Source organism: Micromonospora sp. L31, assembly GCF_052068075.1.
Taxonomy (GTDB): Bacteria; Actinomycetota; Actinomycetes; order Mycobacteriales; family Micromonosporaceae; genus Micromonospora; species Micromonospora purpureochromogenes.
Map to the genome: position 1 here is coordinate 115,343 of NZ_JBQHDC010000008.1, position 57,022 is coordinate 172,364.

At 71.9% G+C, this 57,022-nt stretch carries 51 protein-coding genes and 1 pseudogene (1 of these 52 only partly in view); 21 read left to right on the plus strand and 31 right to left on the minus strand.

Going from position 1 to position 57,022, the window contains the following annotated elements; genetic code table 11:
- The 3 genes from ACTMS9_RS21875 to ACTMS9_RS21885 all read left to right on the plus strand — a co-directional run.
- Positions 1-278: the 3' portion of a DUF2267 domain-containing protein gene (locus ACTMS9_RS21875; protein WP_441148505.1), read on the plus strand. Its footprint begins 145 nt before the window's first position; the window shows 278 of its 423 coding nt (coding positions 146-423); the start codon falls outside the window, past its left edge; its stop codon occupies positions 276-278.
- Between the two features lie 155 nt (positions 279-433).
- Positions 434-826: a DUF2267 domain-containing protein gene (locus ACTMS9_RS21880; RefSeq protein WP_441148504.1), complete on the plus strand. Its 393-nt coding sequence runs from the start codon at positions 434-436 to the stop codon at positions 824-826.
- Between the two features lie 40 nt (positions 827-866).
- Complete coding sequence (locus ACTMS9_RS21885; RefSeq protein WP_441148503.1) at positions 867-1,778, plus strand: TIGR03619 family F420-dependent LLM class oxidoreductase; 912 nt, start codon at positions 867-869, stop codon at positions 1,776-1,778.
- Between the two features lie 17 nt (positions 1,779-1,795).
- Here ACTMS9_RS21885 and ACTMS9_RS21890 read toward each other — a convergent pair whose 3' ends face one another.
- Complete coding sequence (locus ACTMS9_RS21890; protein ID WP_441148502.1) at positions 1,796-2,230, minus strand: TIGR03668 family PPOX class F420-dependent oxidoreductase; 435 nt, start codon at positions 2,228-2,230, stop codon at positions 1,796-1,798.
- Between the two features lie 108 nt (positions 2,231-2,338).
- On the opposite strand from ACTMS9_RS21890, the gene ACTMS9_RS21895 reads away from it, so the two are divergent.
- Positions 2,339-2,788: a VOC family protein gene (locus ACTMS9_RS21895; protein ID WP_441148501.1), complete on the plus strand. Its 450-nt coding sequence runs from the start codon at positions 2,339-2,341 to the stop codon at positions 2,786-2,788.
- Positions 2,789-2,911: 123 nt separating this feature from the next.
- The gene (locus ACTMS9_RS21900; protein WP_441148500.1) at positions 2,912-4,882 is read left to right on the plus strand and encodes a beta-propeller domain-containing protein; all 1,971 of its coding nucleotides are present in this window, start codon (positions 2,912-2,914) and stop codon (positions 4,880-4,882) included.
- Between the two features lie 252 nt (positions 4,883-5,134).
- On the opposite strand, the gene ACTMS9_RS21905 is transcribed toward ACTMS9_RS21900, so the two are convergent.
- The 4 genes from ACTMS9_RS21905 to ACTMS9_RS21920 form a co-directional block, all read right to left on the minus strand.
- Positions 5,135-5,479, minus strand: a complete 345-nt coding sequence (locus ACTMS9_RS21905; protein WP_350794508.1) for a TfoX/Sxy family protein — start codon at positions 5,477-5,479, stop codon at positions 5,135-5,137.
- Between the two features lie 12 nt (positions 5,480-5,491).
- A complete protein-coding gene (locus ACTMS9_RS21910) occupies positions 5,492-6,466 on the minus strand; it encodes a TIGR03086 family metal-binding protein (protein ID WP_441165855.1) in 975 nt (324 codons plus the stop codon).
- Entirely contained in the window at positions 6,466-6,786 is a 321-nt protein-coding gene (locus ACTMS9_RS21915) for an ArsR/SmtB family transcription factor (protein ID WP_441165856.1), read from the minus strand. The genes ACTMS9_RS21910 and ACTMS9_RS21915 overlap by 1 nt, the downstream gene beginning before the upstream one ends.
- 334 nt (positions 6,787-7,120) lie before the next feature.
- Positions 7,121-7,990 (minus strand): NAD(P)-dependent oxidoreductase, encoded by an 870-nt coding sequence (locus ACTMS9_RS21920; protein WP_441165857.1) that lies wholly within the window; start codon positions 7,988-7,990, stop codon positions 7,121-7,123.
- On the opposite strand from ACTMS9_RS21920, the gene ACTMS9_RS21925 reads away from it, so the two are divergent.
- The 4 genes from ACTMS9_RS21925 (at position 7,983) to ACTMS9_RS21940 (ending at position 13,766) form a co-directional block, all read left to right on the plus strand.
- Entirely contained in the window at positions 7,983-8,561 is a 579-nt protein-coding gene (locus tag ACTMS9_RS21925) for a nitroreductase/quinone reductase family protein (RefSeq protein WP_441165858.1), read from the plus strand. The two genes, ACTMS9_RS21920 and ACTMS9_RS21925, sit on opposite strands and share 8 nt — an antisense overlap.
- A 787-nt stretch (positions 8,562-9,348) precedes the next feature.
- Positions 9,349-10,881, plus strand: a complete 1,533-nt coding sequence (locus ACTMS9_RS21930; protein WP_441148499.1) for an amino acid permease — start codon at positions 9,349-9,351, stop codon at positions 10,879-10,881.
- A 473-nt stretch (positions 10,882-11,354) separates the two neighbouring features.
- The gene (locus ACTMS9_RS21935; RefSeq protein WP_246157604.1) at positions 11,355-11,828 is read left to right on the plus strand and encodes a VOC family protein; all 474 of its coding nucleotides are present in this window, start codon (positions 11,355-11,357) and stop codon (positions 11,826-11,828) included.
- Positions 11,829-12,296: 468 nt separating this feature from the next.
- Positions 12,297-13,766, plus strand: a complete 1,470-nt coding sequence (locus tag ACTMS9_RS21940) for a dihydrolipoyl dehydrogenase family protein (RefSeq protein WP_441165859.1) — start codon at positions 12,297-12,299, stop codon at positions 13,764-13,766.
- Positions 13,767-13,883: 117 nt separating this feature from the next.
- Here ACTMS9_RS21940 and ACTMS9_RS21945 read toward each other — a convergent pair whose 3' ends face one another.
- From ACTMS9_RS21945 to ACTMS9_RS21975, 7 genes and pseudogenes are all read right to left on the minus strand, one after another.
- On the minus strand, positions 13,884-14,057 hold the full coding sequence (locus tag ACTMS9_RS21945; protein WP_441148496.1) for a hypothetical protein: 174 nt from the start codon (positions 14,055-14,057) through the stop codon (positions 13,884-13,886).
- Positions 14,044-14,248: pseudogene (locus ACTMS9_RS21950) on the minus strand (NF041680 family putative transposase); the annotation flags it as partial. The gene ACTMS9_RS21945 and the pseudogene ACTMS9_RS21950, both read right to left, overlap by 14 nt.
- A 30-nt stretch (positions 14,249-14,278) precedes the next feature.
- Entirely contained in the window at positions 14,279-15,271 is a 993-nt protein-coding gene (locus ACTMS9_RS21955) for a TIGR03842 family LLM class F420-dependent oxidoreductase (protein WP_441165860.1), read from the minus strand.
- Between the two features lie 12 nt (positions 15,272-15,283).
- Positions 15,284-16,687 carry a dihydropyrimidinase gene (gene hydA, locus ACTMS9_RS21960; RefSeq protein WP_441165861.1) on the minus strand — a complete coding sequence of 468 codons (1,404 nt, stop codon included), beginning with the start codon at positions 16,685-16,687 and terminating at the stop codon, positions 15,284-15,286.
- The gene (locus tag ACTMS9_RS21965; protein WP_441165862.1) at positions 16,684-17,526 is read right to left on the minus strand and encodes a nitrilase-related carbon-nitrogen hydrolase; all 843 of its coding nucleotides are present in this window, start codon (positions 17,524-17,526) and stop codon (positions 16,684-16,686) included. Before ACTMS9_RS21965 ends, hydA begins: the two co-directional genes overlap by 4 nt.
- Entirely contained in the window at positions 17,523-19,079 is a 1,557-nt protein-coding gene (locus tag ACTMS9_RS21970; RefSeq protein ID WP_441165863.1) for an NCS1 family nucleobase:cation symporter-1, read from the minus strand. The genes ACTMS9_RS21965 and ACTMS9_RS21970 overlap by 4 nt, the downstream gene beginning before the upstream one ends.
- 239 nt (positions 19,080-19,318) lie before the next feature.
- Positions 19,319-20,923, minus strand: a complete 1,605-nt coding sequence (locus ACTMS9_RS21975) for a PucR family transcriptional regulator (protein WP_441165864.1) — start codon at positions 20,921-20,923, stop codon at positions 19,319-19,321.
- A 125-nt stretch (positions 20,924-21,048) separates the two neighbouring features.
- On the opposite strand from ACTMS9_RS21975, the gene ACTMS9_RS21980 reads away from it, so the two are divergent.
- Both ACTMS9_RS21980 and ACTMS9_RS21985 read left to right on the plus strand, forming a co-directional pair.
- Positions 21,049-22,338 carry an aspartate aminotransferase family protein gene (locus tag ACTMS9_RS21980; protein WP_441165865.1) on the plus strand — a complete coding sequence of 430 codons (1,290 nt, stop codon included), beginning with the start codon at positions 21,049-21,051 and terminating at the stop codon, positions 22,336-22,338.
- Positions 22,335-23,825, plus strand: coding sequence for a CoA-acylating methylmalonate-semialdehyde dehydrogenase (locus tag ACTMS9_RS21985; protein WP_441165866.1), 1,491 nt, complete (start codon positions 22,335-22,337; stop codon positions 23,823-23,825). Before ACTMS9_RS21980 ends, ACTMS9_RS21985 begins: the two co-directional genes overlap by 4 nt.
- Positions 23,826-23,851: 26 nt before the next feature.
- On the opposite strand, the gene ACTMS9_RS21990 is transcribed toward ACTMS9_RS21985, so the two are convergent.
- Positions 23,852-24,097: a DUF4326 domain-containing protein gene (locus tag ACTMS9_RS21990; RefSeq protein ID WP_441165867.1), complete on the minus strand. Its 246-nt coding sequence runs from the start codon at positions 24,095-24,097 to the stop codon at positions 23,852-23,854.
- A gap of 165 nt (positions 24,098-24,262) precedes the next feature.
- Between ACTMS9_RS21990 and ACTMS9_RS21995 the strand changes: the two genes are divergently transcribed.
- On the plus strand, positions 24,263-25,453 hold the full coding sequence (locus ACTMS9_RS21995; RefSeq protein ID WP_441165868.1) for an MFS transporter: 1,191 nt from the start codon (positions 24,263-24,265) through the stop codon (positions 25,451-25,453).
- Positions 25,454-25,465: 12 nt separating this feature from the next.
- On the opposite strand, the gene ACTMS9_RS22000 is transcribed toward ACTMS9_RS21995, so the two are convergent.
- Both ACTMS9_RS22000 and ACTMS9_RS22005 read right to left on the minus strand, forming a co-directional pair.
- Positions 25,466-27,094 carry an isovaleryl-CoA dehydrogenase gene (locus ACTMS9_RS22000; RefSeq protein ID WP_441165869.1) on the minus strand — a complete coding sequence of 543 codons (1,629 nt, stop codon included), beginning with the start codon at positions 27,092-27,094 and terminating at the stop codon, positions 25,466-25,468.
- Positions 27,091-27,666 (minus strand): TetR/AcrR family transcriptional regulator, encoded by a 576-nt coding sequence (locus ACTMS9_RS22005; protein ID WP_441165870.1) that lies wholly within the window; start codon positions 27,664-27,666, stop codon positions 27,091-27,093. The genes ACTMS9_RS22000 and ACTMS9_RS22005 overlap by 4 nt, the downstream gene beginning before the upstream one ends.
- Before the next feature lie 445 nt (positions 27,667-28,111).
- On the opposite strand from ACTMS9_RS22005, the gene ACTMS9_RS22010 reads away from it, so the two are divergent.
- Positions 28,112-28,450: a hypothetical protein gene (locus tag ACTMS9_RS22010; protein WP_441165871.1), complete on the plus strand. Its 339-nt coding sequence runs from the start codon at positions 28,112-28,114 to the stop codon at positions 28,448-28,450.
- A 95-nt stretch (positions 28,451-28,545) separates the two neighbouring features.
- On the opposite strand, the gene ACTMS9_RS22015 is transcribed toward ACTMS9_RS22010, so the two are convergent.
- Positions 28,546-29,751, minus strand: a complete 1,206-nt coding sequence (locus ACTMS9_RS22015; RefSeq protein WP_441165872.1) for a YncE family protein — start codon at positions 29,749-29,751, stop codon at positions 28,546-28,548.
- A 241-nt stretch (positions 29,752-29,992) separates the two neighbouring features.
- On the opposite strand from ACTMS9_RS22015, the gene ACTMS9_RS22020 reads away from it, so the two are divergent.
- The 3 genes from ACTMS9_RS22020 (at position 29,993) to ACTMS9_RS22030 (ending at position 31,803) form a co-directional block, all read left to right on the plus strand.
- Complete coding sequence (locus ACTMS9_RS22020; protein WP_441148483.1) at positions 29,993-30,448, plus strand: RNA polymerase sigma factor; 456 nt, start codon at positions 29,993-29,995, stop codon at positions 30,446-30,448.
- Entirely contained in the window at positions 30,441-31,160 is a 720-nt protein-coding gene (locus tag ACTMS9_RS22025; RefSeq protein WP_441148482.1) for a hypothetical protein, read from the plus strand. Before ACTMS9_RS22020 ends, ACTMS9_RS22025 begins: the two co-directional genes overlap by 8 nt.
- A 118-nt stretch (positions 31,161-31,278) precedes the next feature.
- A complete protein-coding gene (locus ACTMS9_RS22030) occupies positions 31,279-31,803 on the plus strand; it encodes a hypothetical protein (protein WP_441148481.1) in 525 nt (174 codons plus the stop codon).
- An 85-nt stretch (positions 31,804-31,888) separates the two neighbouring features.
- Here the strand turns inward: ACTMS9_RS22030 and ACTMS9_RS22035 are convergent, their stop codons facing one another.
- Positions 31,889-32,308, minus strand: coding sequence for an MmcQ/YjbR family DNA-binding protein (locus ACTMS9_RS22035; protein WP_441148480.1), 420 nt, complete (start codon positions 32,306-32,308; stop codon positions 31,889-31,891).
- 139 nt (positions 32,309-32,447) lie between these two features.
- Between ACTMS9_RS22035 and ACTMS9_RS22040 the strand changes: the two genes are divergently transcribed.
- From ACTMS9_RS22040 to ACTMS9_RS22050, 3 genes are all read left to right on the plus strand, one after another.
- Positions 32,448-33,563 carry a WD40/YVTN/BNR-like repeat-containing protein gene (locus ACTMS9_RS22040; RefSeq protein ID WP_441165873.1) on the plus strand — a complete coding sequence of 372 codons (1,116 nt, stop codon included), beginning with the start codon at positions 32,448-32,450 and terminating at the stop codon, positions 33,561-33,563.
- Positions 33,560-33,868, plus strand: a complete 309-nt coding sequence (locus ACTMS9_RS22045; protein WP_154936716.1) for a MoaD/ThiS family protein — start codon at positions 33,560-33,562, stop codon at positions 33,866-33,868. Before ACTMS9_RS22040 ends, ACTMS9_RS22045 begins: the two co-directional genes overlap by 4 nt.
- A gap of 90 nt (positions 33,869-33,958) precedes the next feature.
- The gene (locus ACTMS9_RS22050; protein WP_441148478.1) at positions 33,959-34,705 is read left to right on the plus strand and encodes a hypothetical protein; all 747 of its coding nucleotides are present in this window, start codon (positions 33,959-33,961) and stop codon (positions 34,703-34,705) included.
- Positions 34,706-34,713: 8 nt separating this feature from the next.
- Here ACTMS9_RS22050 and ACTMS9_RS22055 read toward each other — a convergent pair whose 3' ends face one another.
- Positions 34,714-35,643: a diacylglycerol/lipid kinase family protein gene (locus ACTMS9_RS22055; RefSeq protein WP_441165874.1), complete on the minus strand. Its 930-nt coding sequence runs from the start codon at positions 35,641-35,643 to the stop codon at positions 34,714-34,716.
- A gap of 81 nt (positions 35,644-35,724) precedes the next feature.
- Positions 35,725-38,076, minus strand: a complete 2,352-nt coding sequence (locus tag ACTMS9_RS22060; protein ID WP_441165875.1) for a transglycosylase domain-containing protein — start codon at positions 38,074-38,076, stop codon at positions 35,725-35,727.
- Positions 38,077-38,219: 143 nt separating this feature from the next.
- Between ACTMS9_RS22060 and ACTMS9_RS22065 the strand changes: the two genes are divergently transcribed.
- A complete protein-coding gene (locus ACTMS9_RS22065; protein ID WP_441165876.1) occupies positions 38,220-40,052 on the plus strand; it encodes an AMP-dependent synthetase/ligase in 1,833 nt (610 codons plus the stop codon).
- Positions 40,053-40,083: 31 nt separating this feature from the next.
- Here the strand turns inward: ACTMS9_RS22065 and ACTMS9_RS22070 are convergent, their stop codons facing one another.
- The 4 genes from ACTMS9_RS22070 to ACTMS9_RS22085 form a co-directional block, all read right to left on the minus strand.
- Complete coding sequence (locus ACTMS9_RS22070) at positions 40,084-40,857, minus strand: SIR2 family NAD-dependent protein deacylase (RefSeq protein WP_441165877.1); 774 nt, start codon at positions 40,855-40,857, stop codon at positions 40,084-40,086.
- A gap of 103 nt (positions 40,858-40,960) precedes the next feature.
- Positions 40,961-42,172 (minus strand): M23 family metallopeptidase, encoded by a 1,212-nt coding sequence (locus ACTMS9_RS22075; RefSeq protein WP_441165878.1) that lies wholly within the window; start codon positions 42,170-42,172, stop codon positions 40,961-40,963.
- A 36-nt stretch (positions 42,173-42,208) separates the two neighbouring features.
- Complete coding sequence (locus ACTMS9_RS22080) at positions 42,209-42,877, minus strand: hypothetical protein (protein ID WP_441165879.1); 669 nt, start codon at positions 42,875-42,877, stop codon at positions 42,209-42,211.
- 123 nt (positions 42,878-43,000) lie between these two features.
- Positions 43,001-44,239 carry a hypothetical protein gene (locus ACTMS9_RS22085; RefSeq protein ID WP_441165880.1) on the minus strand — a complete coding sequence of 413 codons (1,239 nt, stop codon included), beginning with the start codon at positions 44,237-44,239 and terminating at the stop codon, positions 43,001-43,003.
- Between the two features lie 285 nt (positions 44,240-44,524).
- On the opposite strand from ACTMS9_RS22085, the gene ACTMS9_RS22090 reads away from it, so the two are divergent.
- Positions 44,525-46,537 carry a GTP-binding protein gene (locus ACTMS9_RS22090; RefSeq protein WP_441165881.1) on the plus strand — a complete coding sequence of 671 codons (2,013 nt, stop codon included), beginning with the start codon at positions 44,525-44,527 and terminating at the stop codon, positions 46,535-46,537.
- 44 nt (positions 46,538-46,581) lie between these two features.
- On the opposite strand, the gene ACTMS9_RS22095 is transcribed toward ACTMS9_RS22090, so the two are convergent.
- The 8 genes from ACTMS9_RS22095 to ACTMS9_RS22130 are packed head-to-tail and all read right to left on the minus strand — an operon-like array spanning position 46,582 to position 56,918.
- Complete coding sequence (locus tag ACTMS9_RS22095) at positions 46,582-49,332, minus strand: hypothetical protein (protein WP_441165882.1); 2,751 nt, start codon at positions 49,330-49,332, stop codon at positions 46,582-46,584.
- A complete protein-coding gene (locus ACTMS9_RS22100; RefSeq protein WP_441165883.1) occupies positions 49,329-50,477 on the minus strand; it encodes a Gfo/Idh/MocA family protein in 1,149 nt (382 codons plus the stop codon). The genes ACTMS9_RS22095 and ACTMS9_RS22100 overlap by 4 nt, the downstream gene beginning before the upstream one ends.
- On the minus strand, positions 50,474-51,385 hold the full coding sequence (locus ACTMS9_RS22105; protein ID WP_441148467.1) for a sugar phosphate isomerase/epimerase family protein: 912 nt from the start codon (positions 51,383-51,385) through the stop codon (positions 50,474-50,476). The genes ACTMS9_RS22100 and ACTMS9_RS22105 overlap by 4 nt, the downstream gene beginning before the upstream one ends.
- On the minus strand, positions 51,376-52,584 hold the full coding sequence (locus ACTMS9_RS22110) for a CehA/McbA family metallohydrolase (RefSeq protein WP_441165884.1): 1,209 nt from the start codon (positions 52,582-52,584) through the stop codon (positions 51,376-51,378). Before ACTMS9_RS22110 ends, ACTMS9_RS22105 begins: the two co-directional genes overlap by 10 nt.
- A 3-nt stretch (positions 52,585-52,587) precedes the next feature.
- The gene (locus ACTMS9_RS22115; RefSeq protein ID WP_441165885.1) at positions 52,588-53,724 is read right to left on the minus strand and encodes an ABC transporter ATP-binding protein; all 1,137 of its coding nucleotides are present in this window, start codon (positions 53,722-53,724) and stop codon (positions 52,588-52,590) included.
- A complete protein-coding gene (locus tag ACTMS9_RS22120) occupies positions 53,724-54,602 on the minus strand; it encodes a carbohydrate ABC transporter permease (protein WP_211364317.1) in 879 nt (292 codons plus the stop codon). Before ACTMS9_RS22120 ends, ACTMS9_RS22115 begins: the two co-directional genes overlap by 1 nt.
- Positions 54,599-55,546: a carbohydrate ABC transporter permease gene (locus ACTMS9_RS22125; RefSeq protein WP_441165886.1), complete on the minus strand. Its 948-nt coding sequence runs from the start codon at positions 55,544-55,546 to the stop codon at positions 54,599-54,601. Before ACTMS9_RS22125 ends, ACTMS9_RS22120 begins: the two co-directional genes overlap by 4 nt.
- Complete coding sequence (locus tag ACTMS9_RS22130; protein ID WP_441165887.1) at positions 55,521-56,918, minus strand: extracellular solute-binding protein; 1,398 nt, start codon at positions 56,916-56,918, stop codon at positions 55,521-55,523. The genes ACTMS9_RS22125 and ACTMS9_RS22130 overlap by 26 nt, the downstream gene beginning before the upstream one ends.
- Positions 56,919-57,022: the final 104 nt, after the last annotated feature.

Below are 57,022 nucleotides of genomic sequence, written 5' to 3' on the forward strand. Positions count from 1 at the left end.
CCGAAGGGCTTGACGATCACCTGCGCAAACCCCCACCGCTTAGCGGGAGAGGGGAACATGCCAAGTCGTTCGGGCTCGAAGAGTTCGTGCGGCGGGTGGCGGACCGCCCGGCCGTCGACCGTGCGCTCGCCGGTGCCGGGGTCAGCGCGGTGCTCACCACGCTACGTGAGGCTGTTTCCCGTGACGAGTTCGACAACGCGGTGGCCCAGCTTCCGAACGAGTTCCGGCAGGTGATCGAACCGGTGGGTGCCCGTGGCGGGCACCGGCCCGGTTCGTAGCACGCACGGTTGAGGCAGGAGCAGGTGCGCCCGCAGCCGGTCGGGGCGCGCGCCGGCGCGGAACGGCGCCCGCAGGTGGAGGCACGAGAGAGAACAACTCTCGACGCCGGTCACGGACGCCGCGACGCACCCCGACTGGTTCGGAAGGAGAACGCGTGAACTACGCCGAGTTTCTCGAAGCGGTGGGGAAGCGGGCCGGAATGCCGGCGGCGGAGGCGGCGAACGTCGTCGGAGCCACCCTGACAACCTTGGCGGAGCGGGTCAGTGGCGGCGAGGCGCGGCACCTGGCCACGCGGCTCCCCGAGGAGTTGCGAGGGTACCTGCACAAGAACGTGGACTTCGCCGAACAGCTCGACCTCGTGGAGTTCCTCAACGAGGTAGGGGTTCGCGCGGGAACGGATGGCGACCGGTCCGCTGAGGTTGCCCGCGCCGTGTTGACGACTCTGCGCGAGGCGGTGAACGCCGAAGACCTCAAGGGCCTGGAATCCGAGCTGCCGAAGGACATCCGGCGGCTGCTTCATCCGTTGGACCGTGGCATCGGGGGCTGAACCGAGCCACGTCCTGGTCCGATCCGGGTACGGTGCGCGGGTGGAGGTTGGATTCGCCCCGCCCGTCTCCGGCTCGTGGGCCACACCGGAGAGCATGATCCACGTCACCCGCCGCGCCGAGCAGCTCGGATACCACTCGCTCTGGACGTTCCAGCGGCTCCTGGTCCCCGCCGACCTCGGCTGGAGCGAGACCTACCACAGCGTCCAGGACCCGGTGACCACGTTGGCGTTCCTGGCGGCCCACACCACGCGGGTCCGGCTCGGCGTGGCGGTGCTCAACATGCCGTTCATCTCTCCGGTGCTGCTGGCCAAGCAGACCGCGACTCTCGACATCCTGGCGGGCGGACGGCTCGACGTGGGACTCGGCCTCGGCTGGGCGGACGAGGAGTATCAGGCGACGGGGGTGAGCAAGCATCGGCGGGGCCACCGGGCCGAGGAGTTCCTCGCCGTTCTTCGCGCTCTCTGGCAGAACGACGTCGCCGAGCATCGCGGCGAGTTCTACCAGGTCCCGCCGACGCGCCTGGAGCCGAAGCCCGTGCAGCGGCCACACCCGCCGATTCTGCTCGGTGGCCAGGCGCCCGCCGCGCTGCGCCGGGCCGGCCGGCTCGCCGACGGCTGGGTCAGTGGCAGCCAGGCGGACCTGCCGGGCATCGGCGAGGCGGTCGCGACCGTCAAGGCCGCCGCTGCGGAGGCCGGCCGCGATCCCCGCTCACTGCGATTCGTCTGCCGCGGCGCCGTCCGCGTACGCCCGGCGGGCCCGCCCGAGCGCGAGCCGCTCACCGGCACGCTCGAGCAGATCCGGTCGGATCTCGGCAGACTCGCCGAAGCCGGCATCACCGAACTGTTCGTCGACCTCAACTTCGATCCGGAGATCGGCTCACCCCGCGCCGACGCGCAGGCGTCGCTGCGCCGGGCCGACGAGGTGCTCGACGCCCTCGCTCCGACCCGCTGACACCCCCGGACCGGCGCTCACCCGGCCGGGTTGGCTGCCGCGTCCGCCGCGGACCACGCCGACCAGCCGGTCACCGCTACCGCGATCACCGGCCCGGCCGGTGGTCGCTGGACGTACTGCGGGTACTTGTCGGCCAGCGCCGCGCGGGCCGCGGCCTCTTCCGCGCGGTCCTCCACCAGCCGGCCGTGCCCGTCCAACCGGACCCACCACAGCCGTGACCAGTCCTCGTCGTACTCGTCGACCAGCAGGCAGGCATGTCCCGTCGCCTGGATGTTCTCCAGCCGGCGCAGCCGCCGGTGACGCTTGGGCTTCTCGTCCACCGCGTGGTAGACGACATCGTCGAGCAGGACGAAGCACACGGGCACCAGGTGTGGACGCCCATCCGCGCCGACGGTGGTCAGCCGGGCCACCCGGGCCGACCCGACCCGGTGCCGGATGTCGTCGGCGGGCACACGCCCGACCGTAACAGCCGACACCTGCCGTGGTGACTCGTTGTGGCCGGCGGGTGTGCCGGCGCCGCACCCGGGTAGGCCCTCCCGATTCAACCCCGGGGAGGCGTGATGGCGAGCGAGGCGCCCGACTACTTCCAGCCCGAGGCTGGTCTGGTGCTCACGCACCTGCTGATCGTTCGGGACGTGGACCGTTCCCGGGAGTTCTACCAGCGGGTGCTGGGCGCGACGGTGGTGCGGGAACGCCAGCCGGCGATCCTGCGGTTCCACAACAGCTACATCGTGATCAACGACGAAGGTGGTCCGACCGACGACAAGCCGGGCGTGCAGGCACAGGCGCCGCCGGATCCGAACACGCTCAGCAGCGCGATGAACGTCCGGGTCACGGACGTCCGAGCCGTCTACGAGCAGTGGCGGTCACGGGGTGGGGAGTTCCTGACCGAGCCCAAGGATCATGGCGTCGAGATCCGGTGCTACCTGCGCGACCCGGACGGCTACCTGATCGAGCTCGGTCAGGGCACCGGGATCCTTGCCGAGATGGGTCGCGCCGCCTCCGACTGAGCGACCGACACCTGCGGGGAACCCAGCCCGGGGCAGCCACGTCGTAGGGGCATGACGGGTAGCAGCGCCTCCGATCCAACGGCCGCCACCGGCGTCCCCCGAGTCATGACGCCAGCTCGGGTCATGGGACTGGCCCTGGTCGCTGGCCTGGCGCTGGTCACCGGCTGTACGGCGGAGCCGGTCCCCGTGCCGCCACGTGACCGGGGAGTGCCGGCCGGCGGGTTCCGCCTCGTCTCGTTCGACTCCTGCCCGGAGGCGCTGCGGCAGCTGAAGACGGCTGCCAAGGCGTACGTCGGGCCCTGGGGGTTCGGGTCGAACGGGGACATCCGTACCTTCGGCCGCGCCGAACAGGCTGAGGCGCCCGCCGCAGCGGGGCGGGCGGACGCGGCGGCCAAGGCTGCCGCCCCCGGCTACTCGGGCACCAACACGCACGAGGCCGGCGCCGATGAACCGGACCTGGTCAAGACCGACGGCAAGCGGATCGTCACCGTGAACCGAGGCAAGCTGTACGTGGTCGACCCGGCCACCCGCCGGCTGACCGGAGAGCTGGAACTGGCACCGGGCGCCGATGGGTACGGCGGGGGCGAAGACGGCCTGCTGCTGCAGGGTGACCGGGCGCTGGTGCTGCGCCGCGACGGGTGGGCCGGGATGGCGAAACCGGCCGTCCCCGGGGGAGGCGCGCCGGCAGACGCCCCGACGCCGGACGGGATCGTCGGGCCCCAGCTGATCATGGTCGACCTGTCCGGCGCGCCGAAGATCATCGGCGAGTACCGGATCGACGGCGGTCTGGTGGACGCCCGCCAGGTGGGCACGACGGTCCGGGTCGTGGTCCGCTCCGCGCCCCGGCTGAACTTCCCGTACCGGGAACGGGCCACCGATGGGCAGCGCACCGCCGCCAACCGCGAGATCATCGACAACGCCACCGCCGACGACTGGCTGCCCCGGTACGAGGTCACCTCCGGCGGGCGAACCAGCGCCGGACGGGTCGGCTGCGAACGGGTGAGCCGGCCGGCCACCTACTCCGGCACGTCGCTGGTGACCGTGCTCAGCTTCGACCTCGGTGCGGCCACGCTCGGCGCCGGCGACCCGGTCACCGTGATCGCCGACGGCGACACCGTCTACAGCAACGGACCCCGGCTGTACGTCGCCAACGACCAGCGCTGGCGGGTGCTGCCGATGCTGACCGAGCGGAACATCGCACCCGATCCCAAAGACGAGACCACCGAGATCTACCAGTTCGACATCTCGGGCGCGGGTGCCCCGCGGTACGTCGCCGCCGCGTCCGTACCGGGCTGGCTCATCAACCAGTACGCCTTGTCCGAGTGGGACGGGCACCTGAGAGTGGCCACCACCAGTGGCCGTACCTGGGGCGACAAGCCGAACTCGACGTCCGGCGTGTACGTCCTGCGCGCCGACGGTACGGCGCTGACCCAGGTCGGCAAGGCCACCGGACTGGGCAAGGGGGAACGGATCTACGCGGTACGGTTCGTCGGCGGCACCGGGTACGTCGTCACCTTCCGGCAGACCGACCCGCTCTACACCGTCGATCTGCGTGATCCGAAGGCGCCGAAGGTGAGCGGCGAACTGAAGATCAACGGGTATTCGGCGTACCTGCACCCGGCCGGCGACGGACGGCTGCTCGGTGTCGGGCAGGAGGCGTCCGACGAGGGCCGTATCCAGGGCACCCAGCTCTCGCTCTTCGACGTCGCCGATCCGGCCGAGCCGAACCGGATCGCCCAGTATCACGTCAAGCAGGGGCACTCCGAGGCGGAGTTCGACCCGCACGCGTTCCTCTACTGGCCGGCCGAACGCCTGGTCGTGGTCCCGTTGACCGTCTATGGCACGAGCGCCGTGAGCAAGCCTGGCAGCCCGGGCCTGCCGAGCAACGTGGCGCTGGCGCTGCGAGTCGGCGACGGCGGGTTCACCGAGGCCGGCACGGTCGACCACACGCTGGGCACGCGCCGCGCCGAGGATCCGGCGCCGATCCGCCGCTCACTGGTCGTCGACGGAGTCCTCTGGACCGTTTCCGACGCCGGCCTCAAGGCGACCAGCCTCGCCACCATGAAGACCCTCGGCTGGCTGCGTACGGCGTGACCCGCATGGTGGCGTCCGAAGTGGCCCGCCGTTGGACGGCGCCGCGATGCATCGTGGCCAGCCATGATCACGGCCTCGTGGTCGCCACGATCGGCTTCGTCGCCTCGCCCGTAGCGTCTGGTGAACGCCTCGGCAGTGGCGAGTCCCCACCCCACGCGCTGCGCTGGGCAGATCAGCGGACGTCGCTGGACGCCCGCTGATCGCCGGGCGACTCCCGCCGGCTGGGACGTGTGTCGCCGCCCCTGACGACCGCTATTTCTTCTTGTGCTTGGGCGGCAGCGTCGCGACGTAATCCTGCGCCTTGTTGACCCACAGGGTCGATTGTTCGGCGGTGAACGACGAGGGCAGCGACAGGTATCCACCCATCGGCCGCTCGGCCGGGCCGAACGGTCCCGCTCCCTCGATCATCGCCAGCTCGGCCAGGTCGTCGGCGGCGAGCTTCACGCCGACCGACGAGCCGAACAGGCCGGCGAACATGTTGCCGTTGACGAAGGCACCGAGGTTGCCGAACATCGGTTTGACCTCGACTCCCGGTGCCTCCGGCACGAGGGAGCGGAAGAACTGCTTGTCAGCGTCGGTGGGCTTGGGCATCTGCATGGTCGGATCCTGTCACGCAGCGACCGGGCGACGGCCGGCGAAAGCGGCCAGCCGCTCCATCGGGCCGGCATCGGTGGACGGGGTGACCTCGTCGGCGAACGAGGAACCGCGGGTCCCGGGGACGAGCTGCTCGGCGAGCTTGTGGACGTAGGCCACGACCTCGTCACTGACGACCAGGGGGGTGCCGCTGCCCTGCGACATGTCCCACGCGTGCAGCAGGAACTCCACCGGCATGATGCTCGCCGCGAACCTGGCCGGCATCTCGCCGCCGCCGGGAGCGGGGACGGTGCCATCGAGGCCGCGTGCCCGCCACCCCTCGATGGCCTGCGCCGCCATGGTGGCCACCCGGTTCTCCAGCGAACCCGTCTCGGGGCTCACGACCTCGACGCCGGCCATCGCGCCGAAGGCGACCATGGAGCCGAACAGGTGCTCGGCGAGGTCGTGGCAGGTGAAGTCCGCGCACGGGGTCTGCTTCGGCCGGTCCTCAGGGGTCAGCTGGCGCAGGACCGTCTGGAGCACGGCCAGCGTGGCGTCGGCGGCGGACAGCTCATCAAGCCGCTCGGGAGCGGCGGACCACTCGTCCGGGCCGGCGTCCCCGGCGACGGCAGCCTTCTCGAGACGGCCGAGGTAGTGGTTCCAGCCCTCGGCGTGCATCGCCGCCTGCTCATCGGTCAGCCCCTCATGGGTGAGGGTGACCTTGGTGCCGTCGGCGACCGGCTCGACCGTGATCGTGACGGTCGAGGTGTCGGGGGCGAGGCCCGGGTTGCCTTCCCAACCCCAACCGAACACGACACGCTTGCCGGGCTCCACCTCCCGGAAAGTGCCCGCCGCCACGTGGCCGGGGGTGATGGTCCAGCGGTAGTCACCACCCACGCGGAGGTCGACGCGGGCGGATACCGTCTGCCAGCGGCGCAGCCGCTCCGGCTCGGTGATGAGGGCGAATGCCTCGTCGATGTCGACGGGAAGAATGACGGTCTTGGTGAACATCAGTGGTCTCTCTCGATCCGTTGAGCCTTCAGGGCGTGTGCGTCGGCGACCAACTGGTCGAGCTCGGCGGTCCAGAACCGGTCGATCTCGGCCTGCAGCCGACGGAGTCCCTCGGGAACGACCCGATAGATGCGCTCACGGCCGACCTTCTCGGCCTCCACCAGGCCGACTTGCGCCAGCAACAACAGATGCTGGGAAATCGCCGACCGGGTGACCGTGAACTCCGCCGCGACGCTGCTCACCGTGCGGGGCTGTGACGCGAGCAGCTGCAAGATCCGTCGCCGGGTGGGCTCAGCGGCGGCAGACAACGCGTCGATCACCAGAAACACGTTAGCCGCGGCTAACGCTTTTGTCAAAGCCGCGCCGCTGCGGCGGCCGCCCACCCGGCGCGGCGGCTGTGTCGGGTGGCGGGCTGACACCTGCCGTCACCTCGATAGCGAGACACGCGATCCTCCGACCCGCACAGCTACGGGTGCGGGCGTAGCGGCTTCCTCAGGAGCGTTCGTAGCCGACGGTGCCGTTGGCGATCGTGTGGGTGACGCGAGCGTTGGCGGGTAGCCCGCGCCCGCGGGGAACAGGTTGCGTCTCCGTCCGGGCTGGCGGTGTCGGAATGAGTTCAACGGCCACCTGACGGGCCTGCCGCACGGCCGGGGTTCAGGCTGACCGGGCAGTGTCGGTGATGTGCGCGAGCACGGCCGAGTAGTCCCGGTCGCCGAGGCCGGCTTCCTGTGCTGCCACGACCCATTGCCGGGCGGCCGCCGCGACCGGCAGTTCGACATCTGCCGACTCGGCGGCCGACACGACCAGATCGACGTCCTTCCGGGCGAGTGACAGCGCGAACCGCAGCGGGAATTGACCGGACTCGACCGCTGGCCGCCGTCGATCCGCCTGCGCGCCGACGGGAGTCGCGGACAAGACCTCGAACGCGACGTCGCGCGGCAGACCAAGCCCGTCCGCGAGAGCGAGCGCCTCACCGAGGACCGCGAGCACCCCGAAGAGGGTCGAATTGGCGACCAGTTTGGCGGCCGCGCCGGCACCGAGCGGTCCGACATGCATCGGCGAGCCAAGCGCGCCCAGCACCGGCATCCACCGTTGGACAAGCGGCTGCGGCCCTCCGACGAATATCCGCAGCGAGCCCGACTCGGCCTCCGAGACGCTGCCCAGCACTGGCGCATCGAGCAGGCCGACGCTACCCGGCAGCATCGCTGCCAACCGTCGCACGGCGGCCGGACCGACCGTCGACATCTCAACGAGCGTCGTCGACGCGGTGGCACCCGCGAGGATGCCCCGCGGGCCCTCGGTCACCTCTCCGAGCGCGGCCGGATCGGACAGCATGGTGATGACCAGGTCGGCGCGGTGGGCAGCCTCCGCCGGACTGTCGGCAGCGACGGCGCCACGTGCTACAAGATCGCTGGCCCGCTGCGGCGTGCGGTTCCAGACAACGAGGTCATGGCCGGAATCGAGCAGCCGGCCCGCCATCCGGCTACCCATCCCACCCAGACCGATCACAGCGACCGTGGCCATGGCCCCATCCTGCCAATTTTCCCAGGGCAATGCGGTACGCAGCGCCGACCTCACGCCCGGTCGGTTCGTAGCCGGCGGTGCCGCAGGCGATCGTCGGGCGGTAGAAAGCCGCTGCAGCGATCGAAGTGTCGGCCGACGCGTCGATCGCGCCTGGGCGAACATGGTGGCCATGGTGTTACCCAGACGCTTGGCGCGGTTCAACCGGGTCGTCACCAACCGCGTGACCGGTCCGCTGGCCGGGCGGCTGCCCGGCTTCGGCGTCATCATCCACCGGGGCCGCCGCTCCGGTCGGGTGTACCGGACTCCGATCAATATCTTCCGGACGTCCGACGGTTACGTCGCCGCGCTGACCTACGGGGTCACCGACTGGGCGAGAAACGTACTGGCGGCCGGCAGCTGTGACCTGGAGATCCGCGGCCGGCGAGCGCCCCTCACCCGTCCCCGCCTCGTGCACGACCCCACCCGCCGGGACATGCCACCGGTCGTCCGCCAGCTCGTCGGGATGATCGGCGTGACCGACTTCCTCTATCTCGACACCGTGCCCGATGCAGACCACGTCAGACGTGCGTGATGACGTTCTTGCCGTACGAGGAGAGGGTCTTCTCCCATTGACTTTACTCACCACGAAGGTCGGCAAGATCGACAGAAGGCCGCTGCGCGTCGACCTCGCCGTCCGTCTCAGCGCTGGCTGGCCTGATGGGCCCTCCCGGTGGCGGGTCCGCGAGCGGCGGTTCCAGCCGGTGCCGGTGCGGGCGCTGCGGCTTGGACCCGGTCGAGGTGTACGCGTACCTCGACCTGGTCGCCCCCGACCTCCCCGCGCAACGCCTGGCCCGTGTGGGGCGCGCTGGACTGGTGCGAGTCCGCTGGGCGTGAGCGCGAGGAGGTCGCCCGGAATCAGCTCGGGCCGCCGGGGCGCGTCAAGTCCCCGACGCCGGCGGCCCGCATCTGTGGGTCTGCCGGTGCTCCCGGTCGACCATCCGGACCGCCGCTTACTCGAAGGCCTCCCGGACGCTGATGATCCCGTTGCCGTCGCAGTCGGCGGCGCCGGTCCGCAGCCCCTCGAGAAGGGGCCGGAGAACGCGGACGGCAGCGCGGGCTGCTGGTAACCGTCACCCTCGTGTGCCAACTCGGTGGCCCCGGCGGACACCACGACGATGCGGCTGCGGTCCCCGCGCTGCTTGAGGTCACGGGTGAGGGTGCATGGCCGCCACTGAGCGTCGTTCGCGCCGGACGACAGGTCCTTTTCCCGCCCGGCCTGCGCAAGAAGGCACGGCAGGCACCACGCGCCAGGTTTGTTCGTCCTGATTCGGGTCATTCGTGGGCAACATCAGGTCGGGGAGACGGTGAGGTGACTGGTTGTGAGCCTCTTGCGCAGGAAGTCCGTCGAGCAGTCGATGCGCGACACGGAGCAGCCGGAGCACCGGCTTCGCAAGGACCTGTCCGGCCTGGATCTCACCGTGTTCGGCATCGGGGTCATCATCGGTACGGGCATCTTCGTGCTGACCGGGGTGGCCGCGAACCAGACTGCCGGGCCGGCGGTCGCGCTGTCCTTCGTCGTGGCCGGTATCGCCTGCGCGCTGGCGGCGCTGTGTTACGCGGAGTTCGCGTCCACCGTGCCGGTCGCCGGCAGCGCCTACACCTATTCGTACGCGGCGCTCGGCGAGCTGATCGCGTGGATCATCGGCTGGGACCTCATCCTGGAGTTCGTCCTCGCCGCTGCGGTGGTGGCGGTGGGCTGGTCACAGTACTTCGCGGTGCTCCTTGAGACGCTCGGGCTGACGCTGCCGTCCGCCATCACCGGGGGCGAGGGCGGCGCGTTCAACCTGCCCGCCGCGTTGATCGTGTTGATCCTCACCGCGGTCCTGGTCGCCGGCATCAAGGTCTCGTCGCGGCTGAACGCCGTGGTGGTCACCATCAAGGTGGCGGTGGTCCTCTTCGTGATCGTCGCCGGACTGTTCTTCGTCAAGCGCGACAACTACACGCCGTTCGTCCCGCCGGCCGAGCCGGCGTCGGGCGGTTCCGGCGCCGATGCGACCCTGCTGGAGGCCGTCTTCGGGCAGGCCCCCGCCAACTTCGGGATCAGCGGCATCTTCGCCGCGGGTGCGCTGGTGTTCTTCGCGTTCATCGGCTTCGACATCGTGGCCACCGCGGCCGAGGAGACCCGGGTGCCGCATCGCGACGTGCCGCGGGGGATCCTCGGTTCACTGGCTGTCTGCACCACGCTCTACGTCGCCGTCTCACTGGTGGTGGTGGGAATGCAGAACTACGCCGAGCTGGACACGGCGGCACCGCTGGCTGCGGCGTTCCAGGCCGTCGGGCAGCCGTTCATCGCCAACCTGATCACCGTCGGCGCTCTCGCCGGGCTGACCACGGTGGTCATGATCCTGATACTGGGGCAGAGCCGGGTCGCGTTCGCCATGAGTCGTGACGGGTTGCTGCCGCGCTGGTTGGCGCGGGTGCATCCGCGCTTCGGCACCCCGCACCGCATCACCGTCATCGTGGGCGTGGTGGTGGCCGTGCTCGCCGGGTTCATCCCGCTGGAGGAACTCGCGGAACTGGTCAACATCGGCACCCTGTTCGCGTTCGTCCTCGTCGCGGCGGCGGTCATCCTGTTGCGCCGTACCCGGCCGGACCTGCCTCGCGGCTTCCGCGTCCCCTGGGGACCGGTGATTCCGACTCTCGCGATGGTGGCCTGCGCCGTGCTGATGCTGTTCCTCACCGTCGAGACCTGGCTGCGGTTCTTCGCCTGGATGGCGCTGGGGATCGTCGTCTACTTCCTCTACGGCCGTCGTCGCAGTCGCCTCGCCCACGACGGGCAGGAAGGCCCACCGATGCCTGGCCAGCCGGACCTCGACACCGGTTTCGGCTCCTCGTCGCCCCCGCCGCGCTGACCGGCTGATCGTCCCGGCCGAGGACTCCCGGCGCGTACGCCGTCGGTCAAGGTTTCCCTCGCGAGCGGCTTGAGGTCCGAGGCCATCGTCGTGCGGTCCATGGCGATCATGTCAGCGAGGCTGCCGATGTTATGTCTCCGTGAGCACCGAGCTTCTGCCGGGTGCTGAACTGCGTCGCACGAAGACCGGACGAGGCCAGCGCCTTGTCTTGGGTCGCGCCGAGGGGCCGCCTTGCGCAGCGCCAGGTTGTTGCACGGGTCGATGACTCTCGTCACCGCAGTACTCATATCGTGGCCCTCCAAGCTTCCCCAACCCGGAGTAGGAGCAACTGCTCCCATGCGTGAAGGGGGCTCAGTCCGGACCGCCTGACGATTCGCCAATAGGTGTACATCTAGGACGATATGCTTCAACTCCGCGACCGCAGAGGTGCCCTGACGGTCCGCTATGTGACCGAGGCGATGGAAGGACATCCCGTGGATCTGAAGCTCGAACTCATCATGCTGCCGGTATCCGACGTCGATCGGGCCAAGGCTTTCTACGAGGCGGCGGGATTCCGCCTGGATGTCGACAAGGCCGTCAGCGAGGAGTGGCGGGCGGTGCACTTCACGCCGCCCGGTTCCGAGGGCTCGATCATGTTCGGCACTGGGATCACTTCCGCCGCACCCGGCTCGGCCCAGGGCCTGTACCTCGTCGTCTCGGACATCGAGGAGGCCCGCGCGGAGCTCGTGGGTCGCGGCATCGAGGTGAGCGAGGTGTTCCACGATGCCGGCGGACTGATGTACCACGGCCACGACGGCGGAGACATCGTCCACCGCGCCGCCGGCCAGGCGCGGATCGCCGGCCCGCAACCCGCCCGTGCCGACTACGGCTCCTTCGCCACCTTCAGCGACCCGGACGGCAACGGCTGGGTACTCCAGGAGGTCAAGAAGCGGGCCCCCGGTCGCTGACACCACCTCAGTCGCCGAGGGCACGACGGGACGGGACCAGCCTACGTGGCGGCCGGCCCGCTCCGCCCTCGATGCGCATTGGACCTCGTCGGCCGCGTCGCCGCGCAGCTCCCCGATGAAGGACCAGTGCGTCGCAGGGCAGGGCCAGGCACCGAGAGGCGGCTGCCGCCGGGGCGCCCTCCGCGGCCTGAGCGTGACCACAGCCATACGCCGTACGGTGGCGCGGCTGGGCCGACCGGGGACCAGGGCACAACGGCGTTCAGCCGAGATCCAGGCCAGGCTCACGGCCCTCCTCGGCGACCCGAGGCGCGACCTCGGGCACCATCGCCGGCATGCAGCGGCATCAGCGGGCGCTTCGGCGGCGAGCCGGCGTACCGCAGACACGACCAGGACGCCTCGGCCCGGTAGCCCCGCTTCTGCGGAAGCCGCGAGCTTCACGGAGTTTCAGACGCAGTGATGGAGGTGGCAGTGACGAACGAGGCACCCCGCACCTACGACGTGGTCGTCATCGGCGCTGGCCCGGTCGGTGAGAACGTGGCCGACCGGGCCAGCGCCGCCGGGCTCAGCACCGTGATCGTGGAGCGCGAACTGCTCGGCGGCGAGTGCTCGTACTGGGCCTGCGAGCCCAGCAAGGCGCTGCTGCGGCCGGTGCTGGCACGCGCCGACGCCCGCCGCGTCCCCGGGCTGCGCCAGGCGGTGGCCGGGCCGCTGGACGTCGAGGCGGTCCTCGCGCATCGTGACAAGATGTCCGCGTACTGGAACGACGAGAACCAGGTCGACTGGCTGGACGCGGTTTCCGTCGACCTGATTCGCGGCCACGGCCGGCTCGACGGCCCCCGCCAGGTGGCGGTGCAGACCCCTGACGGCGGCGCTGTCCGGCTGAAGGCACGGCACGCCGTCGCCATCTGCACCGGCACCAGCGCGGCCCTGCCCGACACACCGGGACTCGACACCGTACGCCCCTGGACCAGCCGTGAGGCCACCAGCGCCGACCACGTACCAGGCCGTCTCGCGATCGTCGGCGGCGGCGTCGTGGCCGTCGAGATGGCAACCGCCTGGCAGGCGCTCGGCGCCCAGGTGACCATGCTGGTCCGCGGCGACGCCGGACTGCTGCCGAGGATGGAGCCGTTCGCCGGCGAGCTGGTCGCGGACGGGCTTCGCGAAGCCGGCGTTGACATCCGGTTCGGGGCCTCGTTGACAGCCGTGGCGCGCGAGGACGGCGAGGTGCGGATGACGCTGGTCGACGGCGCAGAACTGGTCGCCGACGAGATCCTGTTCGCCACGGGCCGAGCCCCGCGGACGGCAGACCTCGGCCTGGAGACCGTCGGTCTCACCGCGGGCGACTGGCTGACCGTGGACGACACCGGCCGGGTGACCGCCGTCGCCGACGGCTGGCTCTACGCCGCCGGCGATGTCAACCACCGGGCACTGCTGACCCATCAGGGGAAGTACCAGGCCCGGATCGTCGGTGCCGCCATCGGCGCCCGCGCCAAGGGAGAGCCGGTCGACGACGCCAGGTGGGGCGTGCACGCCACGACCGCCGACGGCGCGGCCGTGCCGCAGGTCGTCTTCACCGATCCGGAGGTCGCGTCCGTCGGCCTGACCACGCGCGAGGCGGATCGGGCCGGACGCCGGGTCGAAGTGGTCGACTACGACATCGCACGCGTCGCGGGCGCGCACCAGTACGGCGAGGGCTATCGCGGCCAGGCCCGCATGCTGGTGGATGTGGACCGCGGCACGGTGGCGGGAGTCACCTTCGTCGGGCCCGGCGTTGGGGAACTGCTGCACTCGGCCACCGTCACGGTTGCAGGCGAAGTGCCGGTGGAACGGCTCTGGCATGCCGTGCCCGCGTTCCCGACGATCAGTGAGGTCTGGCTGAGGCTGCTGGAGACCTACCGGGGCCGGCAGCAGGATCAAATGCTGCCGGCGGAAGCCTGAGTTGTTGCCGGCTCTGTTCGACCGTGAGCATGTGTTGGATGTCGACTTGGTGGCGCCACTGTGACCAGCGCAGACGGTGAGCGAGGTCGCGGATCGGCTGGATGATGAAGGTGTTGATCAGACGGCGGACTTCGTTGACGTCAGCTTGATCAATTTGGTGTCGGTGGGATCGTCGGCTCCGTCGGTGGCGGCGTCAGCGGCGCAGATCGCCAGGACGGCGAGGGCGGCCAGGGCGAGGGTGGCGTGGCGGTGCCAGGAGTCCCAGCGGCGGACCTGGGATGTTCGAATCACCCGCCTGCCACTGGCCAGCCGATCAGCCGCCCCACGATGTCCCGCAGTGCCCGGCTGTGACTGCCGCCGCATCATCACCCGGCGCCAACCGCACAGCCTCCAAACAGCGCGGCCCACGAACCAGGGCCTGACTCCAACGCCACGACCATCGACCACGGCCAGCCAGGGACCATGACGGTCTGGTCCGTGCCGCTGACATGTGCGGCGGCACGGCCGGCGCGTCAGACCTGCGTGATCACGTTCTTGCCGTACGAGGTAAGGGTCTTCTCCTTGTCGTCGTGCATGAGGTAGAGGGCGAAGTTGTGCACCCCGATCTCCTTGAGCTCCTGCAGCCGGTCGACATGGGCTGACTCGGGGCCGACCAGGCAGAACCGGTCGACGATCTCATCGGGCACGAAGTCGGTGGACGGATTGCCGGCGCGGCCGTGGTGTGCGTAGTCGTAGCCCTCGCGGCCCTTGATGTAGTCGGTGAGCGCCTTCGGCACGACCCCGGAGTCGCCGTAGCGGGCGACCAGGTCGGCCACGTGGTTGCCGACCATGCCGCCGAACCAGCGCAGCTGATCCCGTTGGTGCGCGAGGTTCGTGCCCACGTAGGCCGGCGCGGCCACGCACATGGTGATCGAGTCCGGATCTCGACCCGCCGCGGTGGCCGCGTCGCGTACCGAGCCGATCGTCCAGCGGGCGATGTCGGGATCGGCCGTCTGCAGGATGAAGCCGTCGGCCTGCTCGCCGACCAGCCGCAGCGCTTTCGGGCCGTAGGCGGCCATCCAGATCTCCAGCCTGCCGTCACGCACCCACGGGATGCGCACCGGCGTGCCGTGGTGTGCGACCTCGTTGCCTTCGGCCAGCTCTTTGATCACGTGCATCGCTTGCTTCAGCGTGGCCAGGCTCGCCGGCGGCTGGCCGATGACCCGCCGGGCCGAGTCGCCGCGGCCGATCCCGCACACCGTGCGGTTGCCGAACATGTCGTTGAGCGTGGCGAAGAGCGACGCGGTGACCGACCAGTCGCGGGTGCTCGGGTTGGTCACCATCGGACCGACGATCAGGTGCTTGGTTGCGGCGAGGACCTGCGAGTAGATGACGAACGGCTCCTGCCACAGCACGCAGGAGTCGAACGTCCATCCGTAGCGGAACCCGTTGTCCTCGGCGGCGGTGAGGCCGGCCACGACGTCGCGAGCCGGCGGGTCGGTCTGCAGTACGACACCGAAGTCCACGGCTTCTCCTTTTCAGACCAGGTATTGACTGAGGTCGCGCTTCAGGAACCTGCCGTGCCCGGCCGCGCCGTGGAAGGCGTTGTCGTCGACCACGACTCGACCACGGGACAGCACGGTGGAGACCTTTCCGGTCAGCTCCATGCCCTCGTACGCGGAATAGTCCACGTTCATGTGGTGCGTGCTGGCCGAGATGGTCTGCCGGGCCGTGGGGTCGTACACCGTGATGTCCGCGTCGGCGCCCGGCGCGATGACGCCCTTACGCGGGTAGAGCCCGAACATCCGGGCGGGCGTGGTCGAGCTGATCTCCACCCAGCGCGCCACGGTGATCTCGCCTCGCACGACGCCCTGATAGAGCAGGTCCATCCGGTGCTCGACGCCGGGCATCCCGTTCGGGATCTTGGAGAAGTCTCCTCGGCCCAGCTCCTTCTGGTCCTTGAAGCAGAAGGGGCAGTGGTCGGTGGAGACCAGCGACAGGTCGTTGGTGCGCAGGCCCCGCCACAGTTCCGCCTGGTGCTCCCTGGGGCGCAGCGGGGGAGAGGCGACGTATTTCGCGCCCTCGAAGTCGGGCCTGGCCAGATCCTCCAGCGACAGGAACAGGTACTGCGGGCAGGTCTCGGCGAACACGTTTTGCCCGGTGTCGCGCGCCTGGGTGACCGCGTCCAGGGCGTGCGCGGCGGAGAGGTGCACGATGTACAGCGGCGCGCCGGTGACCTTGGCCAGCGCGATCGCCCGCGAGGTGGCCTCGCCCTCCAGCTCGGGCGGCCGGGTCAGGCCGTGCTGCACCGGGTCCGTCTGACCGTTGGCCCGCGCCTGCGCGACGAGCTGGTCGATGGCGATGCCGTTCTCGGCGTGCATCATGATCATCGACCCGGTGTCCCGGGCCTTCTGCATCGCCCGCAGGATCTCCCCGTCCGTGGCGTAGAAGACCCCGGGATAGGCCATGAACATCTTGAACGTGTTGACGCCCGCGTCGATGCAGGCCTCCATCTCCTTCAGCGACGTGTCGTTGACGTCCGAGACGATCATGTGGAACCCGTAGTCGATCGCGCAGTTGCCGTCGGCCTTGCTGTGCCACTTGTCCAGCGCGGACAGCACGGACGTGCCCTTGCCCTGTACGGCGAAGTCGACGATGGTCGTCGTGCCGCCCCAGGCCGCCGCGATCGTCCCGGTCTCGAAATTGTCCGCCGAGAACGTGCCGCCGAACGGCATCTCCATGTGGGTGTGGCCGTCGATGCCGCCCGGCACCACGTACTTCCCGGTGGCGTCGATCACGCGCTCGGCACCAGCCGCCCACTGCTCGGCCAGACCCGAGTCGGGCGCGGCGAGCGCCGCGATCCGCTCGCCCTCGACCAGCACGTCCGCCGGGTGCGCCCCGGTGGCGTTGACCACTGTTCCGTTGCGGATGACGATGCTCACGGCTTCACCAGCGATTCGTACGTGTCGGGACGGCGGTCGCGGTAGAAGGCCCACAGGTCGCGGACCTCGGCCAGCTTGTCCATGTCGAGGTCGCGGACGACGACCTCGTCCTCGGTGTCCGAGGCGGCGTCGCCGACCAACTGGCCGCGCGGGTCGACGAAGTAGGACTGGCCGTAGAAGTCGTTGTCGCCCAGCGGCTCCACCCCGACCCGGTTGATGGCGCCGACGTAGTACTCGTTCGCCACCGCCGCCGCCGGCTGCTCCAGCCGCCACAGGTACTGCGACAGGCCGCGGCTGGTCGCCGACGGGTTGAAAACGATCTTCGCGCCGGCCAGGCCGAGCGCCCGCCAGCCCTCCGGGAAGTGCCGCTCGTAGCAGATGTAGACGCCGATGCGCCCCACGGCGGTGTCGAACACCGGATAGCCGAGGTTTCCCGGCCGGAAGTAGAACTTCTCCCAGAACCCCTTCACCTGCGGAATGTGGTTCTTCCGGTGCTTGCCGAGGTAGGTGCCGTCGGCGTCGATCACCGCGGCGGTGTTGTAGTAGACGCCGGGCTGCTCCTGCTCGTACATCGGCACGATCAGCACCACGCCGTGCTGCTCGGCGACCTCGCGCATCAGCGCGGTCGTCGGCCCGTCCGGGATGGCCTCCGTGTACGAGTAGTAGTCCGCGTCCTGGATCTGGCAGAAGTACGGGCCGTAGAACAACTCCTGCAGGCAGACCACCTGTGCGCCCTGCGAGGCGGCGCTGCGGATGGCCTCGACCGCGTTGGCGATCATCGACTCCTTGTCGCCGGTCCACTTCTGCTGCACCAGCCCGGCTCGGATGATGGTGCTCATTTTTCCCCCTTCGCGTGCGCGGTGCCCGGCATCGACAGCGCCAGGTAGACGAGGAACCCGCCGATCAGCCCGACCACCCAGCTGTAGTCGTAGAGCGGCTTGAGGAACGGGATGAGCCCGTCGGACGGGAACGGCCCCTTGCCGGGTGCGGAGTAGGCGCCACCGACCGCGAGGACCGCGCCGACGACGGTGGCGACGATGGCGGCCCAGTTCCACCCGCCGGAGAACCAGTACCTGCCCTCGGGGCGGTAGAGGGCCGGCAGTTGGAGGCTGGTGCGGTAGCGGATCCAGTACCCGGCGATGAGTACGCCGGCGACCGCGCCGAGCAGGCCGCCGTAGAACCCGAGCCAGACGAAGATGTAGATGTTGGGGTCCTGCACCAGGCGCCACGGCTGGATCAGGATGCCGAGCACGCCGGTGATCAGGCCCCCGGTCCGGAAGCTCACCAGTCGGGGCGCGGCGTTGGAGAAGTCGTACGCCGGGCTGACCGTGTTCGCCGCGACGTTCACCGACAGCGTGGCGACCACGACGGTGAACAGGCCGAGCGCGACGACCAGTGGGTTCTCGAACTTCGCGGCCAGTTGAATGGGGTCCCAGATGGCCTCGCCGTAGATCACGGCCGTGCCCGAGGTGATCAGGATGGACAGGATGGCGAAGAACGACATCGTGGTCGGCAGGCCGAGGATCTGGCCGTACGCCTGCTGCCGCTGACTGCCGCCGAACCGGGTGAAGTCGGGGATGTTCAGCGACAGCGTCGCCCAGAAGGCGATCATCCCCATCAGTGACGGCGCGAACAGCTTCCAGAAGTCGGCGCCCCAGCCCAGCTTCGACGGCTCGGACAGGATCGGGCCGAGCCCGCCCGCCTCGACCAGCACCCAGATCAGCAGGGCGACGGCGACCACGATGACGAACGGTGCGGCCCAGTTCTCGAAGCGCCGCAGGGTGTCCATGCCCCGCCAGATGATCGCCATCTCGATCGCCCAGAACAGGAAGAACGAGGCCCACAACGTCCACGGGTAGTCCATCACCGTCGCCGCCTCGACCCACCAGGAGCCGAGCAGCTTGCCGGCGATCGCGTAGATCGCCTCGCCGCCGATCCAGGTCTGGATGCCGAACCAGCCGCACGCGATGAAGGCGCGGAGCAGGGCCGGGAAATTCGCGCCGCGGACTCCGTAGAACGCGCGGGCGAAGACCGGGAACGGGATCCCGTACTTCGTGCCCGCGTGGCTGTTCAACAGCATCGGGATCAGGACGAGCAGATTGCCCAGCGTGATCGTGAGAAATGCCTGCAGCCAGTTCATGCCGAGCTGGATGAGCCCGGCGGCGAGCAGATAGGTGGGGATGTTGTGCGCCATGCCGATCCACAGCGCCGCGAAGTTGTACGTGTTCCAGGTGCGCTTCTCGATGGGGACCGGGGCGAGTTCCTCGTTGAAGTAGCGGCTGTCGGCGATCGTCGAGAAGTCACGCAACTCGACTCGGCCATCCGGATGGGTGATCTGTGTGCCCGGCTCGGCCGCGGTGGTTTCGGCGGGGGGCAGGGGTTCAACGGCCATCGGTCACCTCCCTGTCACGCTGCCGCAACGGCGGCCGGCCAACCGGCGCGTGCTGCGGGTGGGGGCGGATCAGCACGATCTTTATCTCGGAATGGTGGGTGTCCCGGACCCGCCACGGGCAGCGGCAAAGTGTCCACGCTTGCCATGAACGGGGCACACTCTGTTCACGGGCATGCCCGCACGGAGCTGTCAATCGCCGCGGTGGCTGGATTCCGGCCTCCTGCCGGACCCTTGACCCGTCACGCCTCGTCGAGTTCGTGCACCAGCAGCGCCACGTACAACGACAACATCGACTCCGGGTCCTCCAGCGACACCCCGAGCACCTGCGCGATCCGCGACAGCTGCTGGTAGTACGCCGTCCGGGACAGGTGCGCGACGCCGGCCGCCGCCGACTTGTTCCCGCCCTGCTCGCAGAAGCAGCGCAGCAGCTCCACCAGCCGGCTGCCCTGGCTGTCGTCGCGCGCCAACAGGGGCCCGAGCTCCCGGTGCGCGAAGGCCCGGACGCGCTCGTCCTCGCGCAGCAGGTGCAGCAGGCCGCGCAGTCGCACGTCATCCAAGCGGTGGTAGAGCTGGGTGCCGGGGGAGCGCAGCGCGGCACCGGCGACGTGCGCAGCCTCCCCCAGGCTGCGCCGCACGTCCGACACCTGCGTCACCGTCGTCCCGACTGCCACCACCACGGCACTGGCGGCCGAGCGGTGCACCTCTCGGGCGAGGCGGCGCAGGACCGCGTCGACCGCCGCCTGCGCGGGCAACGACAACAACGCGCGCACGCTCGTCTCGTCCACGACGCCCACCAACGCCGGCACGCTCACCCGCCGCGCGGCCAACGCGGTGGCCTCCGCGAGGTCCCGCAACACCTCCTGCGTGGCCAGTGCGGGGGCGCGCGGGGTCATGCTCCCCGGCCGGATCGCCACCCCGACCAGTTTCCGCCGCTCCAGCGCAACGCCCAACGCGGCCGCCCGTGCCGCCAGGTCAGGAGGTGGCAATGCCTGGCCGAGCAACTGCGCGAGCAACATCCGGTGCGTCTGCCGCTCCAGGCTCTCCCGGTCCCGCGCCACGAGCCGGTGCACCGCCAGTGCCGACGCGGCCCGCTCCGCGACCACCACGTGGCGGTGCGGGGGAGGGGCCGGCGAGAGCAGCACCAGTCGTCCCCAGTCGGCGCCCTGCGCGCCGACGGCGGTGATCAGCCAGCCGGCCTCCTCGTCGTAGGCGGTCCGTTGGGACACCGCCACGGACCGGGATCGCTGCCCCCAGTCGGTCAGCAGCTCGATCGGGTCCTGCCCGGCCGCGTCGTACGCGAGCACGTCGTGCCCCAGCGTCTCCAGCACGACCGGCAGCCCGGAGATCCTGGCGACCTCGCGCAACACCTCGGCCGGCTCCGCCCCGGCGACCGTGAGCGCGGTGAACGTCTCGTGCACCTGCTCAGCCGCCCGCAGTTCGGCGAGCTGCGCGTCCACGATCAACGCCACGACCGCCTCCGTGACGGACACGAACTGCGTCTCCCGCCCCAGCGTGATCAACGGCAACCGGTGTCGTTCCGCAGCCGCCACCAGCGCCTCCGGCACGTGGTCGCTCCAGCGCCGGACCAGCTCCACCACGAGCCCCGCCGCGCCGACCGCGGCCAGGTCGTCCACGTACGTCGTCAGCGCCGCTTCCTCGTCCGGCAGCGCGATGCCGGTGGTCAGCACGAGCTCGCCGCCGCGCAGCAGATGGGCGATGTCGGCGACCTCCGCCGCATGGACCCAGCGGACGGGCCCCGGCAAGCCGGCGGACCCGGCGACGACGTGGGGCCTGGCGCGCCGGATCACGGGCAGCGCCAGGGCTTCGGCGACCGTTGGGTACATGCGGCCTCCCGTGCGAGGGATGCACACAACGTAGTGCCCTCGACGCCGACCCGTACAGGTTGTCGGTGGCGGCGAGCACCGAAGTCTCGCGACACTCGGCTCAGTCACGAGATACGGAGGACGCGATGGCGCATCGGGAGCTGCTGCATCGACACCGGTCCGTGCTGCCGAAGTGGCTGGCCCTCTACTACGAGGAGCCCATCGAGATCGCCAGCGCGCACGGCCGCCGGGTGACCGATCGCGAGGGCCGCACGTACCTCGACTTCTTCGGCGGCATACTCACCAACTCGATCGGCTACGACGTGGCCGAGATCAGCGACGCGGTCCGCGCGCAGATCGACACCGGCGTGCTGCACTCCTCGACGCTCTACCTGATCGAGTCGCAGGTCGAGCTCGCCGAGAAGATTGCGCAGCGGTCCGGGATCCCGGACGCGAAGGTGTTCTTCACGAACTCGGGTACGGAGGCCAACGAGACCGCGTTGATGCTCGCCACGCAGTACCGCCGCAGCGGGCAGGTGCTCGCGCTGCGCAACTCGTACCACGGGCGCGCGTTCGCCACCGTCGCGATCACCGGCATCCGCGGCTGGTCGGCCAGTGAGCTCAGCCCGATCAGGGTGAGCTGGGTACACGGTGGCTACCGGTACCGCAGCCCCTTCAAGGACCTGTCGGACGCCGACTACGTCAAGGCGTGCGTCGCCGACCTGCGCGAGGTGATCGAGACCGGGACCGCCGGCGACGTGGCGTGCATGATCGTCGAGCCGATCCAGGGCGTGGGCGGGTTCGCCTCCCCGCCCGACGGCCTGTTCCGCGAGTTCAAGAAGGTGCTCGACGAGTACGGCATCCTGCTCGTCTCCGACGAGGTCCAGACCGGTTGGGGCCGTACCGGCGAGCACTTCTGGGGCATCCAGGCGCACGACGTCGTGCCGGACGCGATGACCTTCGCCAAAGGACTCGGCAATGGTCTGGCGATCGGCGGTGTCGTCGCGCGCGCGGAACTCATGGACTGCCTGCAGGCCAACTCGATCTCCACCTTCGGTGGCAACCCGATCTCCACCGCGGGGGCCCTCGCCACCCTCAACTACCTCCTCGACCACGACCTGCAGGCGAACGCCGCGAAGCTGGGAAACCGTCTGATCCATGGCCTCCGCGCGGTCGCCGCGACGCATCCGGTGGTCGGCGACGTACGCGGCAAGGGTCTGATGCTCGCCCTCGAGCTCGTCGGCCCGGCCGGCGAACCCCACCCCGCGGCCGCAACCGCCCTGTTGGAGGAGGCGCGCCGTCGCGGACTGCTCGTCGGCAAGGGCGGCCTGCACGGCAACGTGATCCGGCTGGCGCCGCCGATGACGCTCACCGAGGACGAGGCCGACGAGGCGCTGGTCATCCTCGCCGAGGCGATCGAGGCGGTGCCGGCATGAGGATCACCCACTGGATCGGCGGCAAGGCCTGGACCGGCATCGCCCAGCGCACGGGTGACGTGTACGACCCCGCGACGGGTCAGGTCGGCGGGCAGGTCGACTTCGCCAGCGCCTCGGACGTCGACGAGGCGGTCACCGCCGCCCGCGAAGCCTTCACCCGGTGGCGCCACGCCTCCCTGGCCCAACGGGCGAACGTGATGTTCGCGTTCCGTGAACTGCTCAACGCCCGGAAGTCCGACCTCGCCGAGATCATCACCGCCGAGCACGGCAAGGTGCTCTCCGACGCGGCGGGCGAGATACAGCGTGCGCTGGAGGCGGTGGAGTTCGCCTGCGGGATCCCGCAGTTGCTCAAGGGCGGGTTCAGCGAGAACGCCTCGACCAAGGTGGACGTGTACTCGATCCAGCAGCCGCTCGGCGTGGTCGGGGTGATCTCCCCGTTCAACTTCCCGGCGATGGTGCCGCTGTGGTTCGTGCCCAACGCCATCGCCTGCGGCAACACCGTCGTGCTGAAGCCGAGCGAGAAGGACCCCTCCGCGGCGAACTTCCTGGCGGAGCTCTTCGCCGAGGCCGGGCTACCGGATGGCGTGTTCAACGTGGTGCACGGCGACAAGGAGGCGGTCGACCGGATCCTCGAGCATCCGGAGGTCAAGGCGGTCTCGTTCGTCGGGTCGACGCCGATCGCCCGGTACGTCTACGAGACCGGAACGCGTAACGGCAAGCGGGTGCAGGCGCTCGGCGGCGCGAAGAACCACATGGTCGTGCTGCCCGACGCCGACCTCGACCTCGCCGCGGACGCCGCCGTCTCGGCCGGTTTCGGCTCGGCCGGTGAGCGGTGCATGGCGATCTCCGTCGTCGTGGCGGTGGATCCGGTCGGCGACGAGCTGGTCGGCAAGATCAGCGAGCGGATCGCCGGACTGCATGTCGGCGACGGTCGCCGCCCGGGCTGCGAGATGGGACCGTTGGTCACCGGGGCGCACCGCGACCGGGTGCGGTCATATCTGGACGCCGGCCGGTCCGCGGGCGCGAAGCTGGTGGTCGACGGACGCGGTCATGCGATCGACGGTGACGACGCCGGCTTCTGGCTGGGGCCGACCCTCTTCGACCACGTCGACGTGGACATGTCCATCTACACGGACGAGATCTTCGGTCCGGTGCTCTCGGTGATACGGGTCCCCAGCTACGACGCGGCGGTCGACGTGGTGAACGCCAACCCGTACGGAAACGGCACCGCCATCTTCACCAACGACGGCGGCGCCGCGCGGCGGTACCAGAACGAGATCGAGGTCGGCATGGTCGGCGTCAACGTGGCGATCCCGGTTCCGGTCTCGTACTACTCGTTCGGGGGTTGGAAGGACTCCCTGTTCGGTGACTCGCACGCGTACGGGCCGCACGGCGTGCACTTCTTCACCAGGGCCAAGGTGGTCACCAGCAGGTGGCTCGATCCGTCCCACGGCGGCGTGAACCTCGGCTTCCCACAGAACACCTGATCAGCTCGACAGCCCCGCCGGGCCGCCTACCGGAGGCTCGACGCCGGCGGCGAGTCGGCGAGTTCCGCGATCACCTCGGCGTGACAGCGCTCCGGCACACACCAGCAGCCGAGCCGGCGCCCGCGCAGTTCCGGGAGGAGGGCGAGGAGTTCGGGGCTGTCGAGCAGGTACGCGCGGTACTTCTCGACGACCTCGTCCCGGGTGCCGTCCGGGCCCGGGCGGTACGGGCTGGACAACGGGGAGCGGGGGAGCTGCCAGCCGCCGCGATACATGGCCCGCCCACGTAGACCACGTCGGCGTACGCCGGGTCGTCGCGGTGGCCCTTCAGGTTGACGACTGTGGTTGCCCGCATGGCTCGGCTCCTCGGTTCTTCCCGGCGAAACGGTAGTCGCTGCGATCCGCGCCCGGCCAGCTTGCCGGTAGGCCAGACTGCACGGGTGAGAGTCACCGCGCTCACCATCAGGTGGACCCCGTGGCGGTTCGTGACCGCATTCGGTGTCGTCAGCCTGCTGTCGGACGTGGTGTACGAGGGCGCCCGGTCGGTCATCGGCCCCTATCTGGCCACCTTCGGCGCGTCCGCGACCGTCGTCGGGCTGGTCACCGGCGCCGGCGAGGCGACCGCCCTGGCCGGGCGGCTGGCCACCGGACCCCTCGCGGACCGGACCCGCGCCTACTGGCCGCTCGTCCTCGTCGGCTACGCCGTGACCATGGTCGCCGTGCCCGCTCTCGGGCTGACCACCGCGCTGTGGCTGGCTGCGGCGCTGTTCGTCGCGGAGCGCGCCGGCAAGGCGATCCGTGGCCCGGCGAGGGATGTCATGCTCTCGAACGCCGCCGCGGCGGTCGGCCGCGGCAAGGGCTTCGCCGTCCATGAGGCGCTCGACCAGGCCGGCGGCGTGGCGGGGCCGCTGCTGGTCGCCGCCGTACTGGCCGCCACCGCCCACAACTACCGGCCCGCGTTCCTCGCCCTGGCCGTACCCGCCGTGGCGGCGATGCTCCTGTTGCTGTGGCTGCGCGCCGGCGTGCCCGACCCGCGCCGCTTCGAGCCGGGCCCTCGACCCGGCGCGGCGCCCGCTGCGCCGGGCGGCCGGCTGCCCCGGGTGTTCTGGATCTATCTGGCGTTCACGGCGGCGACCACGGCCGGCTTCGCGACCTTCGGGGTGCTCAGCTTCCACCTCGCCACGCGGCACGTCGTACCGCTGGCGGTGATCCCGGTCGTGTACGCCGCCGCGATGGGCGTCGACGCGCTCGCTGCGCTGGCCTCCGGGTGGCTGTACGACCGGGCCGGCGTCCGGGTGCTGGCTGCGGTGCCCGTGCTGACCGCCCTGATCCCGCTGGCTGCCTTCACCACGGCCCCGGCGATCGCAGTCGCCGGAGTCCTGGCCTGGGGCGCGGTGCTCGGCATCCAGGAATCCACCATGCGGGCGACCATCGCCGACATCGTCCCCGCCGCGCGGCGGGGCACCGCCTACGGCATCTTCGCCGCCGGGTTGGGCGCGGCGACGCTGGTCGGCGGGCTGCTCACCGGCGCCCTCTACGACTACTCGATCACCGCAGTGATCGTCACCGTGGCCGGCATCCAGGCCGTCGCCCTGGCCCTGTTCCTTGCCATCGTTCGACCGGCGACCTGACGCAACCTCCTGTCAGCTCACCTTCGGGGTGGCGCGGGAGATGACCGCGGCGAAGTCGACGCCGGTCGGCAGGGTGCCGTACGCCTGGCCGTGGTCGCCGCCGAGCCGGGACGCGCAGAAGGCGTCGGCGACGGCGGGGTGGCCGTGCCGCACCAGCAGCGAGCCCTGCAGCACCAGGGCGAGCCGCTCGACGACGCGCCGGGCCCGCAGTTCGAGGTCGTCCACATTCGACAGGTCGGCTTGCACCTGGCGGACCGCGGCGTCGAGCCGCGCGTCGGTGCCGGCAGCGACGCTCACCTCGGCCTGGAACGCCTCCATGACCTGGTTCTCCTTGACGAGAGCGCGCAGGACGTCCAGTGCGGCGACGTTGCCGGAGCCCTCCCAGATCGAGTTCAGCGGCGACTCGCGGAACAGCCGCGGCATGCCCGACTCCTCGACGTAGCCGTTGCCGCCCAGGCACTCGAGGGCCTCGGCGGCGTGGGCCGGCCAGCGCTTGCAGACCCAGTACTTGCCGACCGCGAGGGCGAGCCGCTTGAACGCGGTCTCGCCGGCGTCGCCGCGCGCGGATCGGTCGGTCGCTCCGGCGAGGCGCATCATGAGAATGGTGGCGGCCTCGGACTCGACCGCGAGGTCCGCCAACACGTTGCGCATCAGTGGCTGGTCGACGAGGTATCGGCCGAAGGCCTGCCGGTGGGTGACGTGATGGGCGGCGGTGATAACCCCCTGGCGCATCCCGGCCGCCGCGCCGATGACGCAGTCGAGGCGGGTCAGATTGACCATGTCGATGATCGTGCGGACGCCACGCCCCTCGTCGCCGACGCGCCACGCGGCCGCGTGCTCGTATTCGACCTCGGACGAGGCGTTGGAGCGGTTGCCGAGCTTGTCCTTCAGGCGCATCAGGCGCATCGGGTTGCGGGTGCCGTCGGGAAGGACGCGGGGGACCAGGAAGCAGGTGAGCCCGCCCGGCGCCTGGGCGAGGGTGAGGAAGACATCGCACATCGGTGCGGAGGTGAACCACTTGTGCCCGACGAGCCGGTAGGTGCCGTCCGCCGCCGGGTGGGCGGTGGTGGTGTTGGCGCGTACGTCCGAGCCGCCCTGCTTCTCCGTCATCGACATGCCTGCCAGCAGCCCTCGCTTCGTCAGCGGCGAGCGCAGCCCGAAGTCGTACGTCGTGGCGGTGAGCAGCGGCTCGTACTGCGCGGCCAGCTCCGGGTTGTGCCGCAGCGCCGGCACGGCCGCGTAGGTCATCGAGATCGGGCAGCCGTGGCCGGCGTCGGGGCGCCACGTGTAGAACTTGGCGGCCCGGGCCACGTGTGCCCCCGGTCGGTCGTCCGCCCACGGCGCGGCGTGCAGGCCGTGCGTGACCGCGGTGCGCATCAGCTCGTGCCAGGCGGGGTGGAACTCGACCTCGTCGATCCGATGGCCGGCGCGGTCGTGGGTGCGCAGGGTCGGCGGATGCTCGTTGGCCAGTCGCCCGTACTCGATGGCCTGCTCGCTGCCGCCCAGCCGGCCGAGCTCGTGCAGCTCGGCGGCGGCCCAGCCGGCGCCCTCCCGCTCGAGCCCGTCGAGCAGTGCCGGGTCGTCCGCCGCATCGTAGCCAGCTAGCGGTGGAACCTGGTTGAACACCTCGTGCGTCGTCACGGCGAGACTCCCAGCGAGCGGTGGATGAAGGCGATCAGGGCGGGGATGGTGTCCGGGCCGGCGACCCCGGCAGCCAGCGGACCGACCATGGCTTCGGCCAGGGCGCCGACCAGCGCGGTCGCGGTCAGGTCGGGGTTCTGTGGGGGCAGTTCACCGTTCGCCACACCGGCCGCGACGTGGCCGGCGATCAGTTCGGCGTACGCCCGACGGAAGACGAGCCGCTCGGCGTCGACCGCCGGGTCGACCGGCTCGGCGAGCAGGGCGTACGCCAACCGCGGGGACTGCAGCGCCCGCCCGGCGAACGTCTCCACGACGGCGGACATCTGCTCGGCGGCGGTGGCCTCCAGCGCCGCGGCGCGCGCGACCGCGTCGACCTCACGCTGCGAGGCCGTGCGGAACACCTCGGCGAACAGGTCGGCCTTGGTCGGGAAGTGGCGGTAGACGCTGCCCGTCGCCAGGCCCGCCCGCTCGGCGACGGCGGCGACGGAGCAGCCGGCATACCCGTGCTCGGCCATGATTCCCAGGGCCGCGGCGATGATCCGCTCCCGGGACGCGTTCAGCCGAGCCTTCACGCGGTCGGTGCTCCGGTAGGCCACGCAAGGATTGAACCATCATTCAATCCTTGGCGGCAAGGTGGTGTGTCTTCTACATCAAGTGACGGGTATGCATAGTCAGCCGCGAGCGGGGGTAGAAGGACGTCACCGCATTGCAGCGGGTCAGGGGCGGCCTGCCCCGAGGGGTTTCACGCGTCGATCCGCGCCGGCTGGTACCCCGGCCCTCGGCGGATGCCGCTGAGGTGCCGCCTGACCCGTCGGCGGTGCGAGATGACCCCATCATCGCATTCCAAGGAAGGCGGCCGACCATGTCGTTCCAGAATGGATCCGTTCGTCGATCGCAGTCGCTGGCCGGTTCCCGCACGTGGCGCGGACGTGTCGTCCGCCGGGCCGGGTGATCGCCATGCCCACTGTGTCCGTGCCCCGGCCGGCGCGCACCGCCCTGTCCGTGCCTCGCGGTTACGTGGAGTACCTGCAGGCCAAGCTGCTGGAGGCCGAAGCCAGCCTGACCGCCATGAGCGAGAAGTACGACCGGACGAAGGCCCGCTTCGATCGCTGCTACGCCCGCCACGGCATCACCCCCGAGGAAGACATCGTCAACTACATCAACGCGAAGGGGATGAACCCGGAGCTGAAGTTCTGGTACGCCAAGGTCGAGCACTTCCAGCGGGAGGTGACCGCCTACGGGGCGGCGCTGACCGGACTCGACGCCGCGCGCCGGATGCTCGGCGACGACGGTTACCGCGTCCCCGAGCACGGGCGCGCGCGCAACAACAGGCGTGCCTTGAACCGCGCCGGCTGACGACCGGCGCTCCGCTCTTCGAGGGCGAATGAGCGTGCCCGCACGACTGGCGCTGACTCGGACCGGACCGGGTGACCACACCGACATCCGCACTGTCAGGCATGTCCGGCCAGACCGTGCACGCCGACGAGCCGGGGGACAGCGACGCGGCCCAGTTCGGTGCCGGTGCCGGGATCGTGCCAGCTCACGCCATCGTTCTGGCCCACGTAGAGGCGTCTGCCGTCGCGGCTCAGCACGAGGCCGGAAACGGGTTCGCGGACCCGCCAGTCAGCCGCGCGGCCGGGGAGCGTGAGATCCATCGTCCGTACCACCGTGCCGGCGCCGATGAAGAGGCGGTCGCTGTCGGCGGCGGCGTGTGCCGTCCCGACCCCCCTGGGCTGCGTGTCTGTCCGGCGTACGCGCAGCTCCTCGGTGTCGATCTCGGCGACGGTGCCCGACGTGACGTCGGCGACGAAGAGCCGACCGCCGTCGGGGCTGATCGTCATGGCGTGGCCGATCGCGGCCGCCGCACCGAACGGATGTGGCAGGTCGACGCAGTACGCCCATCGCTCGCTGAGGTGCAGCGTGTGGACGAACGCGTGCACGTTGCCCGGCCGCCCGCTGACGAGGTCGCGGGTGTGCTGGTGCTCGGGCTGGTGGGTGTAGAGCGTGTAGAGGGTGGTGCGATCCGGCGAGAGCACGGCCTGGCGTCCGTCGCCGCGCATCTCCTCCTCGGCGCCGGGCGGCACCGGCGCCTTGGCACGGGTGTGCAGCGGACCGGGTGTCCCGGTGGCGAGATCGACGACGCGGACCCGGTAGCGGTCCGGCGCCGTCGCCGGGAGCCACTCGAGGACGAAGAGCCCGGCAAGATCCGCGGTGAACGTCTCCGGTACGAAGTTGCCCCGCAACTCCAGCCGGCGTCGGACGCCGGTGGCGTCGGCGATCAGCACGGGCGTCACGTCCCGCCCCTCCGGGCGCCCCACACTCACCTCGTTCGACGTGAGCGCCACCATGCCGTTGGTCGAGACGGCCTGCGGCACCCAGCGTCCGGGCAGCTTGACCTGAGTGGAGGTGCCGCCCGTGGCGGTGTCGACCCGCCACAGGGCGGTGTCGGCGCCCTCGGGTGCGGTCGCGTAGATCGCCCGCCCGTCGGCGGTGGCGAGAGAACGCGGGAACGTCCGCCGGTCCGCACCACGCAGTAGGCCGAGCCCGTCGTCGACCTTGACGAGCAGTGGGTCGGGAATCGTGACGGCACGGGCCTGACTCGGGTGCCGAGCTCGATCGCAGCCGACCAACGCCGCGGTGCCCGCACCGGCGAGCACGGTCAGCAGTGTGCGACGCGAGATCCTTGTCGTTGTCAGCATGCTCCGGTGACACCGCCACACCCGCCGAGGTTCCACCTCCGTCCCTGGAACCCATCCGGTGCGGGCGGTGTCATGAGTGTGATCCAACTGGAGGTTTCCACTGGACGACGAGGAGCTCGTCACCGGCGCTCGGGCAGGTGACCTGGGGGCGTACGACCTCCTGGTCGCCCGGCACACCGCGTCCGCCTACCGGACGGCGGTGCTGCTCGGCGCGGGCTCGGACGCGGAGGACGTCATCCAGGAGGCGTTCGTGAAGGCGTACCGCAAGCTGTCCCGCTATCGGGGAGAGTCGTCCTTTCGCGCCTGGCTGCTCGCGATCGTCGCCAACGAGACCCGCAACCTGCACCGCTCACGCAGCCGGCGGGACGGACTCGTCCTGCGGGCCGCGGCGGCGAACCCGGAGTCGCAGATCGCCGAGGACGGCGCGGTGGGCGGCGTCCTCGCCGCCGAGCGCCGGGCCACGCTGGTGCGGGCCCTGCGGCTGCTGCCGGTGAAGGACCGTGAGGTGATCGTGTGCCGGTTCCTCCTTGATCTCAGCGAGGAGGAGACCGTGACGATGCTGGGCTGGCCCAGAGGCACGGTGAAGTCGCGGACGTCCCGAGCGCTGGCGAAGCTCCGCGCCCTGCTCGACCGCGAGGAGGTGCGTCATGGATGACCTCGAACACCAGTTGCGTGACCTCGCCGAGTGGCTGGACACACCCGCCGCGCCCGACGTGGCCGACCGCGTACGCGCCCGACTGGCCGCGCCCGCGCGGAGGCGACGCCGGTGGCGCTACTACCTCGCCGTGGCGCTCGTCGCCCTGCTCGTCGCGGTGCTGCCGCCGGGGCGGGCCGCCCTCGCCGACGCCGTGGCGGGGCTGCTGCGCTTCTCCGGAATCATCATCGACACGTCGTCGGCGCCGATCTCGCCCACCGGCAGTCCGTCGCCGCTGCCGTCGCAGCGGCCCGCCTCCCTCCACGAGGCGCAGGGGAAGCTCCGCTTCCCGATCCGCCTGCCGACGAAGCTGGGTCCGCCCGAGCGGGTGCTGGTCGCCGACGCCGACGGCACCGGCTCCTACCGGGTGGTCACCCTGCTCTACCGCGGGGGCGTGCTGCGCGTCGATGCCTTCGACGGTCGCCTCGATCCGGTCTTCCAGAAGCAGGCCGCCGGGCCGGGAGTGGACTGGGTCCAGGTCGACGGGGGCTTCGCGGTCTGGATCGGCGGCCCACACCCGCTGGCCTACGTGGATCGTGCGGGCACGGTCCGCGTGGAGAGCGCGCGGCTCGCCGCCTCGACCCTGATCTGGGAGGAGGCCGGCGTGAGCTACCGGCTCGAAGGCGACCTGACCAAGGGCGAGGCGATCGAGATCGCCAACTCGCTGAACTGAGCGAGGGGCGGCGGTGACAGTCGAGCCGGCTGATCGGGTGGGGAACCCCGAGGGCCCGAGCGGTGTCCTGAATGGTGCCAGGCACGAACGGGTCAGCGGGTACGACGGAGGGCGCGAGATGGGTTCCTGGGGCAGGGTGTTGCTGGGGTCGGCAGTCCTGCTGGCGGCCTGCACGACCACGGGGCGGTCCGCCACGCCGGTCGGCGCTCCGGCCACCACGGCCCCGGCGAATCCTCCAGCGAGCGCCGCGCCGGGCTGCGGCTCACGGGTCGAGACGGGTGTCCTGCCGGACTGGGCGGACGCCGGGTTCAGTGGGGAGGCCCGGATCCCGCACGTCTTCGGCGCGAAGGGCGAAATCGTCGCGGTGCTGTTCGGTCACCCGCTGGCGCTGGGCCGGGACGAGGGGCCCACCAACAAGATTCTCTGGGTCGCCAAGCCTGCGGCGACGTCGCCCGACCCAGCGTCGCCCGCCACCCTGGCGATCACCGCGACGCTGGACGGAACCGACACGCGGGTGACCCGGGAGGTCGCCGGCGGCCCCGGCCCGTCGATCATCGACCTGCCACGGGCCGGTTGCTGGCACCTCGACCTCCACTGGTCGGGACACACCGACACCATGGACCTCGTCTACGCCGAAGGCTAGCGTGATGCCCAGCACCGTTGTCGAGAGCCTACGGCGGTAATCGATGATGCTGGCGATTCGTGGGCCTCGGACGCCCGGAGTTCGGCTACTCGAGGTCGACCGGCCGGTCGACCAGGGCGGCCAGCCGCTTCGGCGCCAGGACGCAGTAGCTTTCCGTGAGCAGTTCGGCGACCTCGTCCCAGTCGACCCGCTCGTCGAGCACCATGCCGACGACGTCGGCGCCCCAGTCCGGCTTGAAGAACGGGTGGCCGACGGCGATCAGCCCGGCGATCTCGTCGCCGGGCGACCGGAACGTCAGCACGCAGATCGGCTGGTCGGTCGCGGCAGCTCGGGCGTAGGCCGCCTGGTGGTCGGGGTCGACCGTGAGCACATGGGCGAACGTGCGCTTGCGGATCCGCCAGCGCGTGCCCACCCACGCCGGCTCCTCGTAGGTCTCCGGCAGCCCTAGGCAGACGGGCCGGAGCCGGTCGAGGATCTCGGGTGGGACGTCGCCAGGGCCAGTCATGTGCGCGACGCTAGCCGGCCCCTCCGACAGGCCGGAGACGGCGATTCGTCGTAGCCGGGGAGTACGACTGACGACAGACCGATGATTTTCGGCTCGGTGGACGGTCTACCCAAGGGACACGAGTGGGAAGGATGAGGATATGAGCGGCGTACGAGTGCTGGTGGGCACGCGCAAGGGCGCGTTCACGTTGACGTCGGACGGCAGGCGCGGCGACTGGACGGTCGACGGACCCCACTTCGGCGGCTGGGAGATCTACCACCTGAACGGGTCGCCGGTCGACCCGGACCGGCTCTACGCGTCCCAGTCCGGCGGCTGGTTCGGGCAGCTGATCCAGCGCTCCGACGACGGCGGCAGGACCTGGAACCCGGTCGGCAACGACTTCGCCTACTCCGGCGAGGTCGGTGAGCACCTGTGGTACGACGGCACCCCGCGCCCGTGGGAGTTCAAGCGCATCTGGCACCTCGAGCCGTCCCGCCACGACCCCGACACCGTGTACGCCGGTGCGGAGGACGCCGCCCTCTACGTCTCCACCGACGGCGGTCTGAAGTGGCAGGAGCTCACCGCCCTCCGTACCCACCCGACCGGGCCGACCTGGCAGCCCGGTGCCGGCGGCATGTGCCTGCACACGATCATCCTGGACCCGGCGAACAAGGACCGGATCTACGTCGCCATCTCGGCGGCGGGCGCGTTCCGCAGCGACGACGCCGGCGCCAGTTGGCTGCCGATCAACAAGGGTCTGCGTTCCGGGGAGATCCCCGACCAGGACGCCGAGGTCGGCCACTGCGTGCACCACATCACCCAGCACCCGACCCGGCCGGACACCCTGTTCATGCAGAAGCACTGGGACGTCATGCGCAGCGACGACGCAGGTGCGAACTGGCGCGAGATCAGCGGAAACCTGCCGTCGGACTTCGGGTTCCCGATCGCGGTGCACGCGCACGAGCCGGAGACGATCTACGTCGTGCCGATCAAGAGCGACTCCGAGCACTTCCCGCCGGAGGGCAAGCTGCGCGTCTACCGCAGCCGCACCGGTGGCAACGACTGGGAGCCGTTGACCAGGGGACTGCCGCAGTCCGACTGCTACGTCAACGTGTACCGCGACGCGATGGCGGTCGACACGCTCGACCCGTGCGGGATCTACTTCGGCACCACCGGTGGTCAGGTCTACCACTCGGCGGACGGCGGCGACAGCTGGGCGCCGATCGTACGGGACCTGCCGGCCGTGCTCTCCGTGGAAGCCCAGGTGCTGCCGTGATCCGGGTTGTCCTCCCGGCCCACCTGAAGAACCTGGCTCACGTCACCGGCGAGGTACGTCTCGAGGTGCCCGGTCCGGGTGCCGGCCGGGTCACCCAGCGCCTGGTGTTGGACACCCTCGAGGCGCGATACCCCATGCTCCTCGGCACCATCCGCGACCGCCACAGTGGCAAGCGCCGCGCGTTCGTCCGCTTCTACGCCTGCGAGGAGGACCTCTCCAACGACTCGCCCGACGCGCCACTGCCGGAGCGGGTCGTCGCCGGCGAGGAACCGTTCATCATCCTCGGCGCGATGGCCGGGGGTTAGCCCGCACCGCGGCGACGGCGGGTTCGCGGACATCCGGCTGCCGGGCCGGCTCGCCCGTTCCTCGCCGGTGGTTTCGGGTACCCGGGGCGGATGGCGGAGCTGCTCGAGGACGGCGACATCTACTTCCTCTACCGTCCCCGGGTCGAGGAGGAGCACGTCGACTCCCTGGACGAGGTGCAGCGGCTGCTGGTGGTGATGCACCCGTGGCGGGGGCGGCACCTGCGGCTGCTGGTGGTGGGGCGTAAACGCCTGCCCGATATTGAGAAGCACGACCGCTTCTGGGCGTTCGTCGACGCGGTGGTGGACCGGCCGGAGCAGCTGCACGAGGCGCTGCAGGCGCGCACCTACCGGACGAGGACCCGTGGCGAGCGGGAGCAGCAGCCGGCCCGCCCCGTGGCGGAGGGCGCGTACGTGATCGCCCGGCACGACGACCACACCCATCTCGCGTACGAACTCGAACTTCCGCTGCGGCTCGGCGAGGCGCAGCACGAGCTGAGCATCGAGCCGGAGCCGAGCTACATCGTCACGGTGAAGAACCCGCAGGCACCCTCCCCGCCCGGGGTGGGCCTCCGCGGCTCCCGGAAGGTCACGCTGCCCGCTGCGCTGCAGAAGAAGTTCCACGGTCGCCGCTTCGCCCCGCTCGACCCGCCCGGCTTCCTCGATCACCCCGGGACCGAACTCGTGCTCATCGGCGCCGCCCACGACGCGTCCGAGGAGCTGGAGATCGACCTGGACGCGGAGGTCGAGCGCGCGGCCCGGAGCACCATCTTCGGGGATCTGCGGATCGGCCGCCGGGAGCGTCCGGTCGCTCCGCTGTTCACCGGCGAGTGGGCCTGAGCCCGACGTCAGCGGTCCGGGCTGTCCGCCGGCGCCATCACCCGCAACGCGTTCGCGTCCACCCCGACCCGGATCGGCGTCGTACCGCACAACTCGCCGTCCACCTCGACCCGCGCCGGCCGGTCGGTCTCCAGCCACAGCTCGCCCACCGCGAGGAAGGGCTCGTCGCGCAGCGTCCGCCGGTGCCCGGTGGCGGCGTTGCGGACGGTGGCGCGGATCAGCCCCCGCCGCGTCGCCCCGCCGACCGGGTACGCCACCAGCAGCCGGTCGTCGGCGTCGGCGTCCGCGGTGATCGGTCGGCCGGCGTGGAAGCCGCCGTTGGCCACGTAGAGCTGGTGGGTGACGAGTTCGTGCGTGGTGTCGCCGGCGCGGACGGTGGCGCGCAGTGGCCGGTGCCGGCCGAGCAACGCCAGAGCGGTCAGCGGGTACGCGAGCCGACCGGAGACCCGCTTCAGGCGCGGCGGCGTCCGAAGCATGATGTCGGCGGAGAGGCCCACGCCGACGTGGTTGGTGAACCGCCTTTCGCCGGCGATTCCCAGGTCGACGTCGATGACCTTGCCCTGGGTGAGGACCGCGATGGCGTCGTCCAGGTCCAGCGGAACGCTGACGGTGCGGGCGAAGTTGTTGGTGGTGCCCAGCGGTAGCAGGCCGAGCGCGATGTCCCGGTGGGCGAGCAACCGCCCGGCGGTGCTGAGCGTACCGTCGCCGCCGCCCACGACCAGGACGTCCGGCTTCAGGTCGGCGGCCGCGGCGACGCTCTCCTCCAGTTGCCCGGGCCGGTCGGTCCGGTACGTGCCGAGCAGGTCGAAGCCGGCGGCGACCAACCTGGCCCGGGCCCGCTCGCATTGTTCCCGGCCGCGGCGGGAGCCCGCGTTGATGACCAGCGCCGCCCTCCGGTCCCGCCGGATGGCCGCGGTCAGCTCCTGCTTCGTCCGCATGAACCCCGACCCTATATCCCGCCGGACGGTCGTCCGCTCGCATCGGGAGGGAGGCTTCGAGGGTCGCGTCCGCTGAACCCGTCACCTCGGCGGCGGCGGGGTGAGCGACGGCTCGACGCTCCGCGACGGCTTCGGGCTCCGCGACGGGCTCGGCTTGGGCGATCCGGTGGGCGTCGGCGTCGGCTTCCTGGTCGGACTCGCGGTGACGCACGTGCCCGGGTCGCAGGTCGGCCGGGTCGCGGTGGGCGTGGGCTGCGCCGAGGTCGGCTTCGGCGTCGCCGGGGCGGTGGGCGACGGGGTGTCGTCCGGGAACGTCGGCTCCTGGAACCGGTACTTGTCCGGGTCGAGCTTGAGTGCGGCGGTGGCCTGTTCCATGAACTGCCGCCAGATCGGCCCCGGGCCGGTGGACCCGTAGACCTCGTAGCTGCCGTCGGAGGTCTTCAGCGGCTTGCCGTCGACGGTGCCGAGCCAGACCGCGGCGGCGAGCGCGCCGGTGTAGCCGACCATCCAGGTGTGCACGTTCTGGGTGGTGCTCGTTCCGGCCTGCCAGGTGCCGGTCTTGCCGGCGGAGTCCCAGCCGTTGTCCAGCTTGGCCGCCTTCACCCGGCTCAGCGTCCAGTTGAGCTGGTTGACCGCCTCCCGGTCGAGCCCGATGTCGGTCTGCACCAGCTGTTCGTCGAGGATATTCTCGTCGCCCTTGGTCACCGAGCGGACGAAGTGCGCGTCGGTCCGCTTCCCGCCGGCGGCGAAGGTCGCCATCCCGTTGGCGTGGTCCTGCACGGTGATGCCGTACTGGCCGATGCCGACCTCGGTGGAGAAATGCCGCGCCAGCTCCTCACCGGAGTGGCCGCGCAGTTCGATCCGCTTCGGCCGCGGGTTGCCCTTCTCGTTGGCCCACATCGAGTCGACCCCGGCCTTGGTGGCCATGTCGATCACCTTGGCGGTGCCGAGCTGCTCGGTGAGTGCGAAGTAGGTGACGTTGAGCGAGGCGACGGTGGCCTCCCACAGCGCGCAGTCCGGCTGGCACGGTGCCCGCTCGGCGTTGCGGATCGGACCGGCGGGGCTGCCCTTCGTCCGGCCGGAGGCGGGGAACTCCTTGGTCTCCGGCGAGTGGAAGTGCTGCTTCACCGAAATCTTCTCCTGTACGGCCGTGGCCAAGTCGTACACCTTGAACGACGACCCCGGCGGGTGCTGGCCGAAGCCGCGGGCCTCGCCGTTCTCGTCCTGGTACCAGCCGGCGTAGTCGGCGCCGGCGCCGTCGCTGCCGCCGTGGTAGCCGAGCACCCGGCCGGTGCCGGGTTCCACCGCCACGAGCGCGGCCTGCCAGTTCTTCGGCTGCCCGCGAACCGCCTCGGGGGCGGTGTCGCGCCGGAGGTCGGCGGCCGCGTCGGCGGCGTCCTGGACCCGCTTGTCGATGGTGGTGACGATTTTGAAGCCGCCGTTGCGGATGTAGTCGGCGGGTTTGCCCTGGAACGGCTCGGTCTGCCGCAGCTCGCTGAGCACGTGGTTGACCACCAGGCCGGTCGGCCGGTCGAGGTTGGACCGGCCGGCGGCGGGATCGAGCGGCTTCACCGTGTCCGGGTACGCCAGGTTGGCCGCCTCGTCCGCCGACAGGTAACCCAGCTTCACCATGCCGTCGCGGATGTAGTTCCACCGGTCGATCGAGTTCTGCCGCGCCAGCGGACTGCGCCGCGGATCGTAGCCGGGGTGACCTTCGGGGTCGTCCGGGTCGGCCTCCGGCTGCTTCACCATGGCGCAGAGCACCATCGCCTCCGCCGTGGTCAGCTGGTTCGCCGCCGGCGCGTCGCGGCGCACCGTCTTGCCGAAGTACGCCTGCGCGGCCGCCTCGATGCCGTACGAGCCCCGCCCGAACGGCACGGTGTTCAGGTAGAAGCCGAGGATCTCCTCCTTGCTGTACTTGTCGTCGAGCTTCCACGCGATGACCGCCTCGCGGAGCTTGCGCGAGTAGGAGACGCCCTTGAGGTCGGCGGCCACCCGGGCGTACTGCTGGGTGATCGTCGACGCGCCCTGGCGCTGGCCGCCGGTGACGTTCGACCAGGCGGCGCGCAGCACCCCGCTGAAATCGATGCCCTCGTTGGTCCAGAACGTCCGATCCTCCGTCGCCACGATCGCCTGCTTGGCGGCGTCGTTCATCTCCCCGTAAGGCACGATCGTGCGGTTCTCCGTGCCGAGCTTCGCCATCGGCGTGCGACCGTCGGCGAAGTAGACCGTGGTCGACTCCGGCAGCTCCAGGTCGCTGGGCGTGGGCACGCTGTCGACGTAGTACGCCCCGGCGGTGAGACCGGTGCCCGCCAGCAGCGCGAGCACGGCCAGGACGATCAGCAGGCGCCGACGCCGCCGTTTCCGCGCCGGCGGAGCGGCGGTCGATCCGGATACGGTGGCGGCGCCGTCGTTGTTACCGGTAGCAGACACCCGCACTCCGTACCCCGCGGCCGGCCTGCCGAATCTTGACCGGTCCGCTGCAGCGAGTTCTCCCGTTCCGGGCCGCTTGATCCGGCGATCAGGTCATGATGACCGGGTGCCGCGCTGGCGGTGCGGTGAACGGGGGAGCGGTCGTGCAGGACGTAACGGTCGAGCCGGTGGTCACCGGCGCACCGGTGCCCAACCTGGCTGAGATGGTGTGGGACAACGCCCGACAGGCGCCCGACGTGGTGCAGTTCGTCCGTCCGGATCCGATTTCCCGGTCCTGGCCGGCGCGCCGGTCGGTGCAGGGCCGGGCGCTGCCGGTGACGTGCGAGCAGTTCCGCGACGACGTGCTCACCCTCGCGCGCGGGTTCATCGCCGCCGGTGTCGCGCACGGCGACCGGGTCGGTCTGATGAGCCGCACCCGCTACGAGTGGAGCCTTGTCGACTACGCGCTGTGGTCCGTCGGCGCGGTCACCGTGCCGGTGTACGAGACCTCCAGCGCCGAGCAGTTGGGCTGGATCCTGGCGGACTCGGGTGCGGTGGGGTGTGTGGTGGAGACCGCCGCGCACGACGCGATGCTGGCCGGCCTGCGCGACGACCTGCCGGCGCTGCGCCAGACGTGGCAGATCGACGGCGGTGGGCTGATCGCCCTGGCGGGGCAGGGCCGCACCGTCGACGACGGGCAGGTCGAGGCGCGGCGGCGGGCGGTGTCGGGCGAGGACCTGGCCACGATCGTCTACACCAGCGGCACGACCGGCCGGCCGAAGGGCTGCGCGCTGACCCACCGCAACATCTACTGCGACGTCACCAGCGCGACCTCGGTGCTGCCGGAGCTGTTGCATCCGGGCGCGTCGACGGTGTTGTTCCTGCCGCTGGCGCACGTGTTCGCCCGACTGATCCAGGTGGGGGTGGTACTCACCCGCGCCACGATGGTGCACAGCGCCGACCCGGGCCGAGTCTTCGAGCAGCTGCGCAAGTGCCGCCCGACGTTCATCCTCGCGGTGCCGCGGGTGTTCGAGAAGATGTACGCCAGGGCCCGACGGCAAGCCGAGGACACCCACCGGGGACGGCTGTTCGCCGTCGCGGACGCCGTCGCCGTGCGGTACAGCCGCGCCCTGGACACCGAGCGAGGTCCGAACATCCTGCTGCGGCTGGCGCGCGCCGCGTGCGACGTGCTGGCGTACCGGCGGCTGCGCGCCGCCCTCGGCGGACGGTGCCGGCTGGCGATGTCCGGCGGTGCGCCGCTGGAACAGCGGCTGGCGCACTTCTTCCGCGGCGCCGGCATCACCGTCCTAGAGGGGTACGGGCTGACCGAGACCTCTCCGGCGGTGACGGCGAACGTGCCCTCGGCGATGCGGATCGGCACCGTCGGCCGCCCGCTGCCCGGCGTGGAGATCCGCATCGCCGACGACGGGGAGATCCTCGTCCGCGGCGAGATGGTCTTCTCCGGTTACTGGAACAACCCCGACGCCACCCGGGCGACCCTCACCGACGACGGCTGGCTGCGCACCGGTGACCTCGGCAGCCTCGACCCCGACGGCTACCTGCGCATCACCGGCCGCATCAAGGAGATCATCGTGACGGCGGCGGGGAAGAACCTCGCCCCCGCTCCGATCGAGGAGCAGGTCCGCGCGCACCCGCTGGTCGGCCAGTGCATGCTCGTCGGCAACGACCGCCCCTACGTGACCGCCCTGGTCACCATCGATCCACCGGCCTGGCAGCGGTGGCGGGTCGCCCACGGCCACCCGGACGCGGACGTGGCCGACCTGCGGGACTACCCCGAGCTGCGCCAGGAGATCCAGACCGCGGTCGACCGCGCCAACCAGACGGTGTCCAAGGCGGAACAGGTCAAGCAATTCCGGATCCTGCCCCGCGACCTCACCGAAGCCGACGGGGAGCTCACCCCCACCCTGAAGATCAAACGCGAGGCGGTCCAGGCCCGCTACGCCGCCGACATCGAGGCCCTCTACCGCGGCCACTGACCCGTCCGACCGCCGGTCGCCACCCGGCCGGCTAGGACGACGTCGGTGCGCCGGACGCGGCCCGGGCGAGCGCCGCGCAGATCCGGGGGAGTGCCGTGCCGATCGGTTCGCGGATCACCTCGACGGCGAGGTCGTCGTACGGGGTCGGGTCGCGGTTGACGACGACGAGGCGGTTACCCGCGTTCACCGCCACCGCGCACAGCGAGGCGACCGGCTCGACCTGGAGTGAGCTGCCGACCGCGAGGATGAGCTGGCTGTGCGCGGCGATCCGCTCGGCGTGGCCGATCGTCGCCGCGTCGAGGTGCTGCCCGAAGAGCACCACGGCCAGCTTGAGGATGGCGCCGCAGTCGAGGCACCGGGGATCCCCGTCGCCGGCCGCCACCCGGGCCAGGGTCTGCTCGCTGGGCGTGCGCGCGCCGCAGCCGGTGCAGACCACCTCGTGCATCGTGCCGTGCAGTTCGAGCACCTTGCGCGGGCTGGAGCCGGCCTTCTGGTGCAGTCCGTCGACGTTCTGGGTGAGGACGCGTACCGCCACCCCGGCCCGCTCCAGCTCGGCGAGCGCGCGGTGCGCCCGGTTGGGCTCGGCCTGCCACGCGGCGTGCCCGAGGTAGGTCTGCCAGAACCTCGCCCGCACCGCCGGGTCGGCCAGGAACGAGCGGTGGGTGAACGCGTCGGCCAGGGCCGGGTCGCGCGTCCAGACGCCGGACGGGCCCCGGTAGTCGGGGATGCCGGAGTCGGTCGAGATGCCCGCCCCGGTGAGCACCGCCACCCGGGTGACGCCGTCCGCCCAGCTCATGTCGTTCATGACCGCCGATGGTAGGGGCGGGGCCCGGTACCGGCGAGCGGGATTCCGAGCCGACCGCACGGTTGCTTCTGATCGCGCCCGTCCCACCCGGGACGGGCGCGCTTCAGAGCCAGGGCAGCGGGTCGACCGGACGGCCGCCGAGACGAACCTCGAAGTGCAGGTGCGGGCCGGTGGAGGCGCCGGTCGACCCGACCAGTCCGATCACCTGGCCGGCGCGGACCCGTTGGCCGGGCGACACCAGCAGCCGGGACTGGTGGCCGTAGCAGGTGGACAGTCGCTGCCCGTCCGCCCGGCCATGCGCGATGCAGGTGTAGTTGCCGTAGCCGCCGTACCAGCCGACCCGCGAGACGCGGCCGTCGGCGGCCGCCAGGATCGGGGTGCCGGTCGGGGCGGCGAGATCCACACCGGCGTGCAACTGCCAGACCTTGTAGTACGGGTCGAACCGGGTGCCGAAGCGGCTGGTGAGTCGGCCCGCCAATGGTCGGCCGAGCCGGCCGCGACCGACCGTGGCGACGGTGCGGGCCGGTGCCGCCACGGCGGGCGCGGCGCGTACCCGACGGTCGATCTCCTGCCGGAGCCGCGTCTCCTCCTGCCGGCGGCGGACGAGTTCGGCCTGGCCGGAGGTGATCGCGCCGGAGAGCGCGACGGCGCGGCCGGTGGGGGTGTCGTCGACGTCCGCGGCTTCCGCCACGGTCAAGGGCGAGGCCGCATCCGCGTCGCCGCCGGCGGTCAGGGTGGTCAACAGGTGCAGCACCGGATCCGGTACGCGCCGCACCTTGGCGAGGTCGGCGCGGGTCCGGGCGAGGGTGTTCTCCAGGTACTGGATCCGGTGCTGGACGTCGCCGAGCGCGGCGACCTGGCGGGCCTGGGGCGTGCCGGCCGCGTCCACCGGGGGCTGGGGGTAGAGGTCGGCGCCGGGGTCGCTGGCGATGAGCGCGGGCGCCGATCCGGGGTCCACCATCGACCCGCTGCTGCCGGGGCCCGGGACGCCCACCTGTGGTGGCGTGCCGCCGGTCGGCGGGGTGGTCGCGGGCGGCGCCGTCGGCGACGCGGTGGCCGGCGGAGGGGTCGGCGGCTTGACCGGGGGCGGCTTCAGGGGCGGCAGCGTCACCTTCGGCGGTTCTATCGGCGGCGGCGACCCGGGCGGCGACGGGCTCGGCAGGGGCAGCAGGGTCGGCAGGGGCAGGGGCCCCTGCGCCGCGCTCTGCGCCCTGGCGCTCGCCGCTCCGGCATCCAGGCACAGGGCCGTCATCATCAGCGTGGCGGACCCGGCGACGGTCGCCAGCGTGGCCCGCCTCCACCAGTGTTGCTCCATGCCGTACTCCTGCCGCCGGCTCGTGTCGTCCCCTTGCTACATCGGATCGGGGTGCCCGGTTGTTACAGCCGAATCGGCCGGCGACGGACCCGGACGCCGCCGCAGCCGCCGACGGGCCAGCAGCGCCAACGCCGCGACCGCGCCGGCCACCGCCGCCGCGATGGCCGGCACCCGCATCGACCGTCCGGGCGGCGGGACCTCGCTCGCCGTGGCCGTCGATCCCAGCGGCGGATCGGTGGGCGTGGCCGTCGAGCCCGGGAGCAGGTAGGCGTTGCTGGTGGTCCGGGCGCCCGTCGCGGTGGTCTCCACCGAGGTGACACCGACCCGGTTGCGGACCACCGTGCCCGGCGGCGCGCCCGGGCGGACCCGCCCGGAGATCGTGATCCGCGGCGCCGCCCCGCCGGGGCCCAGGCGCAGGTCACCGAGGTCACAGACGACGGTACGCGGGGACGCCACGCACCGACCCGGCTCGGCCCGGGCGGTGACACCGTCGAGATCGGCCGTCGTGGTGAACGTGACCTTCGTCGTCGTGAGGGTGCCGCTGCCGGACATCGTGACGGTGTGGGTGACCTGTTGCCCGGGCAGCGCGCCGAACGGTGTCGACGTCAACACGGGCGCGGCGTCCACCGCCGGCGACGGCGTCGGAACGGCCGTTGCCATGGCGGCCATCAGGCCCACCGCCGGCGCGGCGATCGATTCCCACATGGGCACACTGTAGGCCGACGCGACTGCGGGCGCTGAGCCGGCGATCAGGGTGGCGTCCGCGCCGGTCGCCGGTGGCGGTTGCCGGTCCACGGGCGGGGCGACGCGGACGCGGTCACCGCCCGCTCAGCGGCTGGTCGGTGGGCACAGCAGCCGCTGGACCAGTGGCAGCTTCAGGGGTTCGAGGCAGAGGTCGAGCATGGAGGCCTCGGGCGCCGGTGGCGCCGTGGTCGGGCTGGGAGCGGTGGTCGGCGGCGGCGGCGTCGTGGTCGGGGGCGGCGTCGTGGTCGAGGGCGGCGTGGTGGTCGGGGCCGGCACGGTGGTCGGGGCGGGGCCGGGAACTCGGTCTGTCGGCGCGTCCTCCGCCGCGGCGGCGGCCACGCTCGTCCGGGGCCGGCGCGGCATCGGTCCCACCACCCGAGGGGTGCCGCCGTCGGCGGGCGCCGTTGTCGCCGGGCCGGTCGGCGCGGGGGCCGGACCGCTGTCCGGGGCTTCGGGCGCGGCGGGGGTGCGCGGGGTGGTGCCGTACTCGGCGGCCGGCGGGTCGGTGCCGGCGGTGCCGCCGGCCCCGAGAGTCGCCCGGTAGGGCGGGCCGGCCTGCTCGGTCGCGGACGTGCCGGCGGAGAGCGTCGCGAACGCCAGCGTGACGACGGCGGCGGCGGCGACGGCCGGGCGGTCGGGGCGCACCGCGGTCAGCGGGGCCCGGGCCGGGTCGGCCGGTGCCGGTGGCGTCGGCCGCGTGTGCTGGTGCCCGGCCAGCAGGGCGTCGACCTGCGCGGCGACGGCGGCTCGCTGCCCGGTGGCGGCGGCGAAGGCGAGGGTCAGGTAGAAGCGGAAGTTCACCGTGGCGTTGGCCGGTACGCGCAGCCCGGCGAGCGGACCGCCGTCGGCGGTGTGCAGCAGGGTCAGTGGGACGTCGGGGTGGTGTGCCGGCCCCACCATGTCCGCGTACGTCCACTCCCGGCAGCTCGCGTCGCCGGAGAAGACGACCCGGTGGTTGGTCACGACGGCCATCCCCGCGTCGACGACCCGCAGGCCCGTCGGCAGCCCGCGCCGGGGCGGGTGGGCGCCCGGTGCCGTGACGGTCAGCTCCGGCACGGGCAGTCCGGCGATGTGCCGCGCCCCGGCCTCGGCCAGCTCCGCGGTCGGCAGCACCCGGTAGACGACCTCGTCACGGCCCAGGTCCATCGGCAGGCTGTCCCGCGGGTGCGCGTACCCGTGGAAGCCGGCGGCCTCGATCCGCAGCCGGACCAGGTGGTCGTTGCGCCGGTGCCAGGCCGCGGTCGCGCTGTCGAACGAGCGCCGCCGGCGCTCGTTCTCGCGCTCCGCCCAGGTGACCCGCCATCGGGTCGCCCGAGCCGGCATGGTGCTGGGTGAGTGTGCCGTCACGTCGAGTACAACCACTCGCGCCGCGCCAGGACACGCGCCGGAGATCGATGCGTACCTTTCGCTCCGAAAGGAGAGATTTGGCTCGCGGTCCACCAGCGCCGGGCCGGGGTCGGGGTCGACGGCGTTATTCGGTTGCCGGCCGACGGACGCGCTGGTCGACTGGGTGGGTCACCGCAACCGACCGCGAAGGATCAGAGATGCGCGCTGCGTTCATGTCCAACCACCTGGGAATGATCATCAACCCGAAGGACATGACGCTCCGTGAAGACCCTGAACATCGGCATCCTCGCGCATGTTGACGCCGGCAAGACCAGCCTGACCGAACGCCTGCTGCACGCCGTCGGCGTCATCGACGACCTGGGCAGCGTGGACGACGGCACCACCCGCACCGACTCGATGGCGCTGGAGCGGCAACGCGGCATCACCATCCGATCCGCGGTGGCCTCCTTCGTCGTCGACGGCGTCACGGTCAACCTCATCGACACCCCCGGCCACCCGGACTTCATCGCCGAGGTGGAACGGGTCCTCGACCTGCTCGACGGTGTGGTGCTCGTGGTCTCCGCCGTCGAGGGTGTGCAGGCCCAGACCCGGGTGCTGATGCGCACGCTCCAGCGGCTGCGCCTGCCGACCCTGATCTTCATCAACAAGATCGACCGGGCCGGTGCCGATCCCGACCGGGTGCTGCGCGACCTCGCCGCCCGGCTCACCTCCGCCGTGGTGGCGACGGACGCGGTGCACGGCGCCGGTACGCCGGCGGCCCGCTGCGTACCCCACCCCGACACCGACCCGGCCTTCACCCGGCGGCTGCTCGACCTGCTCACCGTGCATGACGACGCGCTGCTGGCCGAGTACGTCGAGGACGAGCGGCGACTGACCGGACGGCGGCTGCGCCGGGTCCTCGCGGCGCAGACCCGGCAGGCGCTGGTCCACCCGGTGTTCGCCGGCTCCGCGATCACCGGCGCGGGCGTGGCACCCCTGATCGCCGGCCTCACCGAACTGCTGCCGGTGGCCGAGGACGGCGCCGACGGCCCGACCTCCGGCACCGTCTTCAAGGTGCAGCGGGGCCCCTCGGGCGAGCGGATCGCCTACGTCCGGCTGTTCGGTGGCACCGTACGGGTGCGGGACCGGCTGCCCGTCGGTGCGGGACGGCTCGCCACGGTCACCGGGATCGAGGTCTTCGACCGCGGCTCGACCGTCCGCGACGACGCCGTCGGCGCCGGCCGGATCGCGCTGCTGCGCGGCCTCGGCGACGTCCGGATCGGCGACCCGGTCGGGGCGGCGCGGCGCACCGGAGCCACCGGCGGCCGCCACTTCGCCCTGCCCACCCTGGAAACCGTCGTCGTCCCCGAGCGGGAGGCGGATCGGGGCGCCCTGCACGCCGCGCTCAGCCAGCTCGCCGAGCAGGACCCGTTGATCAACGTTCGGGTGGACGAGATCCGGCGGGAGATTACCGTCTCGCTCTACGGCGAGGTCCAGAAGGAGGTCATCCAGGCGACGCTCGCCGAGGAGTACGGCGTGGCGGTCGGCTTCCGGGAGACGACGACGGTCTTCGTGGAGCGGCTCGTCGGCACCGGAGCGGCGGTCGAGCTGATCGGGGTGGCGCCCAATCCGTTCCTGGCCACCGTGGGTCTGCGGGTGGCACCCACGGCGACCGGCACCGGGTTCCGCTTCCGGCTCGGTGTCGAACTCGGCTCGATGCCGCCCGCCTTCTTCACCGCGGTCGAGGAGACCGTCCGGGCGACGCTGCGCCAGGGACTGCGCGGCTGGCAGGTCCTCGACTGCGAGGTGACGATGACCCACGCCGGCTACTGGGCCCGGCAGAGCCACTCGCACGGCACCTTCGACAAGAGCATGTCCAGCACCGCCGGGGACTTCCGCAATCTCACCCCGCTGGTGCTGGTCGAGGCGCTGCGGCGCGCCGGCACCCGGGTGGAGGAGCCGATGCACCGGTTCCGGCTGGAGATCCCGGGCGACGCGCTCAGCGCCGTCCTGCCCGTGCTGGCCAGGCTGGACGCGGTGCCCCACGCGACGCTGGCGCGAGGCTCGTCGTACGTGGTGGAGGGCGACGTCCCGGCGCGGCGGGTGCACGCCGTGCAGCAGCGGCTGCCGACGCTGACCCGGGGTGAGGGGATCTTCGAGTCCACCTTCGACCACCACCGCCCGGTCGACGGCGAGCCGCCCACCCGCCCCCGCTCCGACCACGACCCGACCGACCGCAAGGAGTACCTGCTGGCCGTCGCCCGCCGGGTGACGGCGCGGCGGGGCGAGCGGTGACGGGTGCCCCCACCCCCGGGGCACCCGTCAGGTCGGCCCGCCGCTCAGGCCAGGTGGAGCTGCACCGTGGCGATCTCCCAGGCGCGCAACGGCAGCCGGACCAGACCGTCGTCGTCGACGCTCAGCCGCTCGCCCGGCCGGCCGAGCAGGTCGGCCCGCCACGCCCCCCGGACACCCCGCCCGGCCCCGATGACCGCGCCGGTGTCGGTCGGGGTCTCGGCCACCACCCGCACCTCGACCCGGCCCTGCCGGTCCCGGACGCTGGTGAGCGCGACCCCCGGGCCGGTCACGGACAGGCCGGTGGCCGGGGCCGGTAGCGGGACGGACGGCTGCGCCGTGCCGGCGAAGGCCAGCGGCTCGTGCCGGTACGCCTCGGCCGCCTCGGTCACCCCCGCGCCGTGCCACTCGCCCCGGAACGGCAGCACCGCCAGCTCGACGGTCCGCTCGCCCCGGCACTGCGCCGACGGGGTGGGCAGCTGCGGGCCGGCCGGCTCGTCCCGCAGCGCGTGCCGGTTGCGCGACAGCATCCCGATCGACCGCAGCACCGTCACGGCCAGCTCGCGCCCGGAGTCGGTCAGCTGGTATTCGGTGGGCTGGGTCAGCAGCACCGCCAGCCTGCCGTCCGCCCCGCCGGCGGCCACGAACCCGGACGCCGGGAACGTCGGCAGTGGCACCTCACCGCCGCCGCCCTCCGCGGTCAGCCCGCGCTCCACCACCGCGAACTGCCCCTCGGCGTACGACGCGCGGGCCGGGGACGGCAGCGGCAGGTGCAGCCGCACCCGGTGGTCGTCGCAGCGGTTGTCGAACTCGATCCGCAGCCGGGTGAACCGCTCGCCGGAGCGCAGCTCGACCCGGGTGGTGACCACGACGGCCTCCCGGTCCACCGCGCGGGAGCCGGCGTCCACGTCGGCCGCCACCGGCCAGCGGTACTCGCGCACCACGTCCACGACGGCCACCAGCGGACCCGCGTGCCGCACCACCGTGCGTACCGCGCGGGGCTTGTCGACCAGCTCGTCGGCGGTTGGCGGGGCGTAGTTGTAGCTGTCGCCCACGTCGCCGCCGTCGACGATCCGGCCCACCCCGTCCACGGTGACGCCGTCCGGGGTGGACAGCCGCAGCGTGCCGTCCTCGGCGACGTCGACGCGCAGCAGTCCGTTGTCCAGGCTCCGGTCGGCGACGGTGACCGGTCCGGGCACCGGGGCGGCGCCGGCCGGCAACGGCACCGGCCGCACCGCGGCGTGGCCGAGCGCGGGCACGTCGACCAGCGCGGCCACGGTCAGCCGGGGCGCGGCGACGATGCGGACCCGCCAGTGGTCCGGCCGGCCGGCGTCGGCCAGCGCCAGCCGGACGTCCGCCACGTCGAAGGCGGGGTCGCCGTGCCGGGCCACCTCGAAGGTGAGGGTGGCGTCGGCCGGCGACACCGACCACCGGGTGACCTCCTGGCCGTAGAGCTCCCGGCCGTGCACCCGGGTGAGCACCCCGGGCAGGTCGACGGCCGGCACCAGGTCGTCGGCGAGCAGCGTCCGGGCCCGGTCGAGGACCTGCGCGGCCACCGTCGTGCCGTCCGCGCCGGCCAGCCCCACCGCCGCGCCGCCGGGCGCCTCGACGTCGAGGCGCACCAGCGCGGTCCGGGCGGTCGGGCCGGGGTTGAACACCAGGTACCCGTCGCGCGGCACGGCGGCGGCCAGCCGGGCACCCACCAGGTCGCACACCGCCCGGCCGAGCTGGTCGGCCTCGGCCAGCCGGGCGGCCACCTGCTCGGCGGTCTCGTCGCAGCCGCACCCGGTCACCGAGTCGTGGCAGCTCGCGTCGATCAACCGGGTCCACGCCATGTCCAGGAAGCGCTGCACCGACGGGTCGTGCCAGAGCGCGGCGAGCGGTTCGGCGTACCGCTCCACCCGGCGCTCGGCGCGGCCCATCGCCTGCTTCAGGTGGGCGCGCACGGAGATCACGCCGGGCAGGATGTTCGCCCGGGCGTGCGAGCGCAGCTCCCCGCGTACGGTGGGCAGCCCGTCCACGGTGGTCGGCTGGGCGGCGAAGTACTCGGCGAGCGTGCCGAGCCGGAACCGGATGCCGTCGACGTCGGCGGCGGCGAGCAGATCGGGGGCGTCCGGGGCCGGCGCCGCGTGGTCGGTGCCGTACATGGCCAGGGTCGGTCCGCCCGCGCCCTCGGGTCGCCAGCCGCCAAGCCGGTCGGCCAGGTCGGTGGCCCGGCGGGTGACCAGGGCGGCGTCGTCCATCAGGCCGGCCGCGTTGCCGTACCCGCCGGGCAGGTACTCGGTGCGCACCGTGGTGCCGTCCGGCGCCTGCCAGGCGAACGCGTGGGTGCGGACCCGGTCGGGTACGCCCCGGAACACGCAGGCGTGGGCCAGCCCGGCCCCGGCCAGGAGCTGCGGCATCTGGGCGATGTGGCCGAACATGTCGGGCAGGTAGCCCACCGGCATGGCCCCGCCCAGCTCGGCGCTGCGGGTCAGCCCGCGCTCCAGGTTGCGGACGATGTTCTCCCCGGAGCAGAGGAACTCGTCGAGCAGGATCTGCCACGGCCCGACCGCCAGCCGTCCGGCGCGGACCAGGGCGATCACCTGCGCGCGCCGCTCCGGGCGCACCTCCAGGTAGTCGTCCACCGCGGCGAGCTGACCGTCGAGGGTGAACCGCTGCCGCTCGTCGCGTTCCATCCGGTCGAACACGTCGTCCAGCAGCGCCACCAGCCGCAGCCGGAACCGCTGGAACGGCTCGTACCACTCCCGGTCCCAGTGGGTGTGCGGCACGACGATGATGTCGGTCGGTCGTGTCATGAGCTGGCCGCCTCTCCGCCGATCGCCGCCCCGGTCAGCTCACCGAAGCGGCGTACCACCTGTTGGCTGGTCCGTACGTCGGTCGCGCCCTCGGCGATCCCGGTCAGCGGCGGCGCGCCCGCGGTGACCATCGCGTGGAAGGCGACCAGCTCCTGCTCGAACGCCTCGGTCACCGACCGGAACGCCGCCCGCCGCTCACCGCCGCCGTGCGCCTCCACCAGGGTCAGCGTGGTGGGCGCGTTGAGCAGGTACGGCGACGGGAAGACCAGCTCCAGCGAGCCCCGGGCGTGGTGCAGGGTCACCGTCTCCCGGTAGGCCGGGTAGTCGGGCAGGTTGAGCCAGCGGATGCCGTAGCGGGCGCCGCCCGGCAGCCGCCCGCTGATCTCCACCGACGGCTCCGCCGGCCCGTCCGGCGCCAGCGGCCAGGTCGCGACGTGCTCCACGGTGGCCGGCGCGCCGGTGAGGAGCCGCAGCAGGGACAGGTCGTGGGAGATGCTGTTGATCAGGATCTGGTAGAGGGTGCGCGCGCCCGGGTCACCGCCGACCGCGGCGTCGAGCAGCGCGGCGTCGGCGGCGCGCAGCCGGGCCACCTCGCCGGGCGGCACGTCGGCGGGGGCCGGCGGCAGGTTGGCGAAGGCGAGCTGTTGGTCGCCGCCGGCGTGCAGCACGCTCACCTCCACGGCGTGGACCCGCTCGGCCCCGCCCCACTCGTCGAGGAGCCGGGCGGCCTCGGCCACCGCCGGGTCGTACTGCTTCATGTAGCCGACCATCAGCGCCGGCGCGCCGCCGCTCAGCTCGGTCAGCCGGGCCGCCTCCGCCAGGGTGTAGGCCAGCGGCTTCTCGCAGAGCACCGGCAGGCCCGCGCGCAGCGCCGACGCGGCCAGTTCACCGTGTGAGCCGGACGTCGCCAGCAGCAGTGCGTCGTACCCGCCGTCGGCCAGCATCGCGGCGGCGTCGGTGTACCGGCGGCCCGGCTCGACGCCGTACCGGCCGCCCAGCTCGGCCACCCGGGTGGGGGAGAGGTCGCCGAGCGCGACGATCTCGAACAGGTCGGCGCGGCGTTGCAGCAGCGGCAGGTGCACGGTACGGGCGATGATGCCCAGCCCGACGACGGCGATCCGGATCCGCTTGCCCGGTTCGGTCATCGCAGCGCCTCCTCGAGCCAGCGCCGGTTGGCGTGCTGGTCGGCCAGCGTCCGGTCGAGGTCCCGCCCGTGCGCCGGCGCGTCCTGTTCGATCACCAGCCAGCCGGTGTAGCCGATGGAGTCGAGGCCGGCGAGCACCCCGGCGAAGTCGACGTCGCCGGCTCCCAGGGCGCAGAAGCCACCGGCGGCGACCACGTCGGCCAGGCCACCGCCGGCCGCCCGGACCCGCTCGTGGACGGCCAGGTCGGCGTCCTTGAGGTGCACCTGCCCGATCCGGCCGGCCCACCGGCGGACCGCCGCGACCGGGTCGCCGCCGGCCAGCAGCAGGTGCCCGGTGTCCAGGCAGACCGCGATGTCGGTGAGTTCGAGCAGCCGGTCGGCCTCGGCCTCGGTCTCCACGTCGGTGCCGAGGTGGTAGTGGAACACCGGTTCCAGACCCCGATCCCGGCACCGGTCGGCGGCCTGCTGCACCCGGGCGGCGAACTCCGGCCAGGCGGTGGCCGGCAGCACCGAGGTGAGGTCGGGTGGGGTGCCGGGCCGGGCCATCCGGCCGGGGTTGCCGGGGCAGGCCAGCGTGGGCCGGGGGGCGAACCGAGGGTCGTCGGCCGGTACGGCGGTGAACGCGTCGAGCGCCGCGTCGAGCTGGACCAGGTCCGCGCCGAAGCCGTCCGGGTCGGTGTAGCGCAGGTCGACCCAGCCGCCGGCGAGCCCGATGCCGGTCGCCGCGAGCCGGCCGGCCAGCGCCTCGCCGGTGCCGAGGTAGCCGATCGGCCCGGAGTCCACCCCGTCGTACCCGTCGCGGGACAGGGCCGCCAGCAGGTCGTCCGGGTCGAGGAGCGGGTCGTCGTGCTGGTAGATGCCGTGGTTGACCGGTGCGCCGGCCACCCGGGTGCGTCCGCTCAGCTGCACAGTGCGATCACCTCCATGCGGTGCGATTCCAGGACGTGCAGGCCGTCGCCGGCCGGGAGCCGGCACCGGTCGCCGCGGACGACGCGGTGGCTGCCGTCGGGACAGCCGAGCAGCATGCCGTCCGCGTCGAGGGCGAGCAGTTCGTCGCCGAGGCGCAGCAGCAGCGGCGCGTCGGGGCCGGCGGACACGGCGGTACGACCGGCGGCCAGCGCGTCGAGCACGGCGGCCTGCGGCTCGCGGTCGTCGTCGACCAGCAGCCAGGTGGTGGGGGAGCCGGGCGGCGCGTCGTCGCCGGGGCGGTGGAAGTCGCTGCCCCCGATCGGCACCACGTCCGGGCGCCAGGCCCGCGCCCACGCCAGCGGGGCGCCCCAGGTGCGGTCCCACCAGCCGGAGTGCCACACTTCGGCCAGCCGGGTACGCGTGGCCAGCGGCTGCCGCCAGGCGCAGTCGCCGCCGAGGGGGTGGTTGACCGACATCAGCCCGCCGGCCCGCTCCGCGCCGGCCAGCCACTCGTCGGGCGGCTGCCGGAAGTCGACCCAGCCGACCGGGCCGAACACGTTGGCGTGTCCCCGGTCGGTGGTCACCTCCTGCCCCGGCAGCAGGGTGAGGCCGTACCGGGCCGAGGCGGCGGGCAGCCACGGGTGGTGGCTGACGGTGTTGTGGTCGGTGACGGCGAGGAAGTCCAGGCCCCGGGCGGAGGCGAGGGCGGCCAGCTCGTCGATGGTGGCCGCGCCGTCGCTGTGCACGGTGTGCGCGTGCAGGTCGCCGGCGATCCAGCGCCGGCCGTCCACCCCGGGCAGCGCGCGGCGGGGCGGGCGGTCCGGGCGCGGGGGCGCCGCCGGCGGCGTCGGGGCGTCCGGCCCGGTGGTGCTGGTGGTGGCGGTGACCTCGTAGCTCAGGCCGTCCGGTGGGATGCGGTGCAACCGGAGCAGCACCTGCCATTCGCCGGGTTCCAGCTCACCGGGCAGGTAGCCGGGGGTGGCCCAGTGGGCGGCCACGGTGTAGCCGTCGCGGGCACCGCCGGACCAGCCCCGGAAGCCGGCCGGTCCGAGGCACCCCAGGTCGAGCACCCCGGCCTGCCGGGGGTAGTCGAGCCGTACGGTGAGCGCGGCGGTGCCCGGCGGCACGGTGACCGGCAGGGTCCGCAGCACGCTCTCGGCGCGGTCCGCCAGCGTCCACCTGCCCCGGTGCACCGCCATGGCTCACCGCTCCGCGCCGGTACGCGCGGCGGGCACGGCCGCCGCCGCCCCGCTCACCAGCTCGCCGTCCCGGTAGAGCAGTGACCGGCCGGGTCGGGGCTCCACCCAGCCGGTGTCGCCGGGTTCGGGTTCGCGCCCCTCCGGCACGACGACCTGGACGCTGGTCCCCGCGGCCCCGGCGACGTCCCCGCCGGCCACGTCCAGGGAGACCAGCGAGAAGCTGCCCAGGTTCTCCACCACGACCACCTGCCCGCTCAACGCCCCCGGCACCGGTTCGGCGGAGTAGTCCAGGTACTCCGGACGTACCCCGTAGACGAGCTTCTCGCCGGCGCTGACCCGGTCCCGCACGTCCTCCGGCATCGGCAGCCGGGTGCCGGCGACGGCCAGTTCGCCGTCCTGCGCCTCGGCGTCGACCAGGTTCATCGGGGTGGAGCCGATGAACCCGGCGACGAAGGTGTTGGCGGGGCGGCGGAACACCTCGGTCGGGGTGCCGACCTGCCGGATCCGGCCGCCCTCCATGACGGCGATCCGGTCGGCGAGGGCGAGCGCCTCGGCCTGGTCGTGGGTGACGAAGACGGTGGTGACGCCCAGTTCGCGTTGCAGCCGCTTGAGGAAGGTGCGCGCCTCCAGCCGTAGCCGGGCGTCGAGGTTGGACAGCGGCTCGTCGAGGAGGAACACCTGCGGGTGGCAGGCCATCGCCCGGGCCAGCGCGACCCGCTGCTGCTGCCCGCCGGAGAGCTGCCCCGGGCGGCGTTGCAGCAACGCGGACAGGCCCAGCTCGTCGGCGGTCTCCGCCGCCTTCTCCGCGCGGCCGCGACGGTCCATCTTCTTGATCCGCAGCGGGTAGGCGATGTTCTCCTGCACCGTCATGTGCGGGAAGAGCGCGTAGTCCTGGAAGACCATCGCCACGTCCCGCTTGCCGGGCGGCAGGTTGGTCACGGCGCGGTCGCCGATGTGCACGTCGCCGCCGGAGGCGACCTCCAGCCCGGCGATGGTGCGCAGCAGGGTGGTCTTGCCGCAGCCGGACGGCCCGAGCAGCGCGAAGAACTCGCCGTCGGCGATCTCCAGGTCGAGGGCGTCCAGGGCCCGCACCCCGTTGGGGTAGACCTTGGTCAGGTCGCGCATGGTGATGGCGGACATCAGCGCTTGATCCCTCCGTGGAAGCGGAATCCGTACCGGCTGCTGACGAAGACGAACATGAGCGCCACCGGCAGCGAGTAGAGGAGCGAGAACGTGGAGAGCAACCGCAGGTCGGCCTGGCCGCCCTCGGTGTAGAGGGTGTACATGATGACCGCGGCGGGGGCCTTCTCCGGCCCGCGCAGCAGCAGGAACGGCACCAGGAAGTTGCCCCAGACGTTGGCGACCGCCCACACCCCGACGGTGGCCAGGCCGGGGCGGACCAGCGGCACCACGATGTGCCGCATGATCTGCAACGGGCTGGCGCCGAAGACCCGGGCGGACTCCTCGTAGGACGTCGGGGTGGCGTCCATGAAGTCCTTGAGGATGAAGATCGCCGCGGGCAGCAGCCCGCCGGTGAGGATCAAGATGACGCCGAGCCGGGAGTCGATCAGGTTGAGCCGGAACGCCAACTCGAACAGCGGCACCATGGTGGCCGTGCCGGTGACGATCGACGAGAGCAGCAGCAGCCCGTAGAGCAGCGCGTCGCGGCCGGGCACCCGGACCCGGCTCAGCGCGTACGCGGCCAGCGCCCCGAACGTCACCACCAGCGCTGCCGTGCCGCCGGCCAGGTAGACGGAGTTGAGCAGCGAGCTCAGCGCGTACGGGTTGTCCAGCAGCGCCCGGAAGTTGTCCAGGGTGAACCGCGGCAGCGAGGCGGTGATCGTCGGAGTGTCGTCGAACGGGGCGGTGGCCAGCCAGAGCAGCGGCAGCGCGAAGAACCCGAGGACGGCGCAGAGGAAGGTGTAGCGGGCGACCCGGCCGAGCAGGTGCCGGACGGCTTCCGTGCCGGCCTTCGGGTCGGTGGTCGGCGCGGGCGCCGTGCTGGTCGCGCTGCTCACGCCGTCTCCTTCCGCCGGCCCAGCATGCGCAGGTAGACCAGCGCGATGACCAGGTTGATCAGCAGCATGACGAACGAGATCGCGGCGCCGAAGCCGAGTTCACCGCCGGAGAGCGCCACCTTGTAGACGTAGACCGGGAGGATCTCCGAGCGCTGCTCGGGGCCGCCGGCGGTGATGAGGAACGGCGCGAAGTCGTTGAACGTCCAGAGGCTGATCAGCAGCAGATTGGTCAGCACGTGCCCGCGGATGCGGGGGAAGACCACGTCACGCAGTTGCTGCCAGGTGGACGCGCCGGCCAGCCGGGCGGTCTCCAGGTGGGAGCGGGGCACGTTCTCCAGGGCGGCGGCGTAGAGCATCATCGAGAACGCGGTGCCGCGCCAGGTGTTGAACACGATGATCGACAGCATCGGGTGGTCGAGCAGCCAGGCCGTGCCCGGAATGCCGAGCAGCGTGTTGAGGGTGCCGCCGTCGCGGTCGAGCAGGGCGATCCAGAGGAAGGCCACCACCGAGCTGGGCAGGATCCAGGAGAGCAGGACGAACGCCTCGACCACCCGGCGCAGCGGGCCGCGCCGGTCGCGCAGCGCGAAGGCGATGGCGAAACCGAGCCCGGCCTGGCCGATGACCGCCGAGCCGAGCACGAACTGCAGGGTCAGCACCAGCGAGGAACGGAACCGTCCGTCGCCCAGGGCCCGGGTGTAGTTGTCCAGGCCGACGATCTGCGGGTTGGCGGCGGCCAGGCCGGTCAGCCGGTAGTTGGTGACGCCCAGGTAGATCGTCCAGGCGGCCGGCACCACGAGGAAGAGCAGGATCAGCACCATGCTGGGCACGAGGAACCCGGTGGCCCGGGCCCGACCCAGGCCGGCGGCGTCGGGGGCCGGGGAGGCGCCCGTCTCCGGGCGCCTCCCCTCCACCACCTGGTCAGGAGGTGACGTTACCTGCGCCACCGACGATCCCTTCCAGCTTCTTCTGGTACGCCCCGGCGGCCTCGTCGGCGCTCCGGCCCGACGCGGCGGCGGCGGTCGCCTCCTGCAGCGCCACCGACACCTGCGGGTACACCGCCAGCGGCGGCCGGTACGCGGTGACCGGCAGCACCTTCTCGGTGACGAAGCTCAGCATCGGGTCGCCCGCGAGGACCTCCTTGTTGACGTCCATCCGCGCGGTGATCCGTGCCTCGCCGGCGAGTTCGGCCTTGACCGCCTCCGCCGAGTGCATGAACGACAGCAGCTCCCAGGCCTGGGACGGGAACTTGGAGTTCGGGTTCAACACCCGTACGCCGCCGCCGGACATGCTGACGAAGTCCTGCCCGCGGATGCCCGCCCCGGGCTGCTTGGCCGGGATCATCGCGTATCCGACGGCGGTGTCCCGGTCGGCCATCTTGGCGATGCCGGTGCTCGGGTTGATGACGCTGCGCCAGAAGTAGTCGCCCTCGGCCAGGATGCCGATCTTGCCGGCGGCGAACTCCGCGAAGGACTTGTCGCGCCCCTTCGCCTCCTGTTGCAGCTTGGGATCGCCCAGGCCGCCGCCGTAGATCTTCGTGTAGAAGTCGAGCATGTCCTTGACCGGCTGGCTGGCCCCGGCCCACTTGCCGTCCTTGTAGATCTCGCCGCCGGCGCCGACCAGCAGCGGCAACGCGCCCTGCATGGAGGTCGCCTCGCCCATCGCGGTGCCGGCGTTGATCTGGATCGGGGTCACCCCGGGCAGCGCCTTCAGCTTGGCGCCGGCGTCGAGGATCTCCTGCCAGCTCTTCGGCTGCCAGTCGGCGGGCAGGCCGGCCTGGGCGAAGAGCTTCTTGTTGTAGTAGAGGACCCGGCCGTCGGTGCCGAGCGGGATGCCGTAGCGCTTGTCCTCGAAGCTGCCGAGGCCCTGCACGGTCTCCGGGATCTGCGACCAGCCCTCCCAGGAGTTGGCCTGGTCGCCGGCCACCTCGGACAGCGGCTTGAGGTAGCCGGCCTGGACGAACTCGCCCACCCAGATGCCGTCCACCGCGATGACGTCGGCGCCGCCCTTGGAGCGCAGGTCCAGGGCCAGCTTGGTCTTGTACTGCTCGTCGTCGACGCCGCTGGGCACGAACGTCACCTTGGCGGTGACGCCCTTGGCCTTCTGCGCCTCGACGAACCGGGGGATGACCCACTTCTCGATCCACTCCGCGCCGGCGGAGTTCTTACCGCCCACAATGGAGTTGGCGGAGATCGTGAGGGTGATGTTCTTGGCGTCCTTGCCGGCCGGCTCGGACGAGTCGCCGCAGGCCGTGAGGCCCAGGGCAAGGGTGGTGAACGCGGCGAGCACGCCCGCTGCGCGTCTCGGCTTGGATGTCATGGGCTGCTTCCCTTCGCAAGGAGACTTCGAAGAGACTCGCGGGTCGCCCGCCGGCCGCACGTCCGCCGCCGGCGGTGTTTGCGGCCACAATGTCATGACAGCCT

Coding starts and splice junctions, on each gene's coding strand:
- ACTMS9_RS22110 (WP_441165884.1), bottom strand. CDS start 52,584: ATGGCGGTGCACCGGGGCAGGTGGACGCTGGCGGACCGCGCCGAGAGC.
- ACTMS9_RS22030 (WP_441148481.1), top strand. CDS start 31,279: ATGGGTTCCTGGGGCAGGGTGTTGCTGGGGTCGGCAGTCCTGCTGGCG.
- ACTMS9_RS22095 (WP_441165882.1), bottom strand. CDS start 49,332: ATGACACGACCGACCGACATCATCGTCGTGCCGCACACCCACTGGGAC.
- ACTMS9_RS21910 (WP_441165855.1), bottom strand. CDS start 6,466: ATGTTCACCAAGACCGTCATTCTTCCCGTCGACATCGACGAGGCATTC.
- ACTMS9_RS22115 (WP_441165885.1), bottom strand. CDS start 53,724: ATGTCCGCCATCACCATGCGCGACCTGACCAAGGTCTACCCCAACGGG.
- ACTMS9_RS21895 (WP_441148501.1), top strand. CDS start 2,339: ATGGCGAGCGAGGCGCCCGACTACTTCCAGCCCGAGGCTGGTCTGGTG.
- ACTMS9_RS21920 (WP_441165857.1), bottom strand. CDS start 7,990: ATGGCCACGGTCGCTGTGATCGGTCTGGGTGGGATGGGTAGCCGGATG.
- ACTMS9_RS22025 (WP_441148482.1), top strand. CDS start 30,441: ATGGATGACCTCGAACACCAGTTGCGTGACCTCGCCGAGTGGCTGGAC.
- ACTMS9_RS21900 (WP_441148500.1), top strand. CDS start 2,912: ATGGGACTGGCCCTGGTCGCTGGCCTGGCGCTGGTCACCGGCTGTACG.
- ACTMS9_RS21985 (WP_441165866.1), top strand. CDS start 22,335: ATGAGGATCACCCACTGGATCGGCGGCAAGGCCTGGACCGGCATCGCC.
- ACTMS9_RS22100 (WP_441165883.1), bottom strand. CDS start 50,477: ATGACCGAACCGGGCAAGCGGATCCGGATCGCCGTCGTCGGGCTGGGC.
- ACTMS9_RS22075 (WP_441165878.1), bottom strand. CDS start 42,172: ATGGAGCAACACTGGTGGAGGCGGGCCACGCTGGCGACCGTCGCCGGG.
- ACTMS9_RS21905 (WP_350794508.1), bottom strand. CDS start 5,479: ATGCAGATGCCCAAGCCCACCGACGCTGACAAGCAGTTCTTCCGCTCC.
- ACTMS9_RS22040 (WP_441165873.1), top strand. CDS start 32,448: ATGAGCGGCGTACGAGTGCTGGTGGGCACGCGCAAGGGCGCGTTCACG.
- ACTMS9_RS22070 (WP_441165877.1), bottom strand. CDS start 40,857: ATGAACGACATGAGCTGGGCGGACGGCGTCACCCGGGTGGCGGTGCTC.
- ACTMS9_RS22085 (WP_441165880.1), bottom strand. CDS start 44,239: ATGCCGGCTCGGGCGACCCGATGGCGGGTCACCTGGGCGGAGCGCGAG.
- ACTMS9_RS22130 (WP_441165887.1), bottom strand. CDS start 56,918: ATGACATCCAAGCCGAGACGCGCAGCGGGCGTGCTCGCCGCGTTCACC.
- ACTMS9_RS21970 (WP_441165863.1), bottom strand. CDS start 19,079: ATGGCCGTTGAACCCCTGCCCCCCGCCGAAACCACCGCGGCCGAGCCG.
- ACTMS9_RS21965 (WP_441165862.1), bottom strand. CDS start 17,526: ATGAGCACCATCATCCGAGCCGGGCTGGTGCAGCAGAAGTGGACCGGC.
- ACTMS9_RS21975 (WP_441165864.1), bottom strand. CDS start 20,923: ATGTACCCAACGGTCGCCGAAGCCCTGGCGCTGCCCGTGATCCGGCGC.
- ACTMS9_RS21990 (WP_441165867.1), bottom strand. CDS start 24,097: ATGTATCGCGGCGGCTGGCAGCTCCCCCGCTCCCCGTTGTCCAGCCCG.
- ACTMS9_RS22055 (WP_441165874.1), bottom strand. CDS start 35,643: ATGCGGACGAAGCAGGAGCTGACCGCGGCCATCCGGCGGGACCGGAGG.
- ACTMS9_RS21980 (WP_441165865.1), top strand. CDS start 21,049: ATGGCGCATCGGGAGCTGCTGCATCGACACCGGTCCGTGCTGCCGAAG.
- ACTMS9_RS22035 (WP_441148480.1), bottom strand. CDS start 32,308: ATGACTGGCCCTGGCGACGTCCCACCCGAGATCCTCGACCGGCTCCGG.
- ACTMS9_RS22080 (WP_441165879.1), bottom strand. CDS start 42,877: ATGTGGGAATCGATCGCCGCGCCGGCGGTGGGCCTGATGGCCGCCATG.
- ACTMS9_RS22050 (WP_441148478.1), top strand. CDS start 33,959: ATGGCGGAGCTGCTCGAGGACGGCGACATCTACTTCCTCTACCGTCCC.